This window comes from Anaerovorax sp. IOR16, assembly GCF_017168145.1.
GTDB lineage: Bacteria > Bacillota > Clostridia > Peptostreptococcales > Anaerovoracaceae > IOR16.
In genome coordinates this window covers 1-57,671 of record NZ_JADQTL010000003.1, presented here as the reverse complement: position 1 = coordinate 57,671, position 57,671 = coordinate 1, and the positions used below count along the sequence as shown (strand labels likewise).

Below are 57,671 nucleotides of genomic sequence, written 5' to 3'. Positions count from 1 at the left end.
CCCATAGAAGCCCAAACGTCAGTGTAAAGTACATCAGCGTCCTTCAAGCAGGAAGCGTCATGGCATACTTCAATAGTAGCACCAGTTTCTTTTGCAACTTCTCTAGCAGCTGCCAAAATGTTTTCGTCTACCTTTAATTCTTCCGGACCATATGCAACGAAATGCATACCCATTTTTGCACAACCATACATCCAAGCGTAGCTCATATTGTTACGGATGTCGCCACAGAATACTACCTTAACCTGGTTTAATGGCTTAGCACAGTGTTCTTCAATTGTTAATAAGTCAGCTAAAATCTGAGTTGGGTGGTCAACGTCAGTCAAACCATTCCATACAGGAACACCAGAGAACTTAGCTAAATCTTCAACAACCTTCTGATCAAATCCTCTGTATTCAATACCATCATAGAATCTTCCCAAAACTTTTGCAGTATCTTCTAAGGATTCCTTTTTACCCATCTGAGAACTTCCACTGTCAAGGAAAGTAACGCCTGCGCCTTCTTCCATAGCTGCTACTTCAAATGCGCATCTTGTTCTTGTAGATCCCTTTTCAAACAATAATACGATGGTCTTTCCTCTAAGAACGTGATTTACAATTCCAGCTCTTTTCTTTGCTTTCAGATCATGTGCTAAATCAAGCATGTATCTGATTTCGCTAGGAGTGAAATCCATCAATGTTAAGAAACTTCTTCCCTTTAAATTTACTGCCATTTTTCTCTACCTCTCTCATTCTTAAATTTTAGGTTACAACTTATCTCCTAAATACACGTAAATCTTATTTTTTCCTTTACAGTGTATTAGTTTGATACATCTTTAAAAAAATCATACTATACTAATTGAAAAAATAAAGTACCAGTCCCATTCTTTTTGCGTGTGCCAGTTAAATATTTTGTATATTTGCAATCTTTTCAAAATATATTTGCCAATTCTTTATATCAGCCTTATCATTTTTCAAAAAACATCTTTATTTCAGTCTTTTTCTAAGCTTTGCTCCATTGCCTCAAGAAGAAGATCCATTCCTTTTTCAATTTGCTCCAATCCCGGATAAGAATAATTCAATCGTATATACTGTTCACCCTTTGTCCCATACGGAAAAAATACGCTGCCTGGAATAAACGTTACACCTTTTTTGCCAGCCAGTTCAAGCAAACGACTTAAATTCATATTTTCGGGAAGCTTGCACCAAATATAAACGCCGCCTTTTGGCTTATTAAAGGTTACACCGAAATCTTCCGCTGCTTTTAAGCAATCACACATCAAATCTCTTTTTTTCCGATAATCTTCACAGATACCCCTAAGATTTTTTTGATACGTTCCATTTTTCATGTAAGTACAAAGCAGCCTTTGAGATAAACTATCAAAGCTTACCAAACGCAGCGAAATCAAATGACTGAAATTCTTTATTACAACACGGGGTGCTACTACAAAAGCAACTCGAATGCCGGGTGCGAACGTTAATGCAAATGAATAAATATAAATAACGGAGTTACGCGTGTCCAACGCTTTTAAAGAAGGGGTTTGTTTCTCTTGATAACAAATTTCGGACGCACCATCGTCCTCAATGATTGGTACATGATATTGATAAGATAGCTTTAGGAGAGCTTTTCTTCTCCGAAGGCTCATGATAATACCCGTAGGATCATGATAACTTGAGTTTACATAAATAAATTTAGGATGATATTTTACAATTAAAGGTTCAATGCGATCTGTAATCATCCCTTCCTCATCCACGGGAACCGTGATGATTTTCGCGCCTGCTAACCGAAGTTCACGAAAAACATCCGGTGAAATTGGCTCCTCGGTAATGACAACATCACCTTCATCTATAAAAAGTTCCGTCAAATAATCAATCGCCTGATTGGTTTCCGATACAATTTGGATTTCCCCATGTCTGGCATTGATCCCTTTTCCTTGCAAAAATACAGAAATTGCCTGCCGCAGTTCAAAAAGTCCTTGATATGGGGTGTATGCATACAGGTCGTCCTTCTTTTCCTTGCTCTCTTTTGATTCTGCAATCAGTTGTTCTAAGATTAGAGCCAAATCCGCTCCATAATAAGACTCCGGTGCCGCAATCCCTCCCGCAAAGGAAATGTTTCCGTTGTCGTACGATCTAGAAAATAAATCATCAAAGGTAGTCTCCAAATCCAAAACCGGTTGTCGAATTAAATGAGACCATAATACGCTTTTGCTTTTTTTCAAATCTTCGTTCTTTTCCTTTGTTTCGTTTTGCTCAAAACTTGATTCACCTACACTGCGATAGGTAACACGGTATCCCTTGCCCTGTGATGCGCTAATAAAGCCATCGGCCTTTAATTCATTATAGGCTTTGATTATGGTATTTCTGTGTACGTCCGCAATCTTAGCCATAACACGCTCGGAAGGAAGTACTGAATCATCCGGTAATTCCTCTTTCAGTATCATTTCTTTAATTTGATTTTTAATTTGCCGATAAATCGGCGTTTGACTTCGATGATTAACAGTTATATTCATTTTCTACTTTTATCCTTATTAAAGTACTCATTCATTAACTTCTGAGCCAAGAACTTTTGTGCATTGGCTTTCATCGACAGGTTCGCAATCAACATAAATAATTCAGTGGTATCGTCATCTGCAAGTTCGTTGTCGTCTAAATTCTTTTTAATGCGGTTAATGTCTTCTGTTACCTCTGTCAGTAAATTTTTCTGCTCTTGTTCATACAGATTTAATATATTGTCATAAATTCTGTGAAAATCAAATTTCTCATCAAACTCGGAATTATAATTTTCAATTAATGGTTCCATTAATGTTTGAATTTCTTCCATTTGAAAAGTTCCCTTTAAATAGAAAATTAAGGTCAATAAAATAAGATGATCTTTCGTATATCTCTTATTCTTTGGTCTCGGTATCAAGTGATGCTTTGCATAGTTAGAAACCATGGTCTTTGTCATTACTTGATCCTTCGCTTCCTTTTTATAAGCATTCAAGTGCTTATTGATAAACATGACTGCCTGATCCATATAAAGTTCCATATCAGGAAACGCATCACTGGAAACCACTCCACCGTTTACAAATTCCTCTACGGTTTGCTTTATAAACTCCTCATATCTCATATTGGACGCACCTTTTCCTTTCTTTTTCTATTTTATTATTCCTCCGTAATACCTTTTGTATTACTAAACTGCATTATAAAGTTTTATAAAACCGATGTCAATGTTTATAGGAAATATCTTACGTCGTTCAATAAAATTCTTACATTAAATATATTACAAATCCTATGGCAAATAAATCATACCTCATTTACTTACCCATATCAAAAAAATTTCTTAAATATATAATATTTTTTTATTTTTAGTAAAGATTTTTCTTGCATATTTATTTTTATTTTTGTATAATTATTCGAAATAATTATTAAGGTAAAAAGAAAGGAAGATATATTATGGAAGGTTTATTATATCTGGAAGACGGTACCGTCTTTCTTGGAAAGGGGTTTGGCTTTCCAAAAACTTCAGTCGGAGAATTGGTTTTTAACACGTCCATGACTGGCTACCAAGAAATTCTTACCGATCCCTCTTATACAGGTCAAATCATTAACTTTACTTATCCTCTAATTGGCAATTATGGCATTACCGAATCCGAAAATGAATCCAATGAAATTCATGCCTTTGGCGCAATTGCAAAGCACATTTGCTTTGAACCCTCCAATTATAAATCCATTGATAACATAGACCAGTGGCTTTTCAATCGAAAAGTTCCTGGTCTTTTTGAAATCGATACGAGAGCCGTTACACGAAAAATCAGAGAGTTTGGTGCAATGAAATGCGTCATTAGTAATGAAAACATATCAATTGCAGATGCAAAAAAATTATGTGAGGAATCCATGCTTCGCCAAGATTATATGAAAACGGTGGGAACAAAAGAAATGATACATATCCCCGGAAACGGACCTAAGGTTTCCGTATTGGACTTCGGGGTAAAAACAAACATTTTAAATGAGCTTAAAAAGAGAGATTGTGATGTTTATCTGTTTCCTTACAACAGTACTGCTCAACAGCTCCTGTCAGTGAATCCCGATGGTTTATTTCTGACCAATGGACCGGGAGACCCAAAAGAAGCAACGGAAGCAGTGAATGAAATTCGGTTGTTATTGCACAAGATTCCGATCTTCGGAATCTGCATGGGGCATCAAATCCTCGCCCAAGCGGTCGGTGGCACAACTTATAAAATGAAGTATGGCCATCGAGGCGGAAATCACGGTGTCTTCGATAAAGATACAGGGCGCAGTATTATTACTTCACAAAATCATGGATTTGCAGTCAACGCAGAGAGCATTTTGTTGACAGGGATGGAAATCACACATATTAACTTAAATGATCGTACAGTCGAAGGTATGAAGCATCAAAGCTTACCAGTATTTTCGGTTCAGTTTCATCCAGAGGCAGCACCGGGACCAAATGACAGCTCCTACCTTTTTGACCGTTTTCTAACACTCATGAAAGGAGGCACTTTACATGCCTAAAAATCCTAATTTGAAAAAAATCATTATACTCGGCTCCGGACCGATTGTTATTGGTCAGGCTGCTGAATTCGACTATTCCGGCACTCAAGCATGCAAGGCCATTCGAGAAGAAGGCATTGAAACGGTATTGGTCAACAGTAACCCTGCTACCATTATGACGGATCCGGGAATTGCAGACAAAGTTTATTTGGAACCATTAAAAGCAGAGTTTTTAGAAAAAATCATTGAAAAAGAGCAACCAGATGGAATCTTAGCTGGTTTTGGCGGTCAAACGGCACTGAATCTTGCTATGGACCTCGCAGACAGGGGCACTCTCAAAAAATACAATGTGTCCCTGCTGGGCGTCAATCAGCAGAGCATTCAGAAAGCAGAGGATCGGGATGCTTTTAAGCAGCTCATGCTCGAGATTGACGAGCCCATTCCTCCAAGTATCATAGCCACAAGCTTGGAGGAATGCGAGGCCTTTGCTGAGGAAGTCGGTTATCCATTGATTATCCGACCTGCCTATACACTCGGCGGTACCGGTGGGGGATTTGCAAAAAATAAGGAAGAATTAATATTACAATGTCAAATCGGAATGGAAAACAGTAGTATTGGGCAAATTCTCCTGGAAAAATCCGTAGCGGGATGGAAAGAAATTGAATACGAAGTCATGCGAGATGCTAAGGACAATTGTATCATTATCTGTAATATGGAAAATTTTGATCCGGTCGGTGTTCACACCGGAGACAGTATTGTCGTGGCTCCTTCTCAAACACTCCGAGACACGGAATATCAAATGCTGCGGAATGCTTCCCTGAAAATCATCCGCAGCTTAAAAATCGAAGGCGGCTGCAACATTCAGTTTGCTTTAGACCCAAAAAGCAGCCGCTACATTGTTATTGAAGTGAATCCGAGAGTGAGCCGTTCCTCTGCACTCGCTTCCAAAGCTGCCGGTTATCCTATTGCAAAAATTGCTGCAAAAATCGCACTCGGCTACAGTCTCGATGAATTAAAAAACTATGTTACAGGTGACACCAGTGCTTGTTTTGAACCGGCTTTGGATTACTGCGTTGTTAAATTCCCGACTTGGCCATTTGATAAATTCCAAACTGCTTCAAGAAAATTAGGAACACAAATGAAAGCAACCGGTGAAGTTATGGCAATCAGTAATTCCTTTGAAAATGCACTGCTGAAGGCTCTAACCTCTTTTGATAACAAAAATGACGGACTCCGTATTCCATGGATTCAAGAACTTTCCTCCGAGGAACTTTGGAATAAGCTATCTATCCCAAACGATCAGCGTATTTATGTTTTAGCAGAAGCACTACGTCGTAATATCACAATTAATGACTTGCATGAAAAGACACAAATAGACCCTTGGTTCTTAAATGGGCTAAAGCGAATTACCGATATGGAGCAAAATCTGGCGACTTCTCCCCTTACACCAAAGTTAATGCTTGAAGCGGAAGCTATGGGTTTTACTGATCAAGAAATCAAAGACCTATCAAAGGTACACCGTTCCGCAATGCAGGATATAAGAATTTACAATGACATTTTTCCAGTATATAAAATGGTCGATACCTGCAGCGGAGAATTTGAATGCCGCACACCTTATTATTATTCTTGTTTTGATAAAGAAGATGAAAGCCGAATCAGCAATCAAAAAAAGGTACTCGTCATTGGATCCGGGCCAATTCGGATCGGTCAGGGCATTGAATTTGATTACTGCTGCGTACACGGCATTTGGGCATTGCAAAAAGCTGGCTATGAAGCCATTATGATTAACAATAATCCAGAAACCGTCAGCACTGATTTTGATACTTCAGACAAGCTTTACTTTGAATCACTACATATGGATGATGTCATGAATGTTATAAAAAAAGAACGCCCTGAAGGCGTCATTGTACAATTTGGAGGTCAAACCTCACTCAACTTGGCACAACGTCTCGCTGAACGAAGCATTCATATTCTTGGAACAAACTATACATCCATTGATCTTGCAGAGGATCGAGAAAAGTTCAGTCAACTTTTAGCAGAGTTAAATATTCCGACTCCAAAAGGATTTGCCATTACGACGATGCAAGAAGCCTTTACCGCAGTCAAACAACTAGAATACCCATTAGTGGTACGCCCTTCCTATGTTATTGGCGGGCGGGCAATGCAAGTTGTATATAATGACTTGGAACTTGAAAAGTATTTAAAGGAAGCTGTATCACTTTCCACAGAGCATCCAGTGCTGATTGACCGCTATATTCAAGGAAAAGAAATTGAAGTCGATGCGATAGCAGATGGCGATGACATTCTTATCCCGGGTATCATGGAACACATTGAAAAAACAGGGGTTCATTCCGGCGATAGTATTTCTGTATATCCTCCTTATACACTCTCTGAAAAAGTGATAAATACCTTAACCAATTACACAAAAAAAATCGCAAAAGCATTAAATGTAAATGGACTCATCAACATTCAATACGCATGCGACGGCGAAGAAATCTATGTGATTGAAGTAAATCCTCGTGCATCCCGAACGGTTCCGATTTTGAGTAAGGTTACCGGAATTCCGATGGTACAGCTTGCAGTCAACGTCATGCTTGGAGACAAATTAAAAAACATGGGATTCGGTACTGGGCTTGCAGTAAACCAAACACTCCATGCTGTAAAGGTACCCGTTTTTTCCAGTGAAAAGCTAACGGATATGGATGTTGCACTAGGGCCAGAAATGAAGTCAACCGGAGAAGTATTGGGTCTTGACTCTGAATTTTCACATGCAGTTTACAAAGGCTTTGTCGCCTCCGGTGTCCTCATTCCAACCAAAGGAAATCTATACATTTCTTTGCGAGATAGTGAAAAAACACAAAGTTCTATTGATCTTCTGAAAAAATATTGTAAATGTGGTTTTTCCATCTTTGGTTCCAAAGGAACCGTAGAATATTTGAATCAAAATAAAATACAAGCTTCACTTCTACCGGAAGAAGACGTACTTTGGGGTATACAAAACAAAAACATTCATCTCGTTGTAAACGTACCGGAACACATGAATGATCCGGAAAGCCAGGCTTTTCATATCCGTAGAAAAGCAACTGACTACCGTGTTCCTGTGCTTACCTGTATGGATACTGCAAAAGCGTTTCTCCTTGCCATCCAAATTGAGCAGCAAAAGAAAGAAACTACTTCAATAAAGGTAAAAGCCCTAGAAGAATACTTACAGTAAGAAACAAACTACCTAAATATTTTTTATATTACATTGAATCTTCATTTATTATTTAATCAATAATAAATGAAGATAACTTATGCATTAGATTTTGGCGGTTTGATTCCATAATATTGGTAATAACATGTTTCTATCCTTCCGTTGTAAAGCTTACGTCGACGGTCTGCCGGTTTCTCACGGAATTGTGTTTCAAACTCTTTATCAGAAGTAACCAAATACAAGGACCATGTAGGATTTTTTACAAAGAACTTCTGCAGGTCCTTGTAGATTTTTTGAATATCTGCCTTTTCACCAATTCTTTCACCATAAGGAGGATTTCCTATCATTATCCCATATTCCTCTGATGCCATCACTTTTGCTACCGGCTGTACTGAAAATTCAATGCAGTCGTCTACACCGGCTTCCTCTGCATTGGCTGTTGCTCCCTTTACTGCAGCGGGATTAATGTCCGATGCTAAAATTCGTACCTCTGCATTATAATTAATTGCAGAAAATGCTTTCTTCCGCTCTTCCTTCCACAATTCATTTTTAATGGTCGGCCATTGCTCCGCTGCAAATTTTCTTTGCAAACCTGGTGCAATGTTACGTGCCAGCATAGCTGCTTCAATTGCAATGGTACCAGAACCACAAAATGGATCTACAAGTAATCTGCCTTCCTTCCAAAAAGACAGCTGAACCATAGCAGATGCCAAGGTCTCTTTAATCGGAGCTGCTACATCATTAATTCGGTATCCTCGCTTATGCAGACCAGCACCACTCGTATCAATCGTAATGGTTGCTCGATCCTTTAGAATCGTAACCTTAACTGTAAATTCTGCACCTGTTTCCGAAAACTGCTCACAAGCATAAGTCTCTTTTAACCTTTCTACGATTGCTTTTTTAACAATTGACTGACAAGCCGGTACGCTGTGTAACTTAGACTTTACAGAGGTACCTGTTACAGTAAACCTACCATCCTCTGGAATCCATTCCTCCCAAGGAAGTGCCTTTGTCTGTTGGAATAGCTCTTCAAAAGACTCTGCTTTAAACTCTCCCATTTTTAATAGAACACGATCGGCACACCTTAGCCAAAGATTTGATTTTACAATCGCTCTTTCGTCTCCCATATAAGTGATTTTAGCATCTTCGGATTTTAATACTTTAAAGCCCAAAGCTTCAACTTCTCTTTTCACTACCGACTCTAATCCAAAGGTAGCGGTCGCAATAATTTCTAATTTTGCCAAAAAATAATTCCTCCTATAAAAAACTGTCTTAAAACAGCAGATAATATTACGCTACTTTGAGACAGCTCTGATTCAATGTTTCAACGATTTAATAATTCAACAATTACTGCATTAAATAAAAGGTTTTTTACGATTCATGGAATTGTTTTGAATGGCATCCATTGAATTCAATGCCTTTCCTGTTCCAATCGCAACGCAAGATTTCGGGTCCTCTGCAATAATAACGGGAATTCCAGTCCTTTCTTGAATTCTACGATCAATGCCATAAAGCAAAGCACCGCCTCCCGTAATATAAATTCCACTGTTACTAATATCCGCTGCCAATTCCGGTGGTGTACGTTCCAAAACAGCATGTGCTGTTTCACAAATTACTTGAAGAGGCTCGTCCAATGCTTCCATCATTTCTTTGGATGTAATTTCCACAGATTTTGGTAACCCTGTAACCAAATCTCTTCCGCGGCATTCTTTTACAACGATATCCTCACGCGGATAAGCTGTTCCGATGGTCATTTTCATATCTTCAGCCGTACGTTCTCCAATGTACAGTTTGTGTTCTTTTCTCATATACTTAATGATGTATTCGTCAAACTTATCACCAGCAACCTTTACGGAAGAACTGGTTACAATACCTCCTAAAGAGATGACTGCCACATCGGTTGTACCGCCACCGATATCGATAACCATTACACCATCCGGTTTAGAAATGTCAAGTCCTGCACCAATGGCTGCGGCTACCGGTTCTTCCATAAGAAATACGGCTTTACCGCCTGCTTGTGTTGCAGCTTCCCGAACCGCTCTTTTTTCAACTTCAGTTACACCGCTTGGTACACAAACCATAATTCTTGGTTTAAAGAAGCGACTGTTTCCACAAGTTTTTCGTATAAAATATTTTAACATTCTTTCGGTTACATCATAATCGGAAATAACTCCGTCACGCAGCGGACGTACCGCTACAATGTTACTTGGGGTTCGTCCAAGCATTTGACGTGCTTCTTCCCCAACCGCTAAAATATCATTTGTATCTCGATTGATTGCAACAACGGATGGTTCATTAAGAACCACACCTTTACCTTTTATATAAACTAATACGTTTGCTGTTCCAAGGTCAATACCCACTTCATCTGTAAATGCCAATTTCATTCCTCCCTTGCCTTTACACGTTTCCCATTTTCGTGCTTGCCCAATTATTATATCTATTATTCCGCTAAATTTCAATTTATATTTTCACTTCTATCTGATTTTTACTTTGCCCCTTTTTTCAGAAAATCTCACCAATTTAAGAAAAAAGAATATTATTTTTTTCTAACCAAGCTTTCATATAAAAATCGAATTCGTCACAACGAGTCCTTTTTGCGCATATAATAAATGGAGTCCGTGAGAGGAGGTTAACTTAATGCCTATTATTCCGCTTCTTGTCGGGTATCTCGTCGGCACCCGCTGTGGTTCAAATTCTTGCAGATGCTGCTCTAATCGATGCGACTGTGTTTGTCGATGCCGATGCTGTTACAGACGTTAATATAATAAAACAAAAATTATAATATAGTGAAACAATAACATTTATAACTAATGAAAATTAATATTGAATCACAAAAGATTAAAAAATGATATTAGTTTAGTAAAAATTTCCTGCAAATACCTGTTTTTACCACGAAAAGCTGTCTATCCAATAAGGATATGATGGCTTTTCTGTTTTTATGCACCATTTTTTTTTGAAAGCATAGAATAATTTTGAGGCTGGTAACAGCCAATTTCTATTATAGAAAGGAGCTTCTATCGTGGATGATTTTGCACTAAGATTTGGTGAAATTACACTAGAGCACAATTATGATGCCCCAGTTTTTACGACCGTTAACGGGAATTTGCCATTGAATCAATTACCTTTGGCAATGGCATATGTTCCTATGCAAGTGTGGAATGGTACCTACGAAGGTCTTCGAGCTTTCGAACGCGGAACCATTTTTCCTGATTTAGATTTGCCATTCAGCGGAACAGGAGTGAAATAGTAAAGCTATGACAGAACAAGAAAATTTAATGAGACGGCTACAAATACAGGATTTTGTAATAACCGATATTAATCTGTATTTGGATACGCATCCTACGGATCAGACAGCACTCGATTACTACAAAAAATATCGTGATTTAAGAAATCAAACTTTAACAGCGTATATCAAACAATTTGGTCCAATTACTCCAGAAGACGTTTATGCAGATAGCTGGACTTGGGTCGAATCGCCTTGGCCATGGGAAGGATGTGTATAAGAATATGTGGACGTATGAAAGAATGTTACAATACCCGGTTAATATTAAAAAGCCGGACGCACGTGCAGCAAAAATTATCATTACACAATACGGTGGACCGGATGGTGAACTTGGCGCTTCCATGCGTTATCTTTCGCAACGGTTTTCAATGCCGTATCGGCAGGTTGCCGGTATACTAAATGATATCGGCACCGAAGAACTGGCTCACTTAGAAATGGTCAGCACAATTGTACATCAATTGACACGCGATCTTACCCTTGAAGAAATTAAGGAACAAGGCTTTGAACCTTACTTTGTCGATCATACAGTCGGTATCTATCCGCAATCCTCCTCAGGTTTGCCATTTAGTGCCGGAGCCTTCGCTTCTAAGGGAGACGCCATTACCGATTTAGTAGAAGATATGGCGGCAGAACAAAAAGCACGTACCACTTACGACAACATCCTACGCCTCGTGGATAATCCTGAGGTTATTGATCCGATTCGTTTTCTGAGAGAACGTGAAATCGTACATTTCCAGCGTTTCGGCGAATCCTTAAGGATTGTACAGGACAAACTGGATGAAAAGAATTTCTATGCTATTAATCCGGAATTCGATTTAAGACCAAGAGATCGTTGCAAATAAAAAGTTATTGTAAAATAAATGTGAATACTCGTAAAAGCCTTCAAAGATTTTATTTTTAGAAGGCTTTTTTATATAAGTTTCTCTTTTCCCTTTCATATTCCCTTCATATTTCTAATTCTTAGATTATTCTGTTAATAAATCACCAAACAACCATAGTATACCGCCCTTAAAAATGCTATAATATTGTATTATAGCTAATTTATTATTACTAATAGGAGGTATTGCCTTGAAGATAGAAATGAACTCTCTAAATGTTCCTATTATGTGGTATCAAAAAGAGCAGAATGAATTTTCCGGAAATCAAACATTTTTAGAAGAATTTGCAGGACCGGAAAATCAGTTTCTGTTGCAAGAATTAATTGAATCCAGTTTTGAATCCATTTATGCCAAAGAGCATTCTTTTAAAAAATTTATTAGAAAAGAAACCGAATACCTTCTTCTTATCATACCTAACCTTACAGATTCTGAGACATTTTTCTTTTTCTTAAATACATCTAAGATGGAGAACGTATTCCCTCAACTAAATCATACTAAAAAAATAGAAAATGATTTTTATAAGATTCTAGAAAGTATTTACGATGACTTTACTATTATAAATAAAGATGGCATCATCGAAAAAGTTCTGCCTAATTTTGAATCTGTCTATGGCGTTCCATCAAAAGAAGCCATTGGTTCAACTATTTTTGAAATGGAACATCGTAAGATATTTAATCCATGTATTTCAGCACGTGTAATGAAATCAAACAAGCCAGAAACAATGTTACAAGTAACAAAAAATAATAAATACCTAATGTGTGCCGCAGTTCCTATCTTCTCTGATAATAATGAACTTGAAAAAATAATCAGCTATACCAGAGACGTAGAGAAGTATGAATTATTAGAAGAAGAACATCGTAAATTACAAGATACAATGACCTCTTATCTCGTTCAATTAGAACAATTAAAACAAGAATACAAAAAAAATTCTAAAATTATAGGTGTAAGCCAGAAAATAAAAAATTTGATTCATACCGCTATGAAAGTAGCAAAATTTGATGCAACTGTTTTTATTAACGGGGAATCCGGCGTCGGAAAAAACATGTTAGCTGATTTGATTCATTCGAGTAGCAAACGTGCCGATGCACCTTTCATTTGCATCAATTGCGGAGCAATTCCCGAACATCTCCTCGAATCAGAATTATTCGGCTATGAAAAAGGAGCCTTTACCGGTGCTGGACAAGCCGGCAAAGCTGGTCTCATCGAGCTTGCTGACCACGGCACGCTGTTTTTAGATGAAATTTGTGATTTACCGCTTCATATGCAAGTAAAACTTTTAAAAGTCATTCAAGAAAAAAAGGTAATACGAGTTGGCGGCGTTGTTGAAAAAAGCATTGATTTTCGCCTTATCGCAGCAACCAATAAAAATGTAGAAAAAATGGTCGAACAAGGTACATTTCGAGAAGATTTATATTATCGCTTAAACGTACTGTCACTCACAGTTCCTCCACTTCGTGAGAGAAAAGAAGATATCTTCCCACTTATTAATCATTTTACAAAAAAATTTAATGAACAATATGAGATTAACCATGTATTCACAAATAGTGCGATTAACTATATGGAAGCTTATTGTTGGCCAGGAAACATTCGAGAACTTGAAAATGTAGTGGAAAGAACAATCCTTACAGCTGACGATTATTCAATTACGGAAGAACAGTTGCCTTATTACATATACTCCAATGAACACCCTCATAATGTTTCTAAGAAAAGCAGAACTCTCAAACAAATTCTGGAAGATGTGGAGAAAGAAGTCCTGCTTGATTCCTATGAACGAAATGGAACAACAACGAAAGTTGCAATAGAATTAGGAGTGAGTCAACCAACCGTTTCTGTAAAGCTTAATAAATATTTTAAGGGAAAGAATATTAAATAATTTAACATTTTAATTCCTAATATCTTTGAAAATTTATAGTATATACGTCTCTCAATAAAAAATTGTGCGGCAGAACTTAAGTTCCATCGCACAATTTTATGTTTTTAATTTCTTCTTTAAATATTCTAATAAAATTTAAATTCCAAATTTAATTAACCCAACATCTCTTTTCTTTCATCTTCAACAATCAGTTGATCAATTAAACCTGATTTTCTATCTTCTTTTAACCACTTAAACATTCCATAAGCCATAAATATAATAATAAACATAAATGGCACCGATATTAATATGGATAAAATTTTAAGAGCTGAAAAACTTGCCTTTGCAAACATAATTGAAAGTGGAACTAATGTAAGAACGATGCACCAGAATACTCTCAGCCATCTGTTTACTTCTCCATCCTTCTCAACAATTTTTGTTGTAGTCTGTGCAAGTGATAAAGAGCCGGTATCCAATGAAGATGCAACAAGTCCAACAATTATAACCAAAAGCGCAACTGGTAAGATAATAGATCCGCCAGGCAATAATTCAAGTACTTGATAAATACCTGCTTCACCAACACCACTGTTTACAAGCTCAACGATATTCGTTTGGTTTGTAATATGTGCATGGATTGAAAAGCTTCCGTGTACAGCAAATAGGAACCATCCACCGGCACTGATACCAAACAACGTCGCCCATGCAACTTGTTTAATCGTTCTTCCCTTTGAAACCTTAGCAATAAAAATACCCATCAGTGCTGCATAATTTAGATAAAATGCTTGGAAATATAACGTCCACGATTCTGGGAATCCAGTTTGTGCAATTGGGTCCATAAAGAATGACATACGAGGAAATTCGCCAATCATCCAACCAAATGAGTTTACTGTGTTCTTCATAATGAATGTAGTTGGACCAGCCAAGAATACATAAATTAAGAAAACAATACAAAGGCCTGCAGAAAAATTACTTAAATTTTTCATTCCCTTCTTCGTACCAATAAATGATGTAAGTGTAAATACTATTGCAATAAATACAACGATTCCTACTTGAATCGGGAATGTAATTTTAACACCAAAAATTTGAGTAAGAGCACCTGCTGCTAAAGGAACCGCTAATCCAAGTGAACATCCAAGACCACCAACAACTCCAAAGATTACACTAAAATCAATCAATTTACCTATAACAGATTTACCCTTTACGTCACCCATCATAGCGCTGCAAACAGCACTTGTCTGTAGGACGGGGATCTTTTTTACATAAAATGCATAGGCCATAGCGACCCCAATGATTACATAGATACACTGACCCGATAAGCCCCAATGGAAAAAAGAATATCCTAAAGAAGCTTCCAGTGCTGCTGTAGAACCTGGTTCTAGACCCAAACCAGGTGTTACGTAGTAGAATGCCCATTCAGTAAATCCCCAGTATAATGCTGCCGATGCTAACGCTGCAAGAGTCATCATTGCTACATAACTAAACATAGAATATTCCGGATCGCTATCACCAAGCTTAACATTTTTATATCTTCCTATACCTAAATAAAATGATAAGCATAACATTATAAAAGTGAACACTTCAAGCATAGGTCCGAAAACTGCAACAACTTTATTAAAAATATTATTAATTCCATTTAAGGTGGCATCCGGTGAATTTATCATCATAATAACAAATAAAACAAGTAATGCTAAACTAACTATAATTAAAGAAAGGTCAAATTTACCCTTAGTTTTCATATTTAAATTCTCTTCCATTTTAATCTCCTTATTACTTAACCAAAATTATCTTTTATTACGAATTGAAAATAAATTAATAAAATTTTGTGAAATTTCAGACTTGTTGTTGTGTAATAAAGGGCAAGGCACCTACCTTGCCCTTTATTATACTTTATTATTTGTTTTTCTAAAATTTCAATTAAAATCCCTTACCTACCTTCTTCTTGAAAAGCTCAACACTAGGAATCTTAATGTCAAGTAACTCCGCAATCTTAATCTTTGCAGCCATACCTGTAGATGCATGTTTTCTTTCTAAGATTGTGCCGATGTCTAGAGATTCCCTGATCTCCTTCATCTTTGCTGAATCTGCTAAATCGAAAACGGAACATCCAAGTTTATTTGCTACATATTCCTTTGCGGAAGCAATTTTCATGCCCTTCATGACCATACGTGCAACTAGATCTCCAGCTGTACGTATTCCGCCCATACCTGCGGCCATTTCGTGCATTACAGCCATTCCGTACGCATCTCCGTGGCCTATCTACAATCCGTCGGCTTTACCGATTTCCAGCATAGCCTTTGATACTCTTGTAGTTGCATCTGTAGGAGATGTATTTGTTAACGGTATACCACCTACACCCATTCCTGCGTTTACTAACACAGGGATATTTGCTACTCTTGTAGCTTCCTTAACATATGTAACGGAACGTGATAAGTTCCAGGCAAATGATTTACTGCTATTTGTGTTAACTACACAGCCATAACTGTGAGCCCCTGCAGCTTCAACAGACTTAACCTGCTTAGCAGGATACTGTCCAGCAACCCTTTGACCCTCAAACTTTAATTTACCATGCATACCAAGATGAAATTCATTTGCCATGCCCATAGTAATACTTACATCAGGATATTTTTCTGATAATACTTTAGCTGCTCCTAAAGCTGCATAAGCATCTGCATCACCACTAGCTCCACAAGTATCAAACTGAAGTCCACATGCTCCTGACTCAGCCATAACGGAACCAATATAAATCATATCATTTTTACATAATTCAGCAGCTTCTTCCTGTGCAGCCATCGCTTCCTTAATTTTTCCTTCTGGAAGCAGCATTGCCCAGTTATCAACAGGCCCATCTGGTTTTGTATATAAACCCATATTAGGCATCGCACCATAAAATATAGGCATAATACAGTTCATCTGAGCTTGCTCCATAGCCATTCCTTCTTCTGGTACAATATTTTTAATTGCCTTGTAACTATAGTCTGTGTTACAAAGTTCCATTGTATCTGAACAAAGAATTCTTTCATGTATCAGTAATGTCGTAGATCTATCTACTGGTATTCCTGATCTTATAGGAAGTTTTAATGTACCGGCATCAAAGGTAACAATACCTTCATTACCTCTTTCAACACTAACATTTTTTTCTGGCATCGTCAATATTTCAACTAATTGATCAATTTCACTATCATCAAGTGGTTGTGACTTGCCTCTTACTACAGCATCTTCCATTCCAGCGATTACGTCATTCTTAATTTCTTCTTTCGTCATCCAAACGCCTTCGCCATCGCCCATTCTAGTAAAGTATTTTTGACTCATAACTTAGTACTCCTTTCGGGTTAATTATTATAAAAAATGTTTTTATAATACGAATTTATTTTTCATCTATAAATCTCTGTGCTCTTTCACAACATTCAGAAGCATCTTCTGTATAAGCATCAGCACCGATCTTCTCCGCCCATCTTTGCGTAATAGGTGCCCCGCCGATCATAGTCTTATACTTATCTCGGATTCCTCTGGATTTCAGCTCATTTTCAAGTTCTTGCTGAACAGTCATTGTCGTTGTAAGAAGCGCGCTTGTTCCAATGATATCAGCCCCAACTTCTTCAGCCTTATCAATAATCACGGATGCAGGAACTTCTCTGCCAAGATCATACACGTCAAAACCACATGTTTTAAGGAGCGATACGCAAATTCCTTTACCGATATCATGTACATCTCCCTCAACGGTGGCCATAACAATCTTACCCTTCTGAGTAACCGTTTCTCCACTTTCTAACAGTTCCGTTTCAACTCTTTCCGTAACAGCCTTCATAACTTCGGTAGCAAAGATTAATTCTGGTAAGAATATTTCACCTCTTCCAAACTGATCTCCCAGTTCATTCATACCCTTACTGAATCCTTCTTTCAACATTTCCACGGCACTAACGCCAGCCTCAGCAGCTTTGTCCATTGCCTCCATAGCTGAATCTTCATCTGCTTCAACAATCGAATCAAAAGCTAACTTCATTAATTCTTCTTTACTCATGATTACACTCCTTAATTGTTTAATGTTTTAAATAAACCTTATTGTGTAGCATCAATAGGCTTCTCACTATAAGCCTCTTCCGCTACACCTTTATATAAAGCAACTTTCATACCAGTTTTTTAATAATAAAAAAAAATAATTGTTTAACGTTGATAATTAAACAATTATTTTTATTTTTTTACAAATTTACTTAAGCTGTTATATCTTCTAATTAGATTTATATAATGATTTTCTCCATTATAATAATGAAAAAAATCATTATATTTTTAAATTTCCGAAAGTTCTGTCATTCATTCGGTCATCTTTATCCTGCAAAAGCCAATATGATTGTTCAAATATGAAATTAGATACTATTTTATTTTGCCACTCCTAAATCTTTTTCGTACTGTTCGATCATCTTAGCAATTTCTTCTTTAGCTCCTTGTACTAATGGAGCAACTTGATGGTTTTCAAGAAATCCATTCTGCTTTTTCATACGCTTTTTCTGCTACGTTCTTAGAACCAGCTTTTTCCCAGGCACTTCTGCTTTTTCTGCTGAAGATTTCTGCATTAGATTGTTCTTTCATATATGCAAATGTATGTCTTTCATTTAAGTAAGCACCAGTTGGACCAACCTTATCAATGATATCTAGTGCAAGCGTATCATCATTAACCTCTATTCCACCTATTATTTTACGAATAGAATTCATTGCTTCACAATCCATCACTAATTTTGCATAGTCCATTGTCAAGCCAAATTCCAATGCACCTGCACCTTCAATAAAGTTTACACCTGCGATAGCAGCTGCCATTGCATTCATAGCAAATTCATAACCAACCTGTGCGTCAGGTATTTTGCTATCAGAAAGTGAAGAGCCCATAAATGTAGGCAGGTTATACTTTTGTGCTATCTTAGAAAGGGCAGAAGTAAGAATACCTTGTTCTGGAGCTCCTACTGCACCTTCCGCAGTTTTAAGATCCATAAGTGTACTCATACTGCAATAAATAAATCTTGCGCCTTTTCTTACAAGCTGAGCTAAAGTAAAGCATGCAAGCAGTTCTGCATTATGCTGTACAACAGATCCAGCTAAAGTAACTGGTGATGTAGCACCCGCGAGAGCCATAGGTATACATGCAATACCTATACCTGCTTTCGCACATTCCATCGTTATTTCACAACATTCTTTTGCCAGCTCAAGAGGACTAGTTGGACAAACCCAGATGTTTAAAAAAGGTCTAGCTTTTAAGTTATCCATTCCACCTACTGCAACCGCTGCCATATCTATCATTCTCTTACAGTTATCTCTATTAGCTGCTCCTATAAATAGCGCTTTTGAAGTATTCTCCATACAAACTTGGAGATTATGTAACGCTTGCACACTGCTTGGATAGTCAGTGCATACAAAAGGCCTGTCAACAACAGCAATTTCATCATAATAATCGCAAATTTTCACTAAATCTCCATTATCAGCTTTTACAGAATCTCGATGCTCTCTTGTCTTTAAATCTATAATTCCAACTGTTTCCCCAAAATTTGTAAATCCTACATTGTTCTTAAATGCAATAAAGTCTTTATCTTTTGTTCTTCCATAAAAAGTCATAGGTCTTGCTGCTGTAGCTAATGCTGCTTCTACCATGTGTGGATATAATTTTACTATAGCATACTCGTCTTTATATTCCACTTCAGCTCCATTTTTCTCAAATAATTTTGCAGCTTCTAATGACCCTATTCTTATGCCAGTATCTTTTAAAATTTTAAGTGTAGCAAAATGTATTTTATCTACCTGCTCATCATTAATAGTGTTAGCTCTCAAAACTCCAACTTTAGAAGGTTTCTTAACATATTCCATTTTATTTTTCTTCATTTTTTCACATTACAGTAAAACTGTATTCTCCTTTCTAGCTTCTAAAAATCAAACAATACCTAAGTTTATATTTACATTAGCTTCTAGAAATCAAACAATATCTACGTTTATATTTACATCATCTTCTATAGTGCATTGTTCAGCTTTATACTCTTTTAGCCATCTAAACGTCCCCACATACATAAATATTAATATAAATACAAATGGGATAGCAGTAAGTATAGATATCATTTTTATTACGTTAAAGTTTGCTTCAACGAACATGATTGATAATGGTAATAAGGTAAGTATAAAGCACCAAAATACTCTAAGCCATTTGCTTGGATCCCCATTTTCATCAAGTTTTAGCGTTGTAGTCTGTGCCAAAGATAAAGAAGCAGTATCTAGTGAAGATGCTACAAATCCTACAATCATAACCATTACAACAATAGGTATGATTTTGGTTCCTCCTGGTAACATTTCATATAGTTGATATATAGCGTCCTGACCTGCACCTTTATTTACAAGCCCTACTACGTCAACAAAACCTTCCATATTGGCATGTATTGCAAAGCTACCATTTACTCCAAATAGTACCCATACACCACACCTTATCCCAAGTAGCGTAGCCCATGTAACCTGCCTGATAGTCCTTCCTTTTGAGATTTTTGCAATAAATATACCCATAAAGGCTGTATAGTTTAAGTAAAATGCAATAAAGTAAATTGTCCACCAATCAGGGAATTTACCACCAGCAATCGGATCTGTAAATAAGCTCATACGCATAAAATTTGTAACCATCCAACCAAGACTATTCGTAATGTTATCCATTATGAATACGGTCGGCCCCATAATAAACAAATACGCTAACAAAGCTAGGCAAATTATAGTTGAGGTATTACTAACTGTTTGCATACCTTTTTTGGTACCTATAAATGAAGTGATTGTAAACACAATAGCTATCGTTAGCAAAATTCCAACTTTAACAGAAAATGTAAGTTCAATCCCAGCCGCTTGAGTTAACCCTCCTCCTGCTAATGGAACTGCTAAACCAAGTGTAGAGCCCAATCCTCCTACGATTCCTATAATTACTATGAAGTCTATAATTTTTCCAAAGGTCTTCTTTTTCTTTTCCTCAACTCTATCCCCCAGCATAGCATTGCATACTGTACTAACTTGGAATAAAGGTACTTTTTTTATGTATACTGCAAAAGCAATTGCAATTCCTATAATTACATATAGTGACTGCATCCCTATACCCCAGTGGAAGAATGCATAAGATAAAGAAGTATCTAATGCTAAAAATGAACTAGCCTCCATATCTAACCCAGGGCCACTATAGTAACTTGCCCATTCTGTAAAGGACCAATATATTGCTGCCGATGCTAGAGAGGCTAAAGTCATCATTGAAATATAACTAAACATAGAATATTCAGGATTGCCTTCTCCTAATTTTATATTTCCATATTTGCCAAATCCTAAGTAAATAGCAATACCAAATGTTATAAGTGTAAACCATAACATTAATGGTCCAAATACTTCGATTACTCTGTCGAAAATACTCTGTATACCGTTTAATGTTGCATCTGGTTCAATAACCATTAAAATTACTAGAATTACTTGTATTCCTACACCTGCTATAATTAATCCTAAATCATAGCTGCGATTTCTACCGTTATTAATATTGGTACTATTTATTTCGTCATTCATTTCATATCCTTTCTGCTTTGAAGGAAAGCATAATAATATATTTTTAAAATTAACTTGTTAAATATATTGAATATTTTGTCCAACGTTAATTACGTAAATAAATAGCCACGATTAATATTAAATGCATTAAATTACATTATTTATTTTCTAAAAATCTTTGTGCTCGCTCGCAACATTCAGATGCATCTTCTGTATAAGCATCAGCACCGATTTTTTCCGCCCATCTTTGTGTAACTGGCGCTCCACCAATCATAGTTTTATACTTATCTCTGATCCCTCTGGATTTCAGCTCATTTTCAATTTCCTGCTGAACAGTCATTGTCGTTGTAAGAAGCGCGCTTGTTCCAATGATATCAGCCCCAACTTCTTCGGCCTTATCAATAATCACGGATGCAGGAACTTCTCTGCCAAGATCGTACACGTCAAAACCACATGTTTTAAGGAGCGATACACAAATTCCTTTACCGATATCATGTACATCTCCCTCAACTGTGGCCATAACAATCTTACCCTTCTGAGTAACCGTTTCTCCACTTTCTAACAGTTCTGTTTCAACTCTTTCTGTAACAGCCTTCATAACTTCGGTAGCAAAGATTAATTCCGGTAAGAATATTTCACCTCTTCCAAACTGATCTCCCAGTTCATTCATACCCTTACTGAATCCTTCTTTCAACATTTCCACGGCACTAATGCCAGCCTCAGCAGCTTTATCCATTGATTCCATGGCTGAATCTTCATCTGCTTCAACAATCGAATCAAAAGCTAACTTCATTAATTCTTCTTTACACATAAAAACCTCCCTTAAGTGACCTTTCTTTTTAAAATAACGAACATGTAGTATTACTTGCTATACATTGCAAATCCTGTGCCACGCTCTACTGTTTTTAGAATATTTAGAATATTGCAAATTTCATTAAATATACAAAAAAGTTATTATTATTAAGGTTACCATACCAACAGCTTCTGGAACTTTCTCTACCAAAAATCATATATAATATCGTGTAAATTCCGTAATTGGTTACTTTACATGGCTAATTCTTAAACCAATAAATAAAACTGAGAGTAAGGAATAACCTTACTCTCAGTTTTGTTTATTTTATTTAATTTTAATAATATTTCTTAAAATTCGACATAAAGTAACAATTAATTATTTTTTTATAAAAACATCAAAAGTTTAATCATCAATTTCGTTTCTTTTAATTTTAATTTATAATAATGAATTTTCTCATTATTATAATGACAAAATTCATTATTTTTAAAATTTAATATTTCTGCTATTCATCCTCATCATCTTCGTCTTGCTGCTGTGCAATGATTTCTGCAAGGTATTCCATATTCAATAATCTATGTTCTTCCTTTTCTGAACCAGAAATATTTCCACTTTCCAACTTAGCAGCCAAATCATTTAATCTATCTCGTTTTTCTTTCTCCATTGTATTTTCTCCTTCTCCTACAATTGTATTAATAATCACTTAAAACAAAATTTACTCTACTTTAGTTTACCTTCTCCATGTTTATGTAAAAGCTTTACAACCGTAGACTGATCAATTTGCAAAGCTTCTGCCATCTTATATGTTGATTTATAAATCTGATATGCTCTTGTAAGTAACTGTTTTTCGACCTCATACTTTGCAGCCTTTAATGGCATCAAATTAATACACACGACATTTTCTTTTTGAGCTGGTAATTCACCAGTGCTATATATTACCCTCTGTATTTCTTCTTTTATAATAGTATCACTTTCAGAAAGAATAAAGGCTCGCTCTAATACATGTTCCATTTCTCTTACATTTCCAGGCCAATCATATAAATAAAGTCCTTCCAAATATCCCTTTTCATATTTTTTATGACAGCGATATTTTTGAATTAAATTTAGATAGAAAATGTTTAGATAATACTTCAATATCACCAAGTCGCTCTCTTAAAGGTGGTATATTTATCGGAATTACATTTAATCTATAATACAAATCTTTTCTAAACTTTCCCTCTGCACACATTTTTTTTAAATTTCTATTAGTTGCTGCCACTACTCTAGTATTTACATATAAAACCTCAGTCCCACCTACCCTGGTATAGTTGCCATCTTGCAATAAATCCAAAAGCTTAACTTGCATTGTCAAAGGCAATTCTCCTATTTCATCTAAGAATAATATTCCCCCTTCTGCCAACTCTACTTTGCCTATTTTACCAGTTCTTTCAGCACCTGTGAAAGCACCTCTTTCATATCCAAAGAGTTCAGATTCAATAAGATTCTCTGGAATTATTCCACAGTTTATTTTCACCAATGGTCTGTCTTTTCGATCACTAAACCTATGTAAAGTTCTTACGATTACTTCTTTACCAACCCCAGTTTCTCCACAAACTAAAACTGCAACATCTAATGGTGCTATTTTTATTATATCTGCGACGATTTTTTCCATTATAGAGTCTTTTATAATAAATCCTACTGATTCAAGAATATCATTCCTGAGCTGTTGAATTTCCTCCTTGTTTTTTTCAATGATCTCTTCCTGCACCTCGACCTTATTTACTAATTCATTAATGGACTTTACATCTTTTGATGTCGTTACTATCATAATGATTTCTTCTTGATGATTATCAAAAATAGGAACACCCGTAGCAATTAAAGTTCTCCCATCTTTCAATTTCTGAAGCAGATCTACCTGCTTCCTAGTTTTTATTACTTCCATTGTGCAGCTTTTTGAAAAATACCCTTCTTCCTCTAAGGTTTTTACATGCTTTCCTATTATTTTATCCACAGGAAGTCCAATTCTTTGAGAAGAAGCTGGATTAACAAATAAAACACGCCCTTCACCATCAGTTACGAATATTTCTTCGCCTAATGCCTCAGCCATTATTTTATAAAATGTATTATCAAATTTGCGCCTGCTATTATTATCTACTTTTCTTTCTATATCTTTTTCAATCTTCATTAATCATCCTACTTTCCTGTAATGAATTCTTTCATTACATGTTACATTAAAGAATTATTAACTTATTACTATAGCGCAAATTACTTTCTATCTCTTTATCAGCTCCTTTAATTTCATTTTGATAATCCTTCGTTTTATGTTTATATTATTTTTAGTATTTGCCTTATTAATAAGGGGCACACGCCAAACTCTTTGCCTATTATGTTGTAAAAATATTTCGTCACTCAACATAGAAGGATCAGCACTATTAATCTTGGCTATTTCCAAATTGTCTATTAAAACATCCCGATAAAAAAATTTGCCACACAGATTATAAGCTAGATCCTTAGAAAATTTATCGTTCAGAATTATATCAATTCCTTTTTTCCCTAAGCACATAGCCTCTGACCCTTGTAGCATTTCTTTTATAACTTTTATTTTATTTTTTTCCATATTCTTCACCATCTCTTCCCGTTTTATAAAAATCAATAACAAGTAATAAAATGGTAAGGACCATAATTAATCCTATTTAATTAAAGATTTTACTGTGATAGTAGACTGTTTAGATAAACTGCATAGCTTTTAAATATCGTTCTTGAAAATTATTGCAAGATGCCAATTCTATATGCTTCACGTCATCTGATATGTTTACTGATAGATTCTCATCTTCTTCACTAACAAGTACCATACAAGTTCCCGAACCGGCAGTATTTCCGACTAAGTGTATTTTACTTAATTGTACAGAAGGTATTAATCCTATCGCAATTGCACTTTCCTTATCAATGAAATTTCCAAATGCGCCTGCTATCATAACCTTTTTTATATTATCTAACTTTTCACCTAATTCTTCAAGCATAATTTGAATGCCTGCTGAAATCGCTCCCTTTGCAAGCTGTACTTCTCTCACATCCTTCTGCGTGATTACTACATCTTCCTTGCCTTCTTTAAACACTAAAACAAATTCTCGATTGCCTTCCTCATCATTTCTTAATCGATACCCCAAATTACTTTCCGGATGCTTTTTTAAATATTCTTCTGCCGATGCAAGTCTTCCTTTTTTATTAATCAACTGCACTTTTAACATTTGAGCAACTGCATCAATTAGACCAAACCCACAAATTCCAACAGGCTCACACCCATCAATTGTCTTAAAGAAAACATCATCCTCACGAATTTCTATCCTTTCTATTGCACCGGATGCAGCTCTCATTCCATCTTTAATAGAAGCCCCCTCAAATGCCGGGCCTGCAGCTGTGGAACAAGTTAGAGTCATACTATCTTTAGTCAAAACAATTTCACCATTTGTTCCAATATCTATAAACAAAGTTAATTCTTTTTTGTTTAAAAGCCTAGAAGCTATAATCCCCGCATTAATATCTCCTCCAACATGCCCTGCAATATTAGGAATTAAAAACACCTTAGCAGAGGGATCAATTTTTAGCCTTGCTTCTTCACCTGACATAATGACTTCACCTTTATATGCCGGAATGAAAGGTGCTAAAGCAAGTGACATAGGATCATATCCAGCAAAAATATGAGACATTGTCGTATTTCCACAAACAGCTGCTTTTACTATCTGCGAGCTATCTATGGAATGATTCTTACACAATGTATCCAATATTTGATTTAAACAATCAATTACTTTATTGCGTAACTCCTCAATCTTATCCTCTTTCCCACCACAATATGTAATCCTGGAAATCACATCAGAACCATATGCATTTTGTGGATTTGTTTTTGCCATAGTTCCAACCTGCTCTCCTTTTACTAAATCCCATAGTACGCCTACTACTGTAGTCGTTCCGATGTCAAAGGCAATTCCAAACCCATTATTTCCTTTATTAGGAACAAAATCTTCTGGGAAAGTTAAAAGCTTTGTCTTTCTTTCATTCGCCTTTTGCATCATATTTGCGCCTTTACATCGTCCACAGTTTGCACATATACCAGTGCATCTAAAATTTTTATTCATCCTGTTCCTCTTTAAACTTCCTATATCTACATATATTTCATTCACTAAATATGTAATATCCCTTTTCCATACTTCTCGATTGCACAAGTAATGACACTCATCATCTTAAATCCAATCGCAGAGATCACAACCATTTCCACGCCCTCTACCGCTTCATGCCAGGGACTGATATTTATATTTTTACCAACTGTACTAATTTCCATAGTACCTTTATCTGTATCTGCAAAACCTTTTATCCTAAAAGTGTCCGTAACAATTTCGTTCAAAAATTGAACTAGACTCTCGATTGATATTTTACTGTCACTTTTTATTGTAAATGTAAAAGGTCTGGTCTCATACGTATTACTGCTTTCCCTATTCTTTTCGGCATTGCCGCAATATCGTTTAAAACAGTCCATTAATTGATCTATCTCTACTTTACAGTATGACGTAATGAATTTTTCCGCACATGGATTTATATCAGAAATCTTTTGAATGACATGATTTAGAGAGGTTTCATCAATTAAATCAGCTTTGTTTATTATTACACCGCTACAAAACTCAATCTGCGATTCAATTGCAGGAAGTAAATCAAATAATTCTATAAAACGTTCTCCATCGATAACACAAATAGAACCTTTATAATCGTATTCATTATGTGTTTTATGTTTTATACCATTTAAAATATCAGATATATTTGACGGATCCGCCAAACCAGATGCTTCTATGAATATGTATTCCAAATCCTTTGTTGACATCTCAATAAGACTATTTACAAATTTATCTTTAATACATGCACAAAAGATAGAACCATTTGATAGCTCTGCCATGTCGATTCCATCACGCTTAATTAAAGTTGAATCTATGTTTATGCTACCAAATTCATTTACAATGACTCCTACTTTCTTATCTTTATAGGCAGTTAAAACTTCTTGCATTAATGTTGTTTTACCGGCACCTAAAAATCCAGTCAGCAAGATCAGATTTATCATTCCAAATATGCCTCCTTATATTCTTTTGCCGTAGCAATTTCCAAACCTAATTTTTCTAAAATATGAGCAGCTTCTTTAATGGTCCTGCCACCTTCATCAACATCCATTCGATTCTGAGCTACACCCATTAACCCTGACTTAGGAGGAATGATGGAGGTGATTAAATTGGCTCCTGCATTTATTCTGTCTTCAAGTCCTGCTATGCCATCTATATCGAGTGATGCTGGTATAAGTGCGTTCGGATAACAAAGTCTCATAACAGCGATTATCTTTAATTCTTTAAGTCTATCTGGGGTGTCAATATCTTTCATTGGGCTTCCTTCTTGAGGTACAAAACTCATAACCCTGACTTGCATTGCACCTATGCGTCCCATTTCTAAAATTGAATCTGCTATATCTTCTACGCTTTCACCTACACCTGCAAGGAGTCCTTCCTCGATAAGCATTCCCTTTTCTTTTGCATAAAGTTTAGCTTGCATTCTTTCATCATAGCTTTGATGCAATCTAAGTTTCGCAAACAATTCTCTATTATGAGTTTCCTGATAAAGAGCAAACCATTCAATTCCAACATCAGATAATTTATCAATTATTTTATTACTTATAACACCCGGAGAAATCATAATAGGCAAATCCGTTTTCTCTTTAATTTGTGACGCAATGGATAGCACTGTCTTAAAATCTTCATTATGATATGCTATATCCTCACCCATAGTTAAATCGATCAAATTTACCCCAGAATCTGCTAAAGACTGAGCAATCGCTATAACTTCATTTGGATTTTTTCGATATCTTTCTATCATATTTGACTTTCTGTAATAACAAAAAGCACAATCATTTCTACAATAGGTAGAAAAATATACAAATCCATAGGCAAAAATCTTTTTCCCAAAATGATTGGTTCTTACTTCTTGTGCAGATTTAAACAGTAAAGCTAGTTCTTCAACCTTTTTAATATTTAACAGCTTAATAATTTCGCCCTTATCCAGTAACTGTCCATCCTTAGCCTTAGCAATTATTTCTATGATGCTTTTATTATTCATTTACGTCACACTCCTTGCCTATTTACTAAAAACATATTCTATAATATTTTAGCATTCTTCATTTGCATTTGAATGTTTCTCATCTTTATCATTCAATCAAATTAATTAATTATAGAGGGAAGGAATTTATATTTTTCCCTCCATAATTAATTCGTATTGTTTTTACTGCTTACTTTTTTGAATATTCTCTGACCGTATTAACAAGTTCTTCCCTACTAGGTATGATTGAAATCCATTTAAGATCTCCATTAATACACATAGAAGGTAAGTTCTTAATTCCCATCTTTCTTGTTCTTGCAATGTCTTCTTTAATAAAGTATTTATAAATACGATATTCAGCAATATCTTTAATTTCATCATAAGCATCGAGAACACTGTTCTGCATATAGGTACAAGCTGCACACTGATCCGGGTCAATCAAAAACAATTCTATAATTACTTTTTCTGAATTCGCATAGTCAGGAATTTCTATATCAATATCATCAACAACTGCTTCATAATTTTTAATTAATTCCCTTGAGCTTTCTGGATTTTTTACCGCTTGCGCACAAGCAATTGTATTTTCCATAGGTGTTGCATACGGCATATCACAACCTGGGCTTATAATGAGATTTTTATGATCCACGCTGTCAAGAATTTCAATGACGCTCTTAATGTTATCCTCTTGTGTACCATGTAACATCGTAGTTGTAAGCGGAATATTTCCACCCATAGTAATATTATACTGATCTGTTGTCACCTTGGCGGCTGCAAGATCGACGTTCTCATCAACGGAAACGCCGTCTGGTCCCATCTTACACATCGACTCAATTTGCTTTGTTGCATTTCCGCAGACAAAGAAGCTTGAGAATACGTTTCTACTTCTTATATAATCAAATACACCAGTAAATGATTCGGCTAACAGCTTTTCTATATGTTTTGGTGAAACCTGGCTGACAAGAGGATCCACTACAGCAATTACGTCCATACCTGCATCAATGTATAGTTCAGACATTTTGCAAGCAACCATGCCACAAAATGACATTAATTCCTTGACATATTTTGTATCTTTTATCATATCCATAAAGATATCACTTCCCCTTAAATGAGAAGCTAATGTAAAAGGTCCGCAAATCAGCCCATAAAGAGCAACTTCATCACCAATTGCAGCTTTTGTCTTTCTCATAGCATCTAAAATCATAGGAATTCTGCCTGATTCAGCTGTAGGCATCTTACAGGAACATGGTAGTGTTTTTTCACCTGCAAGAGGATGGCTCTTAACGGATGGAGGATTATCTTTCGCCCATAACAAATCGCATCCTAATATCTCTGCTTCAATCTGAAGATCAAATACAATAGGAAGTCCATCCGGCATATACAATTTATTTACTTCCTTAAGGGATTCAACAATTTTATCAGCATCCTTTAACATTTCTTCTGCCGTAAAACCTTTTAATTGTCCTGCATGAACACCAGCAAACGGTACCCAAGGAACTTCACTCATTTCTTCATGACGTAATGCTTTGAAAATTAACTCTTTACTCATATAATTCCCTCCTGTAAATTTTTTCGTTCAAATGATTTCACACTGGTCTTTTATAAAAAAGGAGAGTCCCAATCTGATAAACTGACTCTCCTTTTTCACTTTTACGTAAAAGTAATAAAATCTAGGTATCATCCAATCGTGAATCATGAATAACCAAATCCGATTCAATGCTAAGCAACGAGTTTAATAAATAGAGTATAAAGCTACGCGAAGAAAAAAATTGCTATAAATACTTCCACTATGAAACATTCCGTGTTTAACATTGAAAAGTCGAGCATACTCCGGTTGTTTCTTTCTAAGATAGGCAGGAGAAATTCGAAAGAACGCATAAGCCAAAACTATATTCGTAAAGGTATCATGTTTTTGATGGATTCTACCATATAAGAAACCGTTCCAACTAATTAAAAATTGATCGTATCCTAGTCTAGAACGGATCTTAATAAGTTCATAGTGGGCGGCTTTATTGCCGCCCCATATTATTTAATTTTATTTAATGCCTGCAATGTCTTTTACTAGACCTTTCTTTCCTTCGATGTTACCCTGTCTTGCAATCATAATTCTCTGAGCCTGTGGGGATCCTGCTCCATGCATAGATTCCGTACGATAACCAACTGCAGAAGAACCAAGACAAATGTTTTCTAAGAAACGAAGTACTCTCATTCTATCTTCTGTTGGAACATCTGCTCTTCCTGCAAAGTATTTATTGCAGATTTCTCCAATCGTTTCTCCTTCTTTGCCAACAACCACATCCGATTTAAAATCCTTTTCTGATGGCATTGTTACCATTAATCCACCTGCAATATCCTCAGCTAATCTTACAATTTCATATGGGAAACGTGTTACATTCTGTTTACATACGTTCGCAAGCAGTAAGTCAATTTGGTAATTTCCTGCTTTTGTTGGACATCCTTCACAAGAGCAAGCCATTCCGCAAGCATATAAAGTCTCATTTAAATGCGTCATTTCAATCAGCTTATCCTTAATATGAGAAGCTTTATTGGCACCGTTATATTCAGAAGCAAGGGCTGCTGCTCCAATTACAACATCACCAACACCAACCTTACAGCCGCCATAGCTTTGTCTATGGTATCCTGCAAATCGCTCTACCATCATTCCTGCAAACTCGTACTCTTCACAAAGGAAGATTCGATCGTTCGGAATAAACACATTATCAAACACTACCAATGCTTCCTGACCGCCAAACTTCTGGTTTCCAAGATCAACATCTGCATTCTCTTCCAGCTTTCTTGTATCACAAGATTGTCTGCCATAAATCATATAAAGTCCTTCTGCATCCGATGGAATTGCAAACGATACTGCATATGCCTTATCTGCTTCTTTCATAGCCATAGTCGGCATGATTAAATGTTCATGAGAGTTAATGGATCCGGTCTGATGTGCCTTTGCTCCTTTTACCACAATTCCATCTTCTCTTTTTTCTACAATATGTACAAATACATCAGGATCAGACTGCTGACTCGGAGAGAGTCCTCTATCACCCTTCGGGTCAGTCATAGCACCATCTACAACTAAATCATTTTCTTGAATATAGGTTAGATACTTTACAAAATTGTCATGGTAATGTGTTCCATATTTTTCATCGGTTTCAAACGTTGTGGAAAATACTGAATTAAATGCATCCATTCCTACGCATCGCTGGAAACAAGACGCAGTTTTCTGCCCTAAAAGACGCAGCATCTTAACTTTTTTTCTTAAGTCATCTGTACTCTGATGAAGATGACCAAATCGATTAATCTTCTTTCCTGTAATGTTTGAAGTAGCTGTCATTAAATCTTCATACTGCGGATCATGTGCCAGCTCATAAGTCATTGCTACACAATTGATCGAAGGACGAATCATCGGATGATCCACCCAATTATCAACTTTTTCACCAAACATATAAACTCTTGTGTTTAATTTTCTTAAACTCTCAATATACTGAGCTCCTGTCATAAGTGCCATAACGTTCCTCCTTAATTCTCTTAAAAATAATCAGCTTATTAATATAAATTATTAAAAATCTCTCTAATTTCTTCTTTACTAAGCGGTACATAATTGTTTGCTAAAAGTCTTTGCTGATTCGCAATGGTGCTTTCTGTAAATTCATCAATTTGTGCTTCGACCATTCCGTACTCCCTCAAAGGTTTCTTTGCAATTAACTTATTCAAGAATTCTTCTAGTGCACCGAATACATCATCTTTCGCATCGCATCCTAAAACATTTGCAAAGATTTCTTTTGCCTGCACTATTTTTCCATTTGGATTCTTTCTGTCATACATTTTGAAAACTTCAGTAAAGAATTGATAATTTGCTTCTCCATGTGGTACATGGAATGTTCCTCCAATACTGTAGGAAAGAGCATGCACTGCAGCGCATCCTGCATTCCCAAATGCAATTCCAGCATAATTCGCTGCTAAAACAAATGTTTTTAAATCATCTAATCTAGCTTCAGGTCCATTTGCTATAATCTTTTTATATCCTTCCATAATCATCTCAATTGCTTTTAAGGAATACATTTCTGTAAATGGAGATGCTTTTGGAGACAGATAAGATTCAATTGCGTGAATCAAAGCATCGATGGAACTAGTAACGAAAAACTTATATGGAAGTCCCTTCACGGTCTCTGGAATCAATACAGCACAATCTCCATATGTTTTCTCGACTGCAATTCCTTTTTTCGTATGCTTTGACTTAAGCTCAGCAATTGCAACATTTGTTACTTCGCTTCCCGTTCCACAAGTTGTAGGAACTAAAATGAGTTCCTTTTTCTTTACTGGTAATACAGTTCCTTCAAATAAATCAATGGAATGCTCTGGAACATCCAATGCTAAAATCTTACAAATGTCTACAATGGTTCCTCCACCAAATGCAATGATTCGATCAAAGTTAAATTTTTTCATTTCCTTTGTCATAGCATCAATCATTTCATCCGATGGTTCACCTGTTCCGAATTTTTCCTGAAAGATCAAATTGGTTTCGATGCCCAGTGGTTTCATAAACGGCTCGTAAATGAACTCATTGGTTACCACCAAATCGTTCTTTCCGATTTTGAATTCATCATTGAACTCTTTAAAAGTGTCGAAATAGAACACCTTTGGTACAACTCTTAAAGCCAGCATATAGTTCCCTCTCTTCCTTTTTTAAAAAGTCTTTGCAATGGCATAAAATTTTTCATGAAATCTCTTTTCAAATTCAGCCTGCAATTCATCTCTTGCGCTTTCATGAGATATGCTAATTAAGCTTTTTGCGCGTTCTCTTAAGGATTTTCCTTTCAACGCTGCAATGCCGCATTCTGTAACAACATAATCAATATCATTTCTTGAAGTGGTAACCGCAGCTCCATGATCTAGGAATGGAACAATCTTGGAAATAATCGTTCCGTCCTTTTTCTGGGTATAAGAAGCCATCGCAATGATGGATTTCCCATCCTCTGCCATAGATGCGCCACGAATAAAGTCTACCTGACCACCCACTCCGGAAAATTGTTTCAAACCAATACTTTCCGATGCAACCTGCCCCATTAGATCTACCTGGATTGCAGAGTTTACACAAACCATTTTGTTTTGCTTCATAATTACAGCAGGATGGTTGACATAATCAACCGGTCTGACCTCTATTTCCGGGTTGTTATGTGCAAAATCGTAAAGCTTACGACTCCCCATTAGAAAGGTAACTACCATTTTCCCTTGATCAAAGTTCTTGTATTTGCCATTAATGATTCCTTTTTCATAGAGAGCTAAGGTGCCGTCAGAGATCATTTCAGAATGTATGCCTAAATTCTTTCTGTCTCCGAGCAGTTGAATCACAGCATCAGGGATTCCGCCAATTCCAAGCTGTAACGTAGAACCGTCCTCAATGAGTGAGACACAGTTTGCTCCGATGGCCTCCTCCAATGCTCCGATTTGAGTTGGCTTAGATTCGTAAACCGGTGTAGATGCTTCCACGATATAATCAAATTCAGAAACATGAACTTTCTCTCCATACGTTCTCGGAAATTGGTCATTCACCTGAACTATAACAATTTTTGCAGACTTTATTGCTTGATATGTATAATCTACAGAGGTCCCCAAACTGCAATATCCATCTTCATCCGGCGGAGTAACTTGTGCCATTACAACATCACATTTGATTTTTCCCTCACGTAATAATAGAGGTATTTCATGAAAAAACGCAGGTGTAAAATCTGCTCGCCCTTCAACAATAGCGTTTCTGGTATTCGCGCTTACAAACAAAGGATTTGCTCGAAAATGCTTTTCCATCCCTGGTGCAGCATATCCCCCACTTCCTAGGCTGACCATGTGCTTTACTTCAACATCTTTATACTGTTCAGCATTTGCAACCATAGCTTCAACCAAAACATGAGGTTCTCCCACACAATGTGCCAAGACCACTGCACTGCCATCCTCGATATGGCGAACCGCTTCTTCTGCCGTACACAATCGGCTTTTATACTGTTCCTGCCAACTCATATGTTCCTCCTATTTCATGCAAGCCTTGATTGCATTTTCATAAATTTCCAATCCTGCATCCAACTGTTCGTCAGTGATAACAAGTGGTGCTAAGAAACGAATTACATTATTATAGGTTCCTGCACTTTCTAATAAAAGACCATGCTGTACTGCCTCCGCTACAATTGCACTTACAATTTGTGGGTTTGGTTCTTTTGATGCCTTATCCTTTACAAACTCAATGCCCATCATACAGCCAACGCCTCTTACATCACCAACGACGTTGTATTTTTCCTGCCAAGTCTTCCAAACCTTCATAACCTTTTCGGAAATCCTTAATGCTTTACCAGGAAAATCTTCCTTTTCCATAATTTCAATTACTTGAAGTGCAGCCGCACAAGCCATTGCATTTCCACAATAAGTTCCGCCAATTGTACCAGCCGGTGCTGCGTCCATGATTTCTGTTCTAGCCGTTACAGCACTTAGAGGTGCACCGCCTGCGATGGATTTTGCACAAGTCATAATGTCCGGTGCACATCCAGCTTCCTTCCAGTATTCCGAAGCAAACATTCTACCGGATCTGCCAAAACCAGTTTGAACTTCATCCGCTACTAGAAGAATTCCTTTTTCATCACAAATCTTACGAACTGCTTTTACCCATTCAATCGGAGCTGGTACGAATCCGCCTTCACCCTGAATTGGTTCTAATACAATTGCTGCAACAGATTCTGCCGGAGAAGCTTCAATAAATGCGTCTTCTACCTTTTTAACATAGTAATCAACGGCCTCTTTTTCACTCATATTACCAGGAGCTCTATAAAGATATGGGAATTCTGTTCTGTAAACGCCATCCGGGAATGGCCCCATTCCAACTGCATAAGCTTTTTTAGCTGTCATTGCCATTGTCATAGTTGTTCTTCCGTGGAATGCACCTGTGAATACAATGATGTTTGGTCTTCCGGTATAGCCTTTTGCTATTTTTACAGCATTTTCATCAGCCTCTGCTCCACTGTTTACGAACATTGTTTTTTTCGTATCACCTTTTACAGGAACAATTTTATTTAATTTTTCTGCAAGTGTGATATAACCTTCATGCGTTGTAATATTCATCATTGCATGGAAAAATTTCTCAGACTGCGCTTTGACTGCATCAATCAACTTAGGATTGCTGTATCCTATATTTAGAACACCAACACCGCCAATCCAATCAAGGAACGTATTTCCATCAACATCCTCAAACATTGCACCCTCTCCTCTTGCAATAACACAAGGGTATCCGCATTTGATTGCATTCGGAACAGCCTTGGCTCTTCTTGCAATGATCTCGGATGCTTTTGGACCAGGCAATGTGGTTACAACTTTAGGTAAAGCATTTTTCAACATGGTTTGTACCTCCTAAAAAAAGTGCTACACTTAACTAGTGGGTTATTAAAAAATCACTAGTATTTAAAATGATTTATACTATGCCTTTTTATAACGCAAATAATATGCCATATTATTTAGAGTCATTGAAACAAATATAAAATAAGCCTCAAAACCCATGTGATTTCAATAAAAAAATAATTATCATTCCTGTTTGTAAAATCCAAAATGATAAATTATTGTTAATTTTTTTTAAAAAAAGCACTGAAAATTATTAAAAAACTAATAATCTTATTTATTTTCTAATAATTTATTAAAAAAGGCCGATATACTATATAAGAGAATCTTTTGCAACGCTTTACTTGTTTCTGTTATAATAAGCGTAATAAGCAAAAATAAATTGTAATTTTAATGATATAGAGATTAAATAAAAAGAAGAGAGGGATAGAATGCAAAAATATGTAGTACGACAACCAATCAAGGATTTAAATCAACAAATCTTTGGCTACGAAGTGGTATTTCAAGATGATACCGGAGGTTTATCCAATCAAACACAAGATCGTAATGCAGCCGATTTGATTGCTGATTTTTTATTACAAAATGGAAATAAAATTTTTGAAAATAAAATTGCATTTATAACCTTTACACCAAATCTTTTGTTTCGAAACGTCCCAAAAATTTTTAAGCAAAATCAATTGGTCATTCAAATTGATGATAATGTTATTATCCATCCTTTAGCACAGAACATCATCCATCGCTATAAAAAACAAAATTATAAAATTGCAGTAAATGATTTTCAATTTGCACCTCGTTATTTTTCAATCATGGATATCATTGATTACATTCGACTGGATTTTCGAAATATAGAATCGAATTTAACTTCCTTCCGAAACATTGTACGAACTGCAAAAGGATTTCAAAAGAAATGCATTGCTTATGGTGTAAATACAAAAAAAGCTTATGATCTTGCAGTTGAACTAGAAGTGGATTATATGCAAGGCTCTTATATCGCAGAAGACGTTTCAAAGAAGGTTAATCGCATCGAATATCTTCAAGGTAACTTCTTTCAACTTGTTGTCGAATTAACGAAAGATGAACCAGATTTGCATTTGGTAGAAGAACTCATTGCAAGAGACGTAAGCTTGACCTTCTCTTTATTAAAAATGGTAAATTCAGCCTATTTTGCACTGCGTCATAAAGTAACCTCTATTATGCAGTCTTTGGTTATTTTAGGTCTCGGTCAACTAAAACAATGGGTATATCTTTTAAGTTTCAAACAAGATGATGATAATTTACCGGAAGATTTGGTTAAAGTATCACTATTACGTGCAAACTTCTGCTCCGAGTTACTTCCTCATGCCAGCGACATGCCGATATCAAAATCGGAAGCTTACCTAATGGGTATGTTTTCTACGTTAGGTCTATTGATGGATGCTCCTTTGGAAGAAGTGCTTGATGAACTTTACATTGCAGATGAAGTAAAAAATGCCTTACTAAAAGGTGAGGGCCGTTGTGGTCAACTATATGAACTGGTACTTAGTTATGAAAAAGCAGACTGGAAAAAGATTAGCGAGTTAGCTGATACTTTGGAAATTCCGAAAAACATTATGTCTCAAGTCTACTTTGAATGCGTAGAAACAGTAAATAATATTTGGAACAACCTAATGCTTTCTTACCATGGAGAAGAAAATATTCCGGCGCAGCCGTCTGAAAGTATCCTGTCAAAAAATGCACATCTCAGTGAAGATGGAATTGTTGACCAAGAAGCAGAGACAATTCCAATGCAACAGGAAGAAAACAAGGACGCACTGCCGCAAGAAGAACCGTCCTTGTCAAATGAAGAAAAAGAACCTGCACAAGAAACAGCTCAATCAAGTGATGGTGGTTTCATGCCTGATTCCTTCTGGGAAGATTTTTAATTCAATCATCTTTTAAAAAATTATAAAAAGCCTCAAACCAAATACTTTTCAAGCAAGGTTTTGAGGCTTTTTTAATGAAAATAAAAACTAGTTTGTTTCATACGCTGAGGTTAAAAAATCAATGGTATCATCACTCAACATGGTTTCGCTATTTATTAATAAAACAATTTTATTCTGTAATTTTCCAATTCCGGATAAATTCGTATGAGCATCACTTCTTTCACTAGAAAGCTGTGGCGGTTTCGAAATTTGCTCCTCATCAATTTTTACGACTTCATCCACTTCATCTACGATAAAACCAATTAAACTCTCCTTAATATTCGTTACAACAATGCACGTACGCTCATTATACTTCATTTCCGGCTTATTAAAACGAAGGCGTACATCAATCACTGGAATGATAGATCCTCGTAAATTAATAATTCCTTTCGCATAATGTGGAAATTCAGGTATTGATGTAATCTCCTGCATTCCAACAATCTGCACGACATCTGCGATTGGGATTCCAAAAAGTTGACCGTCTGTCCAAAACGTCAAATATTTTCCATTCATTTCTGAAATGTCAGTCATGTTTTCTATCGTCAATTGATCCATCTTATTTTCTTCCATAATACAATCGCCCTCCATGTTTATTCTTAATCAAAAAAGTATATACAATAATTATATACTAATCGTTATTGTTTGTCATATATTACATTCTAAATTTTCAGCCAACTTTTCATTATGCTTTATTAAGATCATAATAAAGGCCTTTTTTTCTCAATAACTCTTCATGTGTTCCACTTTCTACAATCCCCTGATCCGAAAGCACTAAAATAACAGAGGCATTACGTATTGTCGATAAACGATGAGCAATGGTGAAAGTCGTCCGGCCCTTTGCTAACTTTTCTAGCGAATTCTGCACAATTCGTTCACTCTCATTGTCTAATGCCGATGTAGCTTCGTCTAAAATAAGGATTGGAGGATTTTTCAAGAAAACTCTGGCGATACTGATTCTTTGTTTTTGCCCTCCGGATAGCTTCACGCCCCGCTCACCAACATACGTATCATAACCATTCTCTAAATGTTCGATAAACTCATGTGCACCCGCCATCTTAGCAGCTTGCATAATTTCTTCATAGGTCGCCCCAGGTTTACCATATTCAATGTTATTGTAAATGGTTCCCGAAAAAAGATAAACATCCTGCTGCACAATCCCAATTTGAGAACGTAGAGATTGTAAGGTAACCTTCTTAATATCCATCCCATCTACTAAAATACGACCTGAAGTCACTTCATAAAATCTTGGAATGAGGTTGCATAATGTACTCTTCCCTCCACCTGACGGTCCGACAAGTGCCACATTTTCACCTGGCTTTACATGAAGATTGATATTGGAAAGTACACTTTTCTCTCCTTCTGCATAGCGAAAGCTTACGCGGTCAAACTTAATTTCTCCCTTTATGTCTTCCAGAGGTAATGCATCCACGGAATCTTTGATTTCTACAGGAACATCCATTATTTCAACGAAACGTTCAATCCCAGTCATACCTCTCTGAAATTGCTCGGTAAATTCAACAATACGCCGAATAGAAGCAAGCAGCATTGTTACATATAACAAATATGAAATCAAATCCGGTGCGGTAATTTTTCCGTTTATCATAAACAGAGCACCAACTACCACAACCATGATGTACATAATACCATCAAAAAATCTGGTCGTACTTTGAAATCCAGCCATATATCGGTATACTTCTTTTTTAATTTTTAAAAACCCACCATTTCCCTCTTCAAATTTTCTTTCTTCCATTCCCTCGTTTGTAAAAGATTTCACCACGCGAACACCAAGTAGGCTGTCTTCCACTTGTGCATTCAGCTCTCCAATCTGGTTTCTGGATTTTTTAAACGCTCTACGCATTCGCTTATTAAAGTACATGGAGCAATAAAGCATAATTGGAATTACAGCAAAAATGATAATAGTGAGGGCTACATTCATGGTGCAAAGAATACTGAAAGCAACGCTAACCTTCAATGCTGCAATAAAATATTCCTCCGGACAATGATGCGCAAACTCTGTAATGTCGAATAAATCGCTGGTGATTCTTGCCATAAGCTGTCCGATTTTCGTATTATCATAATAAGAATAGGATAGTTCCTGTAAATGTGAAAACAAATCTCTTCGCATATCTGTCTCAATTTTTGCACCCATCATATGACCGATATTCGCCATATAATAATTTGCTATCATATCTATAAACCTTAAAATGAAATACACCGCACCCAGTGATAAAATAACCTGCACAGTCAAAGCATCCATGTCATTCATGCCTTTATCCGTAATGTATCTTACAATCAACGGCAGCACAAGTTCACAAACTGTCGTAAGTGATGCGCAAAATAAATCTAAAAACAAAACAGCTTTGTACTTTTTAAAATAAGGTGCAAAGCGAAAAAGCAAATGCTTATTCTCTTTCATAATAACTCCTCTTGTTTGTTACAATAATATTTTATTTATCCGGCTGACGAAGTTTATCTGCCAGTTCACTAATTTTCTTCAAGCGATGATTGATACCGGATTTTTTCAATGGCGGCTTCATCATTTCGGCTAATTCATTCAAAGAAGCTTCCGGATTTTCTAAGCGAAGTTGGGCCACCGTAAAGAGCTTTTCCGGTAAAAAGCTTAGTCCTTTGGTATTTTGAATCAATTCAATATCTGAAATCTGTTTTGAAGCTGCATTTACAGTTTTATCTAAATTCGCACTTTCACAATTTACGATTCGATTGGTCTTATTACGCATTTCCTTTACGATTCGGATGTTTTCAAAATCCAATAACTGCGAATGGGCTCCCAATATATTTAAAAAATCAGTAATTTGTTCACTTTCTTTTAGATAAACAATATAACTCTTTTTTCTTAATACTACCTTTGCATGCAGACCAAATCCATTGATTAATTTTTTTACATCGTTTGCTAAAACTTCACTGTTGCAAACAATTTCCATATGATATCCTTTTTCCGGATTGCTAATAGTGCCTGCTCCTAAAAATACGCCTCTTAAATACGCTTTTTTACAGCACCTTTTTTTTATTAAATCTGAATAAATACCATTACTGATATAATTACAGCCTTCCTTTACTAAAAGAATGCCGGTTTCCCTTAATATTTGCTCTGCATTTTTATCCGAACCGATCGTTAATTCATAGGAGTGTCCTCTTTTTAGGATTGCCGCCTCAGAAACTGCCAAATCTGCTCTTGCCCCAAAATAGTTTTTCAAAAGTTTTATAAACAGTCGAGCTACAGCAGCATTTTCTGTCGTTAATTTCACATCCATCTTTCCGCCTCCGGAAAGCTTTATAGTCCCACACATTCTAAGAAATCCTGCAATTTCTGCAAGCATACAGCATTTCTTTTCCACCTCAATGCGCGCTAACTCATTTTTTGTGTTTGATGAAAAAGACATCCTTGCACCCCCTTAGTGATAAAATTTTATACTTCTTTTTCACTTGCTTCATTGTATCAAAAAAAGCGGTCGGGGCAAAGAGCACCTTCCGCTTTTTTATCGATGCGTTTTAAATCTTTTGTTTCAATTTATTTTGTTAAACCTAAAATTTGTCTTGCTTCTGCTGGAGTTGCAATTTCTCTTCCTAAAATCTTAGCAAGTTTAACTGCCTTTTCTACCATTTCTCCGTTGCTCTTTGCAAGAACGCCTTTTTCTAAGTAAAGGTTATCTTCAAATCCAACTCTTACGTGTCCGCCCATAGAAATGGTTGCAGCTGCAATGTGCCAAGCATTCTTTCCAAGTCCAGTAGCAGTCCAAGTAGCACCAGCAGGAAGGCTTCCTACCATGAATACTAAGTCTCTTAATGTAGCAGTCATCTGTACACCAAGTACAAAGTCAAAGTGAAGCGGGTGTACTAAAAGACCTTTCTTGTCTGCTTTTAAAGCAATGTCAATCATACCCTTATCAAATACTTCAAGTTCTGGCTTAATGCCTCTTTCCTTCATGATCTTAGCAAAATTAAAGATTGTATTGTCTGTATTTACGAAAACTTCATCTCCGCCAAAGTTACAAGTACCGCAATCTAAAGTTGCAAATTCTGGAGTTGGAACGATATCTGTGGATTCCAATCTTTCCAAATCAGTCATACCAACTGCACCACCGGTAGAAGGCTGAATGATTGCATCCGGACACTCTTTACGAATTGCATCCACTGCTTCTTGGAATCTTTCCTTGCTCTGAGTCGGAGTACCATCATCCCATCTTACGTGAAGATGAATAACTGCTGCACCTGCATCATAAGCGGATTTTGCTTCTCTTACGATTTCTTCAATTGTGTAAGGGACTGCAGGATTCTGCTCTTTTGTTACTTCTGCGCCACAAATTGCAGCACTGATAATTAGTTTTTCCATGTTTTTTTGCTCCTTTGTATGTATATGTTATTATTAAATATATCAAGCGCTCAGAATGGTTAGTATTCATGAGTTAGCCCGACAATCACGTTGGCGATGCGTTCTGCATCATGACGAATATAGCCTAACTTAATATCTGTAAAATCATTCTCAATCAATCTTATTTCTTTTTCATTAAGATAAACCTTATCCGTTTTGGTAGGAAGAATCTGTCTTGAACCATCTTTTATATATGGTTTTAATTTTTCCTCTTCAATCTGTTTATTATTAGCAATGACGTATTCAATAACCTCTCGGCCTATGTATTCATTAGATTTTTTTACATGGTCAGAAACCGTATAGCCATCGGTTTCACCTGGTTGTGTCATAACATTACAGATTAATATCTTTCGTGCTGGGGATTGCTGTATTGCTTCACCAATGCCACCCACTAAAAAGTTTACTATGATGCTGCTATAAAGACTACCCGGCCCCAGAACGATGACATCCGCTTCTAGTATAGCATGAATTGCCGCTTTTGTGGCAATCGTTCGAGTAGGTTTCAAGAAAACACGGCGAATCCCACTTTTTTCAGAAATTACTCTTTCAGGTATGCGTGATTCACCGCAAATAACATCGCCATTTTGCAATTCAGCGCAAAGAGTTACATCTTGCGTAGTGACTGGAAGCACTCTCCCCCGTACCCGAAGGATCTCACTTGCCTTTGCAACTGCAGTTTCAAAATTACCGTAAATACCATTTAATGCAGCGATCAATAAATTCCCAAAATTTTGTCCTGCATAGCGGCCTTCACTGAAACGATATTTTAAAAGCTCCTGCATGGTTCCTTCCTCATCAGCCATCGCTAAGATGCAACTTCGAATATCTCCTGGTGACAACATTCCTAAGTCTTCTCTTAAAATCCCCGATCCTCCGCCGTCATCAGCTACCGTAACCACAGCGGTTAGATTTTCCGTTACTTTCTTCATTCCACGAAGAATAACCGAAAGTCCGGTTCCTCCGTCAATAACGGTAATCCTGGGTCCGTTGCCTTTTTGACAATAGTAATCGGTTCCCATTTTATTTAAAATCCCTTCCATATATACCCTCTGTCTATTTTTCTATAAATCTCGATGAATCAAAATAATTCGCTTTTCATCCTCCGTGAACAATCTTGAGAATTCATTTGCCATCGTTACGGAACGATGCTGACCTCCGGTACATCCAAAAGCAAGAACTAAATGTGACTTTCCTTCTTTCTTATATAACGGTATCAGATAATTGGTCAAATTATAAATCTCTTTGATAAATTTATGGCTTTCTGGAAACTTTAATACATAATCCTGCACTTTTTTGCTGTTACCTGTAAGATTTTTCATACTGGCAAGATAAAATGGATTCGGAAGAAAACGCACATCAAATACCCAATCTGCATCAAGCGGAATCCCATGCTTGTACCCAAATGACATAATTGTAATGGTAAATCCGTCCGAAGCTTCTTCTGACAGCAACAAACGCTTGATCTCTTCACTTAACTTTGCCGTTTTCATATTTGAAGTATCTAAAATATAATCTGCTTCTTTTCGAATCTCCTTCAAACTTTCTCTTTCTTTTTTAATTCCCTCTGCGATAGCGCCGGCAGGTGAAAGAGGATGGTTGCGTCTTGTTTCTTTATATCGGCGAATTAACACTTCATCCGATGCCTCTAAAAACATAACTTTTATCGGCATATCTTGATTTTTTAAATCCATAAGACTGTTTTTAAAATTCTCAAAGAATTCTCTGCTTCGAATATCAACAACAAAAGCCGCTTTATCAATCTTCATTTTATCCTGAACCGCTAAGTTAATAAATTCCTTAATCAAAATTGGCGGCATATTATCAATGCAATAATATCCCAAATCTTCCATGCAATGTACTGCTTGGCTCTTTCCTGCACCGGATAATCCTGTTACAATGATTGCTTCCATAACGCACCTCCTTTCTTCTTTCATGCTTCTAAACGCTCTAAATTAACAATTCGATCCAAATCCAAACCAGCTTCCATAGCCCTTTGCAAACCACCCTCATAACCACCAACTCGTTGCGCTACATGGGCGTCACTGCTCAAAATAAACTGCACATCCTCTTTCGCTGCGATGCGAATGGATTCTACCGTCAAATCCTTATGCCAGTTGCTGATTTCCATCCAAGTACCACATCCCGCACAAGCTTTTGCAATTTCTGCGATATCAAACTCACCCTTATCTCCAGGATGAGTCAATACCTTTATCGGATTTTCATACAATGCTTTTATGGTCATTTCTGTATTCCAACGTTTTGCAAATTTTGCACGGATGCCACTGTGCTCCCTAATAAAATTTACACTATGCAGCAAACCGGCACGCAAAGGTTTTTCTCCAAAAATGCCATAGTGATAGCCTGCCAATATATAATCATATTCCTGCGCCAGTACGTCCAAGCGTCCGCTCGGATTCATAATATTAGCCTCAATTCCTAATAAAATTTCAATCTGCGGATATTTCTTTCGCAATCGCTCAATCTCATCCCGCATAACGGGAACCGCACTTCTTTTTATACCATAACTGACATGACCTGGTCCGTGGTCTGAAATACCAATGGTTTTTAAACCTTTTTGCAAAGCCACTAATACATTATCCTCAATGGAACCTTTTCCATGTGAAAAAGTTGTATGTGTATGAAGATCAAATTTTAAACGGTAAGATTGCATCTCACCCTGTTCTGCATAATGCATCTGCATTATACATCTCCTTTCTTATATGATCCGTACTTCCGGATTTAACATAACTCCACTCTTATCATAGACAGTCTGTTGAACCAGCTTCATTAAATCAATAATATCCTTTGCAGTAGCTCCACCTTCATTTACAATAAAACCTGCATGAAGCGGAGAGACTCTTGCACCGCCAACACTTAATCCCTTTAAACCGGCTTCCTCAATAAGTCTTCCTGCAAAGTGTCCTTGCGGTCGCTTGAAAAAACTGCCTGCACTTGGCAAAGAAACAGGCTGTTTTTCATTACGTTTTGCATTCAGTTCCTTCATTCTTTCCTTAATTTCCTCTTGGTTACCAGACTGTAAGTATAATTTGACACCTATAATAATCTCTCCGGTTTCCTGAAAAATGCTTTTTCGATAGCCAAAATTTATTGAATCCACCTTACGGTCTTTCATCATTCCATTTCGTTGTATGGAAGCGGTACTGATAACAACATCCTTCATTTCGCCGCCATAAGCGCCTGCATTCATATAGATAGCTCCACCCAGGCTTCCCGGAATTCCTGAAGCAAATTCAAGTCCGGTAAGAGAGTGTTCCATCGCCTTCTTGGAAACGGTAGATAACAAAATTCCAGGTTCTGCGAAAATCACATTTCCTTCAATACGAATTCGATCGATTCCTTCACCGACACGAACGACAACACCGTTATAGCCTTCATCACGAAATAATGTATTACTCCCATTTCCCATCACAACAAATGGACATTTTTCTTTATTTAAAGTCTCCACCGTCGAAAACAGTTCGAACAAATTTGCCGGTTCTACCAGTAAAGCAGCATTCCCTCCAGTACGAAATGAGGTATACTCACGCATCGGTGCATCAAAATGCAAACCGCTTTCTTCTATATAGGGAAGAAGCTTATTATAAATTTCTTTTTGATTCAAAATGATATCCTCCATGCAATAAAATTCTTTACTCATTATATTCGACTTTTTGAATAAAGTAAACCATTCCGTAGTAAAGTAAAGTGTTGGCTGAAAAAATCCATGATTTTATTTTAAAGGGTTTTGTGAATATTTATTTGTATTTATGAATAAATATTAAAATTTCTCTTGATTTTTGTTTTTGGCAGTACTATACTAAATAACATATATTTTGGATAATACTAGATTAAGGAGAATAAATGCCATGATAAAAGAAAAAATTATACTCGCTTATTCCGGTGGATTGGATACATCGGTTATTGTAACCTGGCTAAAGGAAAAATATGATTATGATGTGATCGCAGTGTGTATTGATGCCGGACAAAAAGAAGATTTTAAAGCAATTGAAAAGAAAGCTTACGCAACAGGCGCATCGAAAGCTTATGTTATTGATGTGAAAAAAGAATTCATTGAAGATTTCATTTGGCCGGTATTAAAAGCTGGTGCCATTTATGAAGGGGATTATTTATTGGGTACCTCTATGGCACGTCCCTTGATGGCTCAAAAACTGGTAGAGATTGCAGAAAAAGAAGGTGCTCATCTGATTGCACATGGATGCACTGGAAAAGGCAATGATCAAGTTCGTTTTGAATCTTCCATTAAAGCATTAAACCCTTCTATTAAAATCATCGCACCTTGGCGTATTTGGGATTTAAAATCAAGAAAGGATTGTCTGCTTTATGCAAAAGAACATGACATCCCTGTAGCACAAAGTGTAACAAAAATCTACAGCCGCGACGAGAACATATGGCATATCAGTCACGAAGGCGGCAATCTTGAAAACCCATGGAACGAACATCTAGATGATATGCTTATTTTAAGTGTACCACCTGAAAAAGCACCGGACACTCCGCTTTATGTTGAAATCGACTTTGAAAAGGGAATTCCGACTGGAATCAACGGAACAAAAATGGATTCGGTAGAGCTTCTTACATATCTAAACAAAGTTGGCGGAGAAAATGCCATCGGCTGTATTGATATTGTAGAAAATCGTCTTGTAGGTATGAAATCCAGAGGTGTATACGAAACACCGGGCGGAACGATTCTTTTCCAAGCACACCATGCATTGGAAAAGTTAATCTTAGATCGTGACACCATGGCTTATAAAAACATCGTGGCTCAAAAATATTCCGAATTAATTTATGATGGACGTTGGTTCACACCATTAAGAGAAGCCATTGACGCTTTTGTCAATGTAACGCAGGCACAAACAACTGGTACTGTACGTATGAAGCTATACAAAGGAAATTGTACGGCAGTTGGTTCTAAATCATCGTATTCTCTTTATAGCGAAGAATTTGCAACATTCAGTGCCGATGAAGTGTATGATCAAAAAGATGCAGAAGGCTTTATCAATCTCTTTGCATTGCCATTAAAAATTCGTGCCATCCAAAAGGAACAGCACGAAGGCATCAAAGGCGATAAAGCACTTGGAAAAAAAGTCATTCGCGGCGGTGAATTTGTAGAATAAAACATCAACGATAAGATGATGTCAATTGAAGCATAACCTCCAATTGATTATAAACTCCACGTTCTACCACTTGATAAAAAGACTCTGGATTTTCTGTTTTTAAATAATGATACATAGCATCATTATATTGTGATTCACTAATATCAAGTGAAATAGGAGGAAATCCATGCTGTATCAAATAATATAAGAGGGCCATTCTCGCCATAATTGCAGAATGAGCGCCAAACGGATAAATTTCAATGATTTTATTATGCAGATAGGTTGCTTTTCGTATTGGATTGGTTGCATCTTCTTCACTCAGCCAATCAAACAAAAGCTCCATCTGCTCTTCTATTTCTTTAAAATGAGGTGGATTATACTGCAATTCAATCAATACCGGATTATTGGTACGATAAACTTCAGTATGCTCCGGAAAAAGCACCTGGTAAATCTGCAGCAATACTTTCTCACTCAATTCATTCTTCATATCTACTAAGACAGAAATAAGTTTTATCGCTTCAATATAATTACGAATGCAACTGTGTTCCATCAGATTTACGCTCACAACAAATTCACCCTTCATAATTTTGGTGACATTTTGCTTTGTAATCGCACTGCCATCCAAACGCAGGGAAGAATAAATCCAGTCATGAAAACTCACTTCCTCCATATACGCTTTTATTTCCGGTGGAAATGGCTTTCTGTTTTCTAAAATAAGAATCTTTTTCTTTATTTCTCGATACATAGGCACACCCCATTAAAATTGATTTTAGTATACCCTTCTTCTCGTATTCACGCAAGAAAAAAATACCATTAATAAAAAATAATCAGAATTTGCTTTTCTGCAATCGCCTACCGCTTCATTCTTTCATATGATATAATTAACACTAAAATCAGAATCCTTTGTGCCAAATACTATATTTATAGACAGGAGGAATGTCAATGCAACAATTCCACATCTTATATATTGACTATTTACAGGACATTAATCTAATATCCGTTACAATTCGTCTGATTCTTGCCATCCTATTAGGTGGAATGATTGGATTGGAACGAGGTTCCAACAAGCATCAGGCCGGTTTTCGTACTCATATGCTTGTCTGCATGGGCGCGGCGCTTGCCATGCTTACCAATCAATTCATCTATGAAACCATGTCCAATATTTCTGATCCAGCCAGACTGGGAGCACAAGTCATCAGCGGTATTGGTTTTTTAGGAGTGGGAACTATATTAGTTACAGGACGACATAAAATCAAAGGCTTAACGACTGCAGCAGGACTTTGGGCCTCTGCTTGTACAGGACTTGCTATTGGAATCGGTTTTTACTCAGGAGCAATTATCGCCGGAATTTTAATTTTTATCGTTTTAGCCTTTCTTCCAGGCATTGAACTTTATTTTTATAACCGATCAAGAATGATTGATCTTTATGTGGAAACGGACTCTATAAAAAGAGTGGCTCCTATGCTTAAATTTATTCGCAGCCTTGAAGTTAATATACTGGAAACACACGTAAGCCGTTCCGAACCCATCGCTCAAAACGGAGTGGGCGTGCATCTTTCTATTAAGTTATCAAAAAACGCAAATCGCGAAAATTTACTCGAAAAGATTAGTAATCTTGAAGGAATTCATCTTCTTGAAGAGATATAGCTAATGAAAGATTTCTTAACCAAAGAGATCTGAAACATAAAAGAAGCATAACAGAAGGAAATAGACCCGTAAAGGAGGGAACCCGATTGAACGATCAAGCCATTAAATCATTATTAGGCTTTCTTTTAGAAAATAAAGCCTGCATCATTCAATACCTTGACTACTTTGAGCCATCGGATCTGAGAAAGGGAATTCTATCCATTCCCGAATCACTGGTGAACGATAAATGCAAAGAACTGATTCTTCCAAAGCTTGCACCAAATATAAAGGATTATAAGATTTCCTTTTCCAGTGATTTTATATTTTTAGATTTGAATTTAAATATTAAGCAACTTGGTCCATTTAAAGCAATGTATTTGTTAAGTGTAGAAGATTGTCTCTTCGAACCTCGCTCGCATCGAATTTCTTTTTCTTACCGTGAAGACATCCGACCGCAAGGAAATCCAATGCAATCCATGATGCTCAAAACCTTCTTGCTGAATCAAGGTACATTGCTGCAAAAAGCCGTGGGATTATCTAAGTCCAATGCAATCAGAGTAACACGCACTCACGTTTCTGTCGATTTGGATCAAATCCCGATTTTTTCTGCTTCATTTTTTGATAAACTAAGCATCAAATACCTACAATCACAAGATGGTAAATTTACCTGTAACTTCACGTTTCTAGAGTAAAGGGAGTTTATGACAATGATACCATGGGATAAAATTTTTGAAACAAAAATACCTCTTATTGATAATCAGCACAAACGTTTCCTTTTAAAGGCAAACCTCTTCTATGTTAAATGTAAGGTGAATACATCCTTTCAAGAATGCGAAGAAGATCTCTCTTATCTCGAGAAGCTTCTTCTTTCGCATTTTTCAGAAGAGGAAGCACTTCAAAAGGAATTGGAATATCCACAATTTCATCATCACCAAGCTTCTCACGATCGATTGCGAAGTATTACAAGAGAGGTAGGCTCTCATCTGCGTGCTTCCTCATTTTCCAATGAATCCTTACAAGAATTTTATCACTGTGTAGAAACCTTTGTAAAAGATCATTTGGTTTATGATGATATGAAATTTGCAAGGTATTACCAAGAAAAAACAAAGATTGGTAGTTCGTGAATGATAAGGGTTGTGCGTTTACATTGCCTTACTTTGTACTAAACGATCTGCTAATTCGACGGCGGTAACTGCATCTTCAGAATAGTAACTGTCAATGCCTTTTGCATAGTCCTGTGAAAGCGGAGCGCCTCCAACCATTACAAATAAATCATCATACAAGTTTTCTTTCTTAAGTGCTGTCACTGTTTCATTCATAGTAGTCATAGTTGTTGTAAGCATAGCGGACATGGCAACAATATCAGGTTTATGTTCCTTTACTGCCTCCACGATCTGCTGAACTCCTATATCTACTCCCAAGTCAATCACTTCATATCCTGCCCCTTGAAGAAGCATTACACAAAGTTTTTTCCCTATATCATGTAAGTCTCCTAATACTGTACAGAAAATAATTTTACCTGAGTTTGAAACATCAGATTCATTTAAATGCGGCTTTAATACTTCCATGCCGGCATCCATAGCTTTTGCTGACATAAGAACTTCCGGTACAAATAATTCGCCTTCTTTAAATAAGTCTCCAACAATGTTCATTCCCGCAACAAGTCCCTTATTCAAAATATCCTGAGGGTTTTCTTCATCTTCAAGTGCTTCTTCTACTAATTCTAAAACATCATCCAGTTCACCCTCGCCCACAGCTTCTATTATTTTTTTAAATATCTTACTCATACTTAAATTCCTCCTAATTATTTGATGCCGTATTCTACTTCAGCATCTTCAATAATCTTACGAATGACTTCCGCTGCCTTTGAATCTAAAGGCTCAGGCTTATAATTTTCTAATATTTCAATTGCTTTTTCATAAGCTTTTTCTGTTATATCTTTGCTTCCATCCGCCAACCAAGCTTCTCTGTTTTTTCGATTTATCAGTTTAGAATGCGATTGAATTGACTTATAATTACCGCTTGTATGAGGATGTGAAACAAATTCACCGGTACCTACTTCTTTTATGACATCTAATGCCAATGTCTCTGCATTTACATTAAATCCATTCATCGTATGTAATACCATCTTGAAAATTTCTGCATCAATAATCAACTGTGCCAAATCGAATGTCATACCCAGCTCTAACATGCCTGCACCGTAAATTAAGTTGGCGCCACCCTGAGCAGCCATCATTGCGGTTAAGGTCTTTTCGTGAGCAGCCTGAGCATCCGGAACTTTACTGTCTGCCTACCCACCCGCTACAAAGCTTGGAAGCAAGTAGTATTGCGATAACTGTGCAACTGCATTGCTAATCATAGCCAATTCCGGAGCACCTACCGGAGTTGTTAAGTGTCTCATATCCATAATTGTAGTAGAACTTGCATATAAAACAGGAGCTCCCTTACAAGCTAGCTGGCTTAATACCACTGCAGATAAGACTTCCGCATTATGCGTTACCAAAGTTCCCGCTAACGTTACCGGAGCGGTCGCACCAGACAGTGCCATTGAAATTATATTGCTTGGGATACCATGCTTCGCACCTTCAATAATTACATCCGAAGCGGTAGGATTCAGCTGAAGCGGACTTGTAGGACATACATTAAACGTTATAATTGGACGTTCCTTTAACTTATCTTTGCCCCCGACAATCGCTGCTGCCATATCAATGATTTTTAATGCATTTGTCTCACCATCCGGACCAATAAAGATATGCTTTGAAGTGTTATGGCACATAACCTCCATATTATGTAAAGCCTGAACATGACCGTGCTGATCCTGTGATGCTACTGATCGGTAAGCAATCGGAAGAACATTTAAAGCATCTGCCACTAAAGTATTTCTTCCCAAATCTGCTTTCGTCGATCTTCGATATTCCCTCGTATATGGATCGATTACGTTTACACCTTCACCAAAGTTAATAAACGCTACCTTTCTCTGCTTTATCACATAGTCATTTTTAGGATTTCTTCCTGCAAGTAAAATAACAGATGGGGCTGACTTAATAGATTCTTCAACGATATAGGCAGGAATCTTAACCGTCTCACCATGGATATAACATCCATTTGCTTCAAATAGATCTCTGGCTTTTTTACTTTCAACCTTAATGCCAATTTGAGATAGAACCTCTAAACTTCCTGCATGAATTGCATACAACTGTTCTTCTGTCAACTTATTGCTGCTTACATGCGCTGAATTGATAGTGTCTAATATATTTGCACTATCTTTACCTTTTTTACTCATTGTAACCTCCTTTTTTGTTATTTCCCTAAAACCATTTAACTTAATACGTATTTAAACGGTGATGTTAAATCAATTTATATCACTCGCATATTTCATGCCAAATACAATAAAAAAAAGTAATTATCAAAAATTCTGAGCAAATGCCCTTCTTTAGGGGCAAAGAGGCTTTCGCCCAATGCCTTTTTCCCACAGCTTTAGCTGTAATAGAAAAACGGACAGCCAAATAAGCTTTGTGAATATATGTGCACTTTCTTTTTTATCTATTAGGAGAATCTAACTACTAAATAAAAAAAGAGTACAAAAACTGTCATTGGATTAACAGTTTTTGTACTCATCGGTACACAAAAGTTGTTCATTTTATTTTTATTTAGAAATACCAAATTTCTTTATTTTCTTATATAAAGTATTTCTTGATATATCTAATTTTCTCGCTACCATACTTAAATTGCCCTCATATTCCTTTATAAGGTTTTGTATTTCTTCTTTTTCAGAACCTTCCTTCACTTTATGGGACATTTGTAATGATGTCTCTCTCAATTTATCTATTTCTTTATTGATAATCTGATCGGTATTAATAACCATAGGGAAAAATTCTTCAATCTCAACCCCTGTCATGTACATCATTCTTTCCACAATGTTTTGAAGCTCTCTAACATTTCCGGGCCAGTCATACTCGTAAAATCGCAAAAGCTGATTATCATTAAATGTATAATGTCGGTTAAACATCTTTCTCCCATATCTTTTAATAAAAGCCCCTACAAGTAGAAATATATCATCTTTTCTTTCTCTCAGCGGAGGGATACGAAGATTCACCACATTCAATCTATAATATAAATCTCGTCGAAACCTGCCGCTTTTCACTTCTTCCAGCAAATTTCGGTTCGTTGCACAAATAAGTCGAATATCAATCGGTATAACCTTGTCGCCTCCTACACGGGTAACTGTTTTTGTTTCCAAGACTCTTAGTAGAGCAACCTGCTGTGCAAAAGGCATCTCTCCTATTTCATCCAAAAACAATGTACCACCCGAAGCCAGCTCAAACTTACCGGGTTTGCCGCCTTTTGCAGCCCCAGTAAAAGCTCCCTCAACATATCCAAAAAATTCACTTCCTACCAATTCAGCCGGTATAGCACCGCAGTTTACGGCAACAAACGGACCATTCGCTCTTTGACTTTCATTATGTATGGCTTGAGCAAACAATTCCTTTCCCGTACCACTTTCCCCTTCAATTAATATTGCTGCATTTCCTTTTGCCACAGATTTTGCATAATTAATTAAGATTTTCATCTTAGGTGTCAAAGTTAATATATCGGAAAACTTATATATGGCATATAAATTAGATTCTACCTTTCGAATACTGGCATTTTTCAAATTATTTATGTTAGTTTTTGGTCCCAGCTTTAATATAATTTGATTTGCCTTCTCCAGTTCTTTTGTTTTTTCCTCTAGTCTTTTCTTCCATTTTGTAATATCTACACCGATTTCTCTGAATTCCGTTCTGCAACCGTTTTCATCAAAATACGCTCTGCCTACATACTGAATCCAAATAATTTTACCATCGTATCGTTTGGCCCGTCCTTCAATTCTGTAATTGGGTTCTTCCGGCGTTACAACCTCTTCCATATTACATATTGACCGATCTTCCGGTAATATATAATCGAAACAACTGGTACCCACCACAGATCCCTGAGAAATCCCATGGCAGTCACAAAATGCCTTATTTGCATACTTAATAATGCCATTCGCATCCTCTATTAACACCATTTCAACCATATCATCTAATACTTCTGCATAAGTATCCATACGAATCCCCCTTACACTTTTAAAGTATTGAACCAAATTAGTTGATACTATGTTACCATGTATTACGATGGTACTCAACGTTGATGTTTGATAAAATAATGCTTTTTTTGTCGTATTAATCTTTTATAAGGATGGCTAACTGTGCAAGGTCGGTTCCTTTTTCTTTAAAACGATCAATCTGTCTTTGGATAAATCGATTATTATGAACCATATTTCGAGAACAATTGACCACTGCTTGCACAAAATCCTCGTCCGTACTGTCTGTGTCAATGAGTCCTTTTAAGACTGACTTTAATAACAAATACAAAGCGGCAAATCCTACATAATTATCCCAAATACTTTGATCTTGAAAAAGAAAAGGTTGCCCTGTAGTAAAAAACCATGTCACCATAATGTTTTCTAAAATATATTTCCTCCCATTTAAGAATTGATCAAAGTGTCGTTTTGCTCTATTATAATATTCTAAGTCACAATTATATTGTATAGCTTGCCCCTCTAATACACTTTCTGCTGTAATACCAAGCTTTCTATATATTTTCTCTAGAGTATTTTGATCTTTCCTATGAAAAAAGAAATCAAATAATAAAGAAGCTGAACTTATCGATTGTAAATTGGAGTTCCCTTTTATATTTTTCCATAGCGCCTTAATTTCGTCCGAATCTAATGTTTCCAGCATATGATCCACATAGGTAGGAATCTCTGCTTCTCTTTTTTGCTGCTCCAAATCATCGATGTGTTTCAGAAAAATACCTAAAACTAAAATACGATCATCTAAAGATAAACTACGACATTGCAACGTAGCTACTGCCAGCATTTTTATGTCAAACGCATAATTATAAATTGGACGTTTTTTTGCTTTTTCTTTTCTTAAATCTTGATGAAATAATTTTTCTGTTATCTCTACATTTTCTTCTGAAACATATGCGATGCCATCCTTCTTATCCAATAAAAATTTGACTACCTCCTCGCATGCTAAGCTAAGATGCTGCTCCACAACATCACCAGTCATTGCATGATAGCGCGGAAAATTGCGACAAACCTCTGATAATGCTTCGGGTCCACATTCCAATTGCAAAAGACATAACCCCTCTTTACTATGAAATGGACATTTCTTATCCTTATACAACTTTATTTTCCCGTACTGTAATAAACTTGTACTTTTTCGTTCTCTGGACAAAGCAACCTCACGAATTTTACCCAGCTCTAAGGATAACTTTCGCTTCTTTAATTCACTATATTCCTTTTTTGTTAAATGAATATTCCAATCTTTACAGCAAGTATTTTTACAATTTGATCCGATACAAAAATACTTATCATAATAATCCGGTTTTATGATATTTGCTTTCATTTTTTATCCTCACTTCTTTAAAAAAAGGGCAGGTTATCCTGCCCTTTTTATGAAACTTTTAAATAAAACTCGTTTTATAAAAGCAAACCTTTGCTTTCTTACTGCAATAACTGCAATACGCCCTGCGGAAGCTGATTTGCCTGTGCAAGCATCGCCTGTGCTGCCTGAGTCAAGATGTTATTCTTTGTAAATTCCATCATTTCCTTAGCCATATCCACGTCTCTCACACGGCTTTCAGCAGCAGTCATATTTTCCTGCGTTACACCTAAGTTGTTAATAGTGTGTTCCAAGCGGTTCTGAATTGCACCAAGGTCACCTCTTGTAGCTGATACAGAGTTGATTGCATCCTTGATTTTTTCAATAGCTTCACCAGCTCCATTCTGATTTGAAATATTAATATTATTAATTTCAAGCGATCTGGTATCCATCGCACCTACGGATACGGTTACCTTCTGGAAATCGTCATTGGTATCACCTACCTGTAAAGATAAGCCGGTGCCACCTGCACCTGCAGAAGATTTACCTGCTAAGCCTAAAAGACTTGCTGCAATCCCTTCTACACCATCTTCTGTTTTCTCGCCGAAGCTAAAGGTTACTCCTTCAACATCACCTTCATATTTTACATTAAATCCTCCATTTTTATCCACACTTACCGTGAAGTCCGTTTTTGTAAGCGCTTCCTCTGTACCTCCAGTACCCATTGCCGTATTATATGCATCTACTGTATTCTGGATTGCAGTTTGTAAGCTAGCTGCTACAGTAGCAGTACTATCAGTACCTCTCGTTCCTGCTACACCAGTTACCTCTAGTGTTGTACCATTAATCGTCATGGTGAAAGCATCCCCTGCCACCACAGTATTCGCAAAGTCCTTACCAGCTTCCACTACCGCTCCGGTTCCCGGTGTTGCAGAGAATAATAGAGTACCTAATGACTTAGCTGCATCTGCCTGAGCCAAACTGCTTCCAGTCCAACCGATTGATGAAGTTGAACCTTCGTTGTTACTCTGCAAGGTTAATTTATGTGTTGTAGTATCAGCAGTTACGGTTACACTACCACTCAAACCTTGCTCTTTCATTTGGGCATTAAATAAGTCTGTTAGCTTAGCTGCAATGTCCTTTTCTTGATCTGCAGTTAGTCCAGCATTATCTTTATCTAAATTAGTAAATAATGTCTTTGCATCACCTTTTGACCAATCAATGGTTAGAGTCTGACCATCTACGGTAAAAGTATCAGTTGCTGGCATTGCCGCACTTAAATCAGTATTAATCGCTGTAGCGCCTTCCATTTCTGCTGCAGTAAATGTAGAAACATTTCGACCAGTTAATTCTATACCGGAAGATTTGGTAGCACCACCAGCCAAGGAACCATCTAACAATTTGATTCCGTTGAAATTTGTGGACTCTGCAATACGGTCTACTTCGGATTTCAGGGATTCAATTTCCTTCTGCAAGTTTGCGCGGTCAGTCGTGTCATCATATGTACCGTTGGAAGATTGAGTTGCCAATTCTACCATACGATTCAGCATAGAGTGTACTTCTGTCAAAGCACCTTCTGCAGTTTGGACTAAAGAAATACCATCGTTTGCATTCTTCTGAGCAGTTTCCAAACCTTTGATCTGCGCTCTCATCTTTTCGGAAATTGCCAAGCCTGCAGCGTCGTCGCCAGCACGGTTGATTCTAAAACCGGAAGATAACTTTTCAAGGTTCTTGCCTACAGCAGCATTGTTTCCGCCTAACTGTCTGTAAGAGTTTAAAGCCGCAATATTGTGTTGAATTCTCATAATTGTTCCTCCTTAAATCATTTCAGGGGATTCCTTTCCCCCAGATTCATACATTCTATATTTCATCCCTCAGGCTAAGGGCCCTTTCGCCTTCGGGTTGAAAACTTTTTCTCTATGTCTTATATATCGTGCAAATATTTGGATACTTAATAGTTATTTTGATTCTTTTTGGATTTTTTTGATAAAAAAAATCAGCCTGTTTTTACAGACTGATTCAGACTGTAGACAAAATACCTTGCTAAATTTATATTCTTATAATTTCTGCAAGGTATTTTCTATTTTTTCTATAAAGCTTTTAAAAAAAGAAAAAATAAAAGGATATCTCTATGCCATTTGATTCCTTCTTTCAGATTTATGAATCCATGTTGCTAGTTTTTTTAGATTCATGGACGCAAAAAGAAGATTCAGTTCCATTTCTATCTTCTGAATCCCTCGATATTGTGTATAACGCATATTATGTTTTTCTTTTGCATCGGCAAAGACTCGCTCAATGGTTTGACTCCGTAGTTTGTAAAGATCTCGATACTTTGGAGTATGACGAATGTCCTCACATTGCTCTATGTAGTTTTCCCATATATGACGTGTGACTACTTTTACATGGTCTTTACTTGCTGTGCATTCTGATAAGGAAGGGCAACTCTTGCAAATTTCTCCTTTACTCTTATATTCCCGATACCCTTCTCTATTTGTTGTAGTATAGTTTAACACTTGGTTTTCTGGGCATACAAAGCAATCATAGTATTCATCATAAGCATATTCGTGTTTTTTAAAATAACCATTTTTTGTCATAGGTCGTTTGTATGGTAGGATAGGAATTCGTTTATCTTTGAGTATTTCTCTAGCAATTGCAGGTGTTTTATATCCGGAATCCATTACAATATTTTTTACACCTTTATATCTTTTTACTTTTTCAT

The 57,671-nt window shown here is 36.5% G+C and carries 46 protein-coding genes and 3 pseudogenes (1 of these 49 running past the window's edge); 11 read left to right on the top strand and 38 right to left on the bottom strand.

Annotated features, from left to right (window positions below; all coding sequences use genetic code 11):
* The 3 genes from argF to I2490_RS01455 all read right to left on the bottom strand — a co-directional run.
* Positions 1-710, bottom strand: partial view of an ornithine carbamoyltransferase gene (argF, locus tag I2490_RS01465; protein WP_206458013.1) — the 5' portion only. 277 nt of this gene lie to the left of the window's left edge; the window shows 710 of its 987 coding nt (coding positions 1-710); its start codon is at positions 708-710; its stop codon lies off the left edge, out of view.
* Between the two features lie 258 nt (positions 711-968).
* Positions 969-2,489 (bottom strand): aminotransferase-like domain-containing protein, encoded by a 1,521-nt coding sequence (locus I2490_RS01460; protein ID WP_206458012.1) that lies wholly within the window; start codon positions 2,487-2,489, stop codon positions 969-971.
* A complete protein-coding gene (locus I2490_RS01455) occupies positions 2,486-3,088 on the bottom strand; it encodes a DUF1836 domain-containing protein (protein ID WP_206458011.1) in 603 nt (200 codons plus the stop codon). Before I2490_RS01455 ends, I2490_RS01460 begins: the two co-directional genes overlap by 4 nt.
* Positions 3,089-3,414: 326 nt before the next feature.
* Between I2490_RS01455 and carA the strand changes: the two genes are divergently transcribed.
* Both carA and carB read left to right on the top strand, forming a co-directional pair.
* Positions 3,415-4,494 (top strand): glutamine-hydrolyzing carbamoyl-phosphate synthase small subunit, encoded by a 1,080-nt coding sequence (gene carA / locus I2490_RS01450; RefSeq protein ID WP_206458010.1) that lies wholly within the window; start codon positions 3,415-3,417, stop codon positions 4,492-4,494.
* A complete protein-coding gene (gene carB, locus I2490_RS01445) occupies positions 4,487-7,687 on the top strand; it encodes a carbamoyl-phosphate synthase (glutamine-hydrolyzing) large subunit (protein ID WP_206458009.1) in 3,201 nt (1,066 codons plus the stop codon). Before carA ends, carB begins: the two co-directional genes overlap by 8 nt.
* Before the next feature lie 77 nt (positions 7,688-7,764).
* On the opposite strand, the gene I2490_RS01440 is transcribed toward carB, so the two are convergent.
* Entirely contained in the window at positions 7,765-8,910 is a 1,146-nt protein-coding gene (locus I2490_RS01440; RefSeq protein WP_206458008.1) for a THUMP domain-containing class I SAM-dependent RNA methyltransferase, read from the bottom strand.
* A gap of 111 nt (positions 8,911-9,021) precedes the next feature.
* Positions 9,022-10,044, bottom strand: coding sequence for a rod shape-determining protein (locus I2490_RS01435; protein WP_245157045.1), 1,023 nt, complete (start codon positions 10,042-10,044; stop codon positions 9,022-9,024).
* A gap of 641 nt (positions 10,045-10,685) precedes the next feature.
* Here I2490_RS01435 and I2490_RS16960 point away from each other — a divergent pair.
* The 4 genes from I2490_RS16960 to I2490_RS01415 all read left to right on the top strand — a co-directional run bounded on the left by I2490_RS16960 (position 10,686) and on the right by I2490_RS01415 (position 13,700).
* Positions 10,686-10,913 (top strand): spore coat associated protein CotJA, encoded by a 228-nt coding sequence (locus I2490_RS16960; RefSeq protein WP_245157044.1) that lies wholly within the window; start codon positions 10,686-10,688, stop codon positions 10,911-10,913.
* A 7-nt stretch (positions 10,914-10,920) separates the two neighbouring features.
* Positions 10,921-11,169 (top strand): spore coat protein CotJB, encoded by a 249-nt coding sequence (locus tag I2490_RS01425; RefSeq protein WP_206458006.1) that lies wholly within the window; start codon positions 10,921-10,923, stop codon positions 11,167-11,169.
* Positions 11,087-11,791 carry a manganese catalase family protein gene (locus tag I2490_RS01420; protein ID WP_330634516.1) on the top strand — a complete coding sequence of 235 codons (705 nt, stop codon included), beginning with the start codon at positions 11,087-11,089 and terminating at the stop codon, positions 11,789-11,791. The genes I2490_RS01425 and I2490_RS01420 overlap by 83 nt, the downstream gene beginning before the upstream one ends.
* A 226-nt stretch (positions 11,792-12,017) precedes the next feature.
* Positions 12,018-13,700, top strand: coding sequence for a sigma-54 interaction domain-containing protein (locus I2490_RS01415; RefSeq protein ID WP_206458005.1), 1,683 nt, complete (start codon positions 12,018-12,020; stop codon positions 13,698-13,700).
* Positions 13,701-13,852: 152 nt separating this feature from the next.
* Here I2490_RS01415 and I2490_RS01410 read toward each other — a convergent pair whose 3' ends face one another.
* From I2490_RS01410 to I2490_RS01320, 18 genes and pseudogenes are all read right to left on the bottom strand, one after another.
* A complete protein-coding gene (locus I2490_RS01410; RefSeq protein WP_206458004.1) occupies positions 13,853-15,433 on the bottom strand; it encodes a BCCT family transporter in 1,581 nt (526 codons plus the stop codon).
* A gap of 160 nt (positions 15,434-15,593) precedes the next feature.
* Positions 15,594-16,988: pseudogene (gene mtbB / locus I2490_RS01400) on the bottom strand ([dimethylamine--corrinoid protein] Co-methyltransferase).
* A 55-nt stretch (positions 16,989-17,043) separates the two neighbouring features.
* On the bottom strand, positions 17,044-17,697 hold the full coding sequence (locus tag I2490_RS01395; RefSeq protein WP_206458001.1) for a cobalamin B12-binding domain-containing protein: 654 nt from the start codon (positions 17,695-17,697) through the stop codon (positions 17,044-17,046).
* A gap of 449 nt (positions 17,698-18,146) precedes the next feature.
* A complete protein-coding gene (locus tag I2490_RS01390; RefSeq protein ID WP_206458000.1) occupies positions 18,147-19,541 on the bottom strand; it encodes a trimethylamine methyltransferase family protein in 1,395 nt (464 codons plus the stop codon).
* A 90-nt stretch (positions 19,542-19,631) separates the two neighbouring features.
* The gene (locus I2490_RS01385) at positions 19,632-21,230 is read right to left on the bottom strand and encodes a BCCT family transporter (RefSeq protein WP_206457999.1); all 1,599 of its coding nucleotides are present in this window, start codon (positions 21,228-21,230) and stop codon (positions 19,632-19,634) included.
* A 136-nt stretch (positions 21,231-21,366) separates the two neighbouring features.
* Positions 21,367-22,020: a cobalamin B12-binding domain-containing protein gene (locus tag I2490_RS01380; RefSeq protein ID WP_206457998.1), complete on the bottom strand. Its 654-nt coding sequence runs from the start codon at positions 22,018-22,020 to the stop codon at positions 21,367-21,369.
* A 484-nt stretch (positions 22,021-22,504) separates the two neighbouring features.
* Positions 22,505-22,663: a hypothetical protein gene (locus I2490_RS01375; protein WP_206457997.1), complete on the bottom strand. Its 159-nt coding sequence runs from the start codon at positions 22,661-22,663 to the stop codon at positions 22,505-22,507.
* 56 nt (positions 22,664-22,719) lie between these two features.
* The gene (locus I2490_RS01370) at positions 22,720-23,139 is read right to left on the bottom strand and encodes a hypothetical protein (RefSeq protein WP_442859720.1); all 420 of its coding nucleotides are present in this window, start codon (positions 23,137-23,139) and stop codon (positions 22,720-22,722) included.
* Positions 23,075-24,163: a sigma-54 interaction domain-containing protein gene (locus tag I2490_RS01365; protein WP_206457995.1), complete on the bottom strand. Its 1,089-nt coding sequence runs from the start codon at positions 24,161-24,163 to the stop codon at positions 23,075-23,077. Before I2490_RS01365 ends, I2490_RS01370 begins: the two co-directional genes overlap by 65 nt.
* A gap of 87 nt (positions 24,164-24,250) precedes the next feature.
* The gene (locus I2490_RS01360) at positions 24,251-24,595 is read right to left on the bottom strand and encodes a hypothetical protein (RefSeq protein WP_206457994.1); all 345 of its coding nucleotides are present in this window, start codon (positions 24,593-24,595) and stop codon (positions 24,251-24,253) included.
* A gap of 109 nt (positions 24,596-24,704) precedes the next feature.
* Positions 24,705-26,111: an ASKHA domain-containing protein gene (locus I2490_RS01355; RefSeq protein ID WP_206457993.1), complete on the bottom strand. Its 1,407-nt coding sequence runs from the start codon at positions 26,109-26,111 to the stop codon at positions 24,705-24,707.
* 44 nt (positions 26,112-26,155) lie between these two features.
* Complete coding sequence (locus I2490_RS01350) at positions 26,156-27,082, bottom strand: CobW family GTP-binding protein (RefSeq protein ID WP_206457992.1); 927 nt, start codon at positions 27,080-27,082, stop codon at positions 26,156-26,158.
* A complete protein-coding gene (pylB, locus tag I2490_RS01345; protein WP_206457991.1) occupies positions 27,079-28,122 on the bottom strand; it encodes a methylornithine synthase PylB in 1,044 nt (347 codons plus the stop codon). The genes I2490_RS01350 and pylB overlap by 4 nt, the downstream gene beginning before the upstream one ends.
* 169 nt (positions 28,123-28,291) lie before the next feature.
* Entirely contained in the window at positions 28,292-29,647 is a 1,356-nt protein-coding gene (locus tag I2490_RS01340; protein ID WP_206457990.1) for a uroporphyrinogen decarboxylase family protein, read from the bottom strand.
* Between the two features lie 486 nt (positions 29,648-30,133).
* A complete protein-coding gene (locus tag I2490_RS01335) occupies positions 30,134-31,609 on the bottom strand; it encodes a 4-hydroxyphenylacetate 3-hydroxylase family protein (RefSeq protein WP_206457989.1) in 1,476 nt (491 codons plus the stop codon).
* Between the two features lie 38 nt (positions 31,610-31,647).
* Positions 31,648-32,766 carry a 4-hydroxybutyrate dehydrogenase gene (locus I2490_RS01330; RefSeq protein ID WP_206457988.1) on the bottom strand — a complete coding sequence of 373 codons (1,119 nt, stop codon included), beginning with the start codon at positions 32,764-32,766 and terminating at the stop codon, positions 31,648-31,650.
* Positions 32,767-32,787: 21 nt separating this feature from the next.
* On the bottom strand, positions 32,788-34,116 hold the full coding sequence (locus tag I2490_RS01325; RefSeq protein ID WP_206457987.1) for an acetyl-CoA hydrolase/transferase family protein: 1,329 nt from the start codon (positions 34,114-34,116) through the stop codon (positions 32,788-32,790).
* Between the two features lie 9 nt (positions 34,117-34,125).
* Positions 34,126-35,478: an aspartate aminotransferase family protein gene (locus tag I2490_RS01320; protein WP_206457986.1), complete on the bottom strand. Its 1,353-nt coding sequence runs from the start codon at positions 35,476-35,478 to the stop codon at positions 34,126-34,128.
* Positions 35,479-35,906: 428 nt separating this feature from the next.
* Here I2490_RS01320 and I2490_RS01315 point away from each other — a divergent pair, with 428 nt between their 5' ends.
* Positions 35,907-37,376, top strand: a complete 1,470-nt coding sequence (locus tag I2490_RS01315) for an EAL and HDOD domain-containing protein (RefSeq protein ID WP_206457985.1) — start codon at positions 35,907-35,909, stop codon at positions 37,374-37,376.
* A gap of 87 nt (positions 37,377-37,463) precedes the next feature.
* On the opposite strand, the gene I2490_RS01310 is transcribed toward I2490_RS01315, so the two are convergent.
* From I2490_RS01310 to murB, 8 genes are all read right to left on the bottom strand, one after another.
* Entirely contained in the window at positions 37,464-37,985 is a 522-nt protein-coding gene (locus I2490_RS01310; RefSeq protein WP_245157043.1) for a chemotaxis protein CheW, read from the bottom strand.
* Between the two features lie 112 nt (positions 37,986-38,097).
* Complete coding sequence (locus I2490_RS01305) at positions 38,098-39,831, bottom strand: ABC transporter ATP-binding protein (protein WP_206457984.1); 1,734 nt, start codon at positions 39,829-39,831, stop codon at positions 38,098-38,100.
* Between the two features lie 31 nt (positions 39,832-39,862).
* Positions 39,863-40,816: a DNA-binding protein WhiA gene (gene whiA / locus I2490_RS01300; RefSeq protein ID WP_206457983.1), complete on the bottom strand. Its 954-nt coding sequence runs from the start codon at positions 40,814-40,816 to the stop codon at positions 39,863-39,865.
* Between the two features lie 128 nt (positions 40,817-40,944).
* Positions 40,945-41,766 carry a 3-keto-5-aminohexanoate cleavage protein gene (locus I2490_RS01295; RefSeq protein WP_206457982.1) on the bottom strand — a complete coding sequence of 274 codons (822 nt, stop codon included), beginning with the start codon at positions 41,764-41,766 and terminating at the stop codon, positions 40,945-40,947.
* A 59-nt stretch (positions 41,767-41,825) separates the two neighbouring features.
* Complete coding sequence (locus I2490_RS01290; RefSeq protein ID WP_206457981.1) at positions 41,826-42,845, bottom strand: gluconeogenesis factor YvcK family protein; 1,020 nt, start codon at positions 42,843-42,845, stop codon at positions 41,826-41,828.
* A 21-nt stretch (positions 42,846-42,866) separates the two neighbouring features.
* On the bottom strand, positions 42,867-43,715 hold the full coding sequence (rapZ, locus tag I2490_RS01285) for an RNase adapter RapZ (protein WP_206457980.1): 849 nt from the start codon (positions 43,713-43,715) through the stop codon (positions 42,867-42,869).
* A 20-nt stretch (positions 43,716-43,735) separates the two neighbouring features.
* A complete protein-coding gene (locus I2490_RS01280) occupies positions 43,736-44,506 on the bottom strand; it encodes a PHP domain-containing protein (protein WP_206457979.1) in 771 nt (256 codons plus the stop codon).
* A 15-nt stretch (positions 44,507-44,521) separates the two neighbouring features.
* Entirely contained in the window at positions 44,522-45,427 is a 906-nt protein-coding gene (gene murB / locus I2490_RS01275) for a UDP-N-acetylmuramate dehydrogenase (protein ID WP_245157042.1), read from the bottom strand.
* 247 nt (positions 45,428-45,674) lie between these two features.
* On the opposite strand from murB, the gene I2490_RS01270 reads away from it, so the two are divergent.
* Positions 45,675-46,937: an argininosuccinate synthase gene (locus I2490_RS01270; protein WP_334300390.1), complete on the top strand. Its 1,263-nt coding sequence runs from the start codon at positions 45,675-45,677 to the stop codon at positions 46,935-46,937.
* A 4-nt stretch (positions 46,938-46,941) separates the two neighbouring features.
* On the opposite strand, the gene I2490_RS01265 is transcribed toward I2490_RS01270, so the two are convergent.
* Complete coding sequence (locus tag I2490_RS01265) at positions 46,942-47,661, bottom strand: Fic family protein (RefSeq protein ID WP_206457977.1); 720 nt, start codon at positions 47,659-47,661, stop codon at positions 46,942-46,944.
* Positions 47,662-47,858: 197 nt separating this feature from the next.
* Here I2490_RS01265 and I2490_RS01260 point away from each other — a divergent pair, with 197 nt between their 5' ends.
* From I2490_RS01260 to I2490_RS01250, 3 genes are all read left to right on the top strand, one after another.
* Complete coding sequence (locus I2490_RS01260) at positions 47,859-48,563, top strand: MgtC/SapB family protein (protein ID WP_206457976.1); 705 nt, start codon at positions 47,859-47,861, stop codon at positions 48,561-48,563.
* Positions 48,564-48,649: 86 nt separating this feature from the next.
* Entirely contained in the window at positions 48,650-49,234 is a 585-nt protein-coding gene (locus tag I2490_RS01255) for a hypothetical protein (RefSeq protein ID WP_206457975.1), read from the top strand.
* A gap of 15 nt (positions 49,235-49,249) precedes the next feature.
* Entirely contained in the window at positions 49,250-49,666 is a 417-nt protein-coding gene (locus I2490_RS01250) for a bacteriohemerythrin (RefSeq protein ID WP_206457974.1), read from the top strand.
* An 18-nt stretch (positions 49,667-49,684) separates the two neighbouring features.
* Here the strand turns inward: I2490_RS01250 and I2490_RS01245 are convergent, their stop codons facing one another.
* The 6 genes and pseudogenes from I2490_RS01245 to I2490_RS01215 form a co-directional block, all read right to left on the bottom strand.
* Positions 49,685-50,329 carry a B12-binding domain-containing protein gene (locus tag I2490_RS01245; RefSeq protein WP_206457973.1) on the bottom strand — a complete coding sequence of 215 codons (645 nt, stop codon included), beginning with the start codon at positions 50,327-50,329 and terminating at the stop codon, positions 49,685-49,687.
* Positions 50,330-50,346: 17 nt separating this feature from the next.
* A pseudogene (mttB, locus tag I2490_RS01235) lies at positions 50,347-51,825 on the bottom strand ([trimethylamine--corrinoid protein] Co-methyltransferase).
* A 363-nt stretch (positions 51,826-52,188) separates the two neighbouring features.
* Positions 52,189-53,628, bottom strand: a complete 1,440-nt coding sequence (locus I2490_RS01230; protein WP_206457971.1) for a sigma-54 interaction domain-containing protein — start codon at positions 53,626-53,628, stop codon at positions 52,189-52,191.
* A gap of 115 nt (positions 53,629-53,743) precedes the next feature.
* Positions 53,744-54,976, bottom strand: a complete 1,233-nt coding sequence (fliB, locus tag I2490_RS01225) for a flagellin lysine-N-methylase (protein WP_206457970.1) — start codon at positions 54,974-54,976, stop codon at positions 53,744-53,746.
* A 98-nt stretch (positions 54,977-55,074) separates the two neighbouring features.
* Positions 55,075-56,757: a flagellin N-terminal helical domain-containing protein gene (locus I2490_RS01220; protein WP_206457969.1), complete on the bottom strand. Its 1,683-nt coding sequence runs from the start codon at positions 56,755-56,757 to the stop codon at positions 55,075-55,077.
* Between the two features lie 366 nt (positions 56,758-57,123).
* Positions 57,124-57,671: pseudogene (locus I2490_RS01215) on the bottom strand (transposase); the annotation flags it as partial.

Bases quoted from the DNA above. Each gene is read 5' to 3' on its own strand.
- I2490_RS01460 (WP_206458012.1), bottom strand. From the start codon at position 2,489: ATGAATATAACTGTTAATCATCGAAGTCAAACGCCGATTTATCGGCAA.
- I2490_RS01455 (WP_206458011.1), bottom strand. From the start codon at position 3,088: ATGAGATATGAGGAGTTTATAAAGCAAACCGTAGAGGAATTTGTAAAC.
- carA (WP_206458010.1), top strand. From the start codon at position 3,415: ATGGAAGGTTTATTATATCTGGAAGACGGTACCGTCTTTCTTGGAAAG.
- carB (WP_206458009.1), top strand. From the start codon at position 4,487: ATGCCTAAAAATCCTAATTTGAAAAAAATCATTATACTCGGCTCCGGA.
- I2490_RS01425 (WP_206458006.1), top strand. From the start codon at position 10,921: ATGACAGAACAAGAAAATTTAATGAGACGGCTACAAATACAGGATTTT.
- I2490_RS01410 (WP_206458004.1), bottom strand. From the start codon at position 15,433: ATGGAAGAGAATTTAAATATGAAAACTAAGGGTAAATTTGACCTTTCT.
- I2490_RS01395 (WP_206458001.1), bottom strand. From the start codon at position 17,697: ATGAGTAAAGAAGAATTAATGAAGTTAGCTTTTGATTCGATTGTTGAA.
- I2490_RS01390 (WP_206458000.1), bottom strand. From the start codon at position 19,541: ATGAAGAAAAATAAAATGGAATATGTTAAGAAACCTTCTAAAGTTGGA.
- I2490_RS01385 (WP_206457999.1), bottom strand. From the start codon at position 21,230: ATGAATGACGAAATAAATAGTACCAATATTAATAACGGTAGAAATCGC.
- I2490_RS01380 (WP_206457998.1), bottom strand. From the start codon at position 22,020: ATGTGTAAAGAAGAATTAATGAAGTTAGCTTTTGATTCGATTGTTGAA.
- I2490_RS01375 (WP_206457997.1), bottom strand. From the start codon at position 22,663: ATGGAGAAAGAAAAACGAGATAGATTAAATGATTTGGCTGCTAAGTTG.
- I2490_RS01365 (WP_206457995.1), bottom strand. From the start codon at position 24,163: ATGAAGATTGAAAAAGATATAGAAAGAAAAGTAGATAATAATAGCAGG.
- I2490_RS01360 (WP_206457994.1), bottom strand. From the start codon at position 24,595: ATGGAAAAAAATAAAATAAAAGTTATAAAAGAAATGCTACAAGGGTCA.
- I2490_RS01355 (WP_206457993.1), bottom strand. From the start codon at position 26,111: ATGAATAAAAATTTTAGATGCACTGGTATATGTGCAAACTGTGGACGA.
- I2490_RS01350 (WP_206457992.1), bottom strand. From the start codon at position 27,082: ATGATAAATCTGATCTTGCTGACTGGATTTTTAGGTGCCGGTAAAACA.
- pylB (WP_206457991.1), bottom strand. From the start codon at position 28,122: ATGAATAATAAAAGCATCATAGAAATAATTGCTAAGGCTAAGGATGGA.
- I2490_RS01340 (WP_206457990.1), bottom strand. From the start codon at position 29,647: ATGAGTAAAGAGTTAATTTTCAAAGCATTACGTCATGAAGAAATGAGT.
- I2490_RS01335 (WP_206457989.1), bottom strand. From the start codon at position 31,609: ATGGCACTTATGACAGGAGCTCAGTATATTGAGAGTTTAAGAAAATTA.
- I2490_RS01330 (WP_206457988.1), bottom strand. From the start codon at position 32,766: ATGCTGGCTTTAAGAGTTGTACCAAAGGTGTTCTATTTCGACACTTTT.
- I2490_RS01325 (WP_206457987.1), bottom strand. From the start codon at position 34,116: ATGAGTTGGCAGGAACAGTATAAAAGCCGATTGTGTACGGCAGAAGAA.
- I2490_RS01320 (WP_206457986.1), bottom strand. From the start codon at position 35,478: ATGTTGAAAAATGCTTTACCTAAAGTTGTAACCACATTGCCTGGTCCA.
- I2490_RS01315 (WP_206457985.1), top strand. From the start codon at position 35,907: ATGCAAAAATATGTAGTACGACAACCAATCAAGGATTTAAATCAACAA.
- I2490_RS01310 (WP_245157043.1), bottom strand. From the start codon at position 37,985: ATGGAAGAAAATAAGATGGATCAATTGACGATAGAAAACATGACTGAC.
- I2490_RS01305 (WP_206457984.1), bottom strand. From the start codon at position 39,831: ATGAAAGAGAATAAGCATTTGCTTTTTCGCTTTGCACCTTATTTTAAA.
- whiA (WP_206457983.1), bottom strand. From the start codon at position 40,816: ATGTCTTTTTCATCAAACACAAAAAATGAGTTAGCGCGCATTGAGGTG.
- I2490_RS01295 (WP_206457982.1), bottom strand. From the start codon at position 41,766: ATGGAAAAACTAATTATCAGTGCTGCAATTTGTGGCGCAGAAGTAACA.
- I2490_RS01290 (WP_206457981.1), bottom strand. From the start codon at position 42,845: ATGGAAGGGATTTTAAATAAAATGGGAACCGATTACTATTGTCAAAAA.
- rapZ (WP_206457980.1), bottom strand. From the start codon at position 43,715: ATGGAAGCAATCATTGTAACAGGATTATCCGGTGCAGGAAAGAGCCAA.
- I2490_RS01280 (WP_206457979.1), bottom strand. From the start codon at position 44,506: ATGCAGATGCATTATGCAGAACAGGGTGAGATGCAATCTTACCGTTTA.
- I2490_RS01265 (WP_206457977.1), bottom strand. From the start codon at position 47,661: ATGTATCGAGAAATAAAGAAAAAGATTCTTATTTTAGAAAACAGAAAG.
- I2490_RS01260 (WP_206457976.1), top strand. From the start codon at position 47,859: ATGCAACAATTCCACATCTTATATATTGACTATTTACAGGACATTAAT.
- I2490_RS01250 (WP_206457974.1), top strand. From the start codon at position 49,250: ATGATACCATGGGATAAAATTTTTGAAACAAAAATACCTCTTATTGAT.
- I2490_RS01245 (WP_206457973.1), bottom strand. From the start codon at position 50,329: ATGAGTAAGATATTTAAAAAAATAATAGAAGCTGTGGGCGAGGGTGAA.
- I2490_RS01230 (WP_206457971.1), bottom strand. From the start codon at position 53,628: ATGGATACTTATGCAGAAGTATTAGATGATATGGTTGAAATGGTGTTA.
- fliB (WP_206457970.1), bottom strand. From the start codon at position 54,976: ATGAAAGCAAATATCATAAAACCGGATTATTATGATAAGTATTTTTGT.
- I2490_RS01220 (WP_206457969.1), bottom strand. From the start codon at position 56,757: ATGAGAATTCAACACAATATTGCGGCTTTAAACTCTTACAGACAGTTA.